General features: G+C 62.7%; 51 protein-coding genes (2 of these 51 running past the window's edge). 25 read left to right on the forward strand and 26 right to left on the reverse strand.

The genetic code is table 11. From position 1 onward, the window contains the following. Both HMPREF9695_RS21390 and HMPREF9695_RS21395 read left to right on the forward strand, forming a co-directional pair. Nucleotides 1–746, forward strand: the 3' portion of a protein-coding gene (locus tag HMPREF9695_RS21390) for an SDR family NAD(P)-dependent oxidoreductase (protein WP_006022991.1). It extends 58 nt beyond the left edge of the window; 746 of the gene's 804 nt are visible here — the last part of the coding sequence; the start codon falls outside the window, past its left edge; the stop codon is at nt 744–746. An 11-nt stretch (nt 747–757) separates the two neighbouring features. After that, nucleotides 758–1,162, forward strand: coding sequence for a GFA family protein (locus HMPREF9695_RS21395; protein WP_041713024.1), 405 nt, complete (start codon nt 758–760; stop codon nt 1,160–1,162). 92 nt (nt 1,163–1,254) lie between these two features. Here HMPREF9695_RS21395 and boxA read toward each other — a convergent pair whose 3' ends face one another. From boxA to HMPREF9695_RS21420, 5 genes are all read right to left on the reverse strand, one after another. Then, nucleotides 1,255–2,463 (reverse strand): benzoyl-CoA 2,3-epoxidase subunit BoxA, encoded by a 1,209-nt coding sequence (gene boxA, locus HMPREF9695_RS21400; protein ID WP_006022993.1) that lies wholly within the window; start codon nt 2,461–2,463, stop codon nt 1,255–1,257. 162 nt (nt 2,464–2,625) lie between these two features. After that, complete coding sequence (boxB, locus tag HMPREF9695_RS21405) at nt 2,626–4,071, reverse strand: benzoyl-CoA 2,3-epoxidase subunit BoxB (protein ID WP_006022994.1); 1,446 nt, start codon at nt 4,069–4,071, stop codon at nt 2,626–2,628. A 118-nt stretch (nt 4,072–4,189) separates the two neighbouring features. Next, entirely contained in the window at nt 4,190–5,878 is a 1,689-nt protein-coding gene (gene boxC / locus HMPREF9695_RS21410; RefSeq protein ID WP_006022995.1) for a 2,3-epoxybenzoyl-CoA dihydrolase, read from the reverse strand. Nucleotides 5,879–5,982: 104 nt separating this feature from the next. Then, nucleotides 5,983–6,804: an alpha/beta fold hydrolase gene (locus tag HMPREF9695_RS21415; protein WP_006022996.1), complete on the reverse strand. Its 822-nt coding sequence runs from the start codon at nt 6,802–6,804 to the stop codon at nt 5,983–5,985. A 114-nt stretch (nt 6,805–6,918) separates the two neighbouring features. Continuing rightward, nucleotides 6,919–8,469 (reverse strand): benzoate-CoA ligase family protein, encoded by a 1,551-nt coding sequence (locus HMPREF9695_RS21420; protein ID WP_006022997.1) that lies wholly within the window; start codon nt 8,467–8,469, stop codon nt 6,919–6,921. A 159-nt stretch (nt 8,470–8,628) separates the two neighbouring features. Between HMPREF9695_RS21420 and HMPREF9695_RS21425 the strand changes: the two genes are divergently transcribed. Further along, nucleotides 8,629–9,534, forward strand: coding sequence for a helix-turn-helix transcriptional regulator (locus HMPREF9695_RS21425; protein ID WP_006022998.1), 906 nt, complete (start codon nt 8,629–8,631; stop codon nt 9,532–9,534). Next, a complete protein-coding gene (locus HMPREF9695_RS21430) occupies nt 9,531–10,055 on the forward strand; it encodes a hypothetical protein (protein WP_006022999.1) in 525 nt (174 codons plus the stop codon). Before HMPREF9695_RS21425 ends, HMPREF9695_RS21430 begins: the two co-directional genes overlap by 4 nt. 89 nt (nt 10,056–10,144) lie before the next feature. Here the strand turns inward: HMPREF9695_RS21430 and HMPREF9695_RS21435 are convergent, their stop codons facing one another. The 6 genes from HMPREF9695_RS21435 to HMPREF9695_RS21460 form a co-directional block, all read right to left on the reverse strand. After that, nucleotides 10,145–10,855, reverse strand: a complete 711-nt coding sequence (locus HMPREF9695_RS21435) for an ABC transporter ATP-binding protein (protein WP_006023000.1) — start codon at nt 10,853–10,855, stop codon at nt 10,145–10,147. After that, entirely contained in the window at nt 10,852–11,616 is a 765-nt protein-coding gene (locus tag HMPREF9695_RS21440) for an ABC transporter ATP-binding protein (protein ID WP_006023001.1), read from the reverse strand. Before HMPREF9695_RS21440 ends, HMPREF9695_RS21435 begins: the two co-directional genes overlap by 4 nt. After that, nucleotides 11,609–12,700: a branched-chain amino acid ABC transporter permease gene (locus tag HMPREF9695_RS21445; RefSeq protein ID WP_006023002.1), complete on the reverse strand. Its 1,092-nt coding sequence runs from the start codon at nt 12,698–12,700 to the stop codon at nt 11,609–11,611. Before HMPREF9695_RS21445 ends, HMPREF9695_RS21440 begins: the two co-directional genes overlap by 8 nt. 1 nt (nt 12,701) lies before the next feature. After that, nucleotides 12,702–13,574: a branched-chain amino acid ABC transporter permease gene (locus HMPREF9695_RS21450; RefSeq protein WP_006023003.1), complete on the reverse strand. Its 873-nt coding sequence runs from the start codon at nt 13,572–13,574 to the stop codon at nt 12,702–12,704. Nucleotides 13,575–13,758: 184 nt separating this feature from the next. Further along, nucleotides 13,759–14,958 (reverse strand): ABC transporter substrate-binding protein, encoded by a 1,200-nt coding sequence (locus tag HMPREF9695_RS21455; protein ID WP_006023004.1) that lies wholly within the window; start codon nt 14,956–14,958, stop codon nt 13,759–13,761. A gap of 85 nt (nt 14,959–15,043) precedes the next feature. Then, nucleotides 15,044–16,903, reverse strand: a complete 1,860-nt coding sequence (locus tag HMPREF9695_RS21460) for a feruloyl-CoA synthase (protein WP_006023005.1) — start codon at nt 16,901–16,903, stop codon at nt 15,044–15,046. A gap of 384 nt (nt 16,904–17,287) precedes the next feature. Here HMPREF9695_RS21460 and HMPREF9695_RS21465 point away from each other — a divergent pair, with 384 nt between their 5' ends. From HMPREF9695_RS21465 to atzF, 3 genes are read left to right on the forward strand one after another with little or no spacing between them, the layout of a single operon-like run. Next, nucleotides 17,288–17,986, forward strand: coding sequence for a cysteine hydrolase family protein (locus tag HMPREF9695_RS21465; protein ID WP_006023006.1), 699 nt, complete (start codon nt 17,288–17,290; stop codon nt 17,984–17,986). A 9-nt stretch (nt 17,987–17,995) separates the two neighbouring features. Continuing rightward, nucleotides 17,996–19,576, forward strand: coding sequence for a hypothetical protein (locus tag HMPREF9695_RS21470; protein WP_006023007.1), 1,581 nt, complete (start codon nt 17,996–17,998; stop codon nt 19,574–19,576). Between the two features lie 31 nt (nt 19,577–19,607). After that, a complete protein-coding gene (atzF, locus tag HMPREF9695_RS21475; RefSeq protein WP_006023008.1) occupies nt 19,608–21,410 on the forward strand; it encodes an allophanate hydrolase in 1,803 nt (600 codons plus the stop codon). Nucleotides 21,411–21,521: 111 nt separating this feature from the next. Here the strand turns inward: atzF and HMPREF9695_RS21480 are convergent, their stop codons facing one another. Next, nucleotides 21,522–22,202, reverse strand: a complete 681-nt coding sequence (locus HMPREF9695_RS21480; protein WP_006023010.1) for a Fe2+-dependent dioxygenase — start codon at nt 22,200–22,202, stop codon at nt 21,522–21,524. Nucleotides 22,203–22,342: 140 nt separating this feature from the next. Next, on the reverse strand, nt 22,343–24,730 hold the full coding sequence (locus HMPREF9695_RS21485; protein WP_006023011.1) for a TonB-dependent receptor: 2,388 nt from the start codon (nt 24,728–24,730) through the stop codon (nt 22,343–22,345). Between the two features lie 247 nt (nt 24,731–24,977). On the opposite strand from HMPREF9695_RS21485, the gene HMPREF9695_RS21490 reads away from it, so the two are divergent. The 12 genes from HMPREF9695_RS21490 (at nt 24,978) to HMPREF9695_RS21540 (ending at nt 36,765) form a co-directional block, all read left to right on the forward strand. Next, nucleotides 24,978–26,150, forward strand: a complete 1,173-nt coding sequence (locus tag HMPREF9695_RS21490; protein WP_006023012.1) for a PepSY-associated TM helix domain-containing protein — start codon at nt 24,978–24,980, stop codon at nt 26,148–26,150. A 179-nt stretch (nt 26,151–26,329) separates the two neighbouring features. Then, entirely contained in the window at nt 26,330–28,441 is a 2,112-nt protein-coding gene (locus HMPREF9695_RS21495; RefSeq protein WP_006023013.1) for a TonB-dependent receptor, read from the forward strand. 257 nt (nt 28,442–28,698) lie between these two features. Further along, nucleotides 28,699–29,616 carry a tonB-system energizer ExbB gene (gene exbB, locus HMPREF9695_RS21500; protein WP_006023014.1) on the forward strand — a complete coding sequence of 306 codons (918 nt, stop codon included), beginning with the start codon at nt 28,699–28,701 and terminating at the stop codon, nt 29,614–29,616. A gap of 4 nt (nt 29,617–29,620) precedes the next feature. Next, on the forward strand, nt 29,621–30,052 hold the full coding sequence (gene exbD, locus HMPREF9695_RS21505; protein WP_006023015.1) for a TonB system transport protein ExbD: 432 nt from the start codon (nt 29,621–29,623) through the stop codon (nt 30,050–30,052). 18 nt (nt 30,053–30,070) lie between these two features. Then, the gene (locus HMPREF9695_RS21510; RefSeq protein ID WP_006023016.1) at nt 30,071–30,823 is read left to right on the forward strand and encodes an energy transducer TonB family protein; all 753 of its coding nucleotides are present in this window, start codon (nt 30,071–30,073) and stop codon (nt 30,821–30,823) included. 158 nt (nt 30,824–30,981) lie between these two features. Beyond that, nucleotides 30,982–31,677 carry a cytochrome c biogenesis CcdA family protein gene (locus tag HMPREF9695_RS21515; RefSeq protein WP_041713286.1) on the forward strand — a complete coding sequence of 232 codons (696 nt, stop codon included), beginning with the start codon at nt 30,982–30,984 and terminating at the stop codon, nt 31,675–31,677. 15 nt (nt 31,678–31,692) lie between these two features. After that, nucleotides 31,693–32,250, forward strand: coding sequence for a thioredoxin family protein (locus HMPREF9695_RS21520; RefSeq protein ID WP_006023018.1), 558 nt, complete (start codon nt 31,693–31,695; stop codon nt 32,248–32,250). Nucleotides 32,251–32,363: 113 nt separating this feature from the next. After that, the gene (locus tag HMPREF9695_RS21525) at nt 32,364–33,767 is read left to right on the forward strand and encodes a cytochrome ubiquinol oxidase subunit I (RefSeq protein ID WP_006023019.1); all 1,404 of its coding nucleotides are present in this window, start codon (nt 32,364–32,366) and stop codon (nt 33,765–33,767) included. A gap of 5 nt (nt 33,768–33,772) precedes the next feature. Then, a complete protein-coding gene (gene cydB / locus HMPREF9695_RS21530; RefSeq protein WP_006023020.1) occupies nt 33,773–34,786 on the forward strand; it encodes a cytochrome d ubiquinol oxidase subunit II in 1,014 nt (337 codons plus the stop codon). Between the two features lie 7 nt (nt 34,787–34,793). Then, a complete protein-coding gene (locus HMPREF9695_RS26180) occupies nt 34,794–34,925 on the forward strand; it encodes a hypothetical protein (protein ID WP_006023021.1) in 132 nt (43 codons plus the stop codon). 141 nt (nt 34,926–35,066) lie between these two features. Further along, the gene (locus HMPREF9695_RS21535; RefSeq protein WP_006023022.1) at nt 35,067–35,660 is read left to right on the forward strand and encodes a L,D-transpeptidase; all 594 of its coding nucleotides are present in this window, start codon (nt 35,067–35,069) and stop codon (nt 35,658–35,660) included. Between the two features lie 55 nt (nt 35,661–35,715). Then, nucleotides 35,716–36,765: an amino acid ABC transporter substrate-binding protein gene (locus tag HMPREF9695_RS21540; RefSeq protein WP_006023023.1), complete on the forward strand. Its 1,050-nt coding sequence runs from the start codon at nt 35,716–35,718 to the stop codon at nt 36,763–36,765. Nucleotides 36,766–36,833: 68 nt separating this feature from the next. Here HMPREF9695_RS21540 and HMPREF9695_RS21545 read toward each other — a convergent pair whose 3' ends face one another. Beyond that, nucleotides 36,834–37,973: an acyl-CoA dehydrogenase family protein gene (locus HMPREF9695_RS21545; RefSeq protein ID WP_006023024.1), complete on the reverse strand. Its 1,140-nt coding sequence runs from the start codon at nt 37,971–37,973 to the stop codon at nt 36,834–36,836. A 127-nt stretch (nt 37,974–38,100) separates the two neighbouring features. Further along, nucleotides 38,101–39,285: an acyl-CoA dehydrogenase family protein gene (locus tag HMPREF9695_RS21550; protein WP_006023025.1), complete on the reverse strand. Its 1,185-nt coding sequence runs from the start codon at nt 39,283–39,285 to the stop codon at nt 38,101–38,103. 196 nt (nt 39,286–39,481) lie between these two features. Between HMPREF9695_RS21550 and HMPREF9695_RS21555 the strand changes: the two genes are divergently transcribed. Together HMPREF9695_RS21555 and HMPREF9695_RS21560 are read left to right on the forward strand one after the other, a co-directional pair. Continuing rightward, nucleotides 39,482–40,030 carry a carboxymuconolactone decarboxylase family protein gene (locus tag HMPREF9695_RS21555; protein ID WP_006023026.1) on the forward strand — a complete coding sequence of 183 codons (549 nt, stop codon included), beginning with the start codon at nt 39,482–39,484 and terminating at the stop codon, nt 40,028–40,030. Nucleotides 40,031–40,087: 57 nt separating this feature from the next. Then, the gene (locus HMPREF9695_RS21560; protein WP_006023027.1) at nt 40,088–40,606 is read left to right on the forward strand and encodes a VOC family protein; all 519 of its coding nucleotides are present in this window, start codon (nt 40,088–40,090) and stop codon (nt 40,604–40,606) included. Here the strand turns inward: HMPREF9695_RS21560 and HMPREF9695_RS21565 are convergent, their stop codons facing one another. The 4 genes from HMPREF9695_RS21565 to HMPREF9695_RS21580 all read right to left on the reverse strand — a co-directional run bounded on the left by HMPREF9695_RS21565 (nt 40,607) and on the right by HMPREF9695_RS21580 (nt 44,598). After that, nucleotides 40,607–41,869: an MFS transporter gene (locus HMPREF9695_RS21565; protein ID WP_006023028.1), complete on the reverse strand. Its 1,263-nt coding sequence runs from the start codon at nt 41,867–41,869 to the stop codon at nt 40,607–40,609. It lies immediately after the preceding gene. Between the two features lie 145 nt (nt 41,870–42,014). After that, nucleotides 42,015–42,371: a nuclear transport factor 2 family protein gene (locus HMPREF9695_RS21570; protein WP_006023029.1), complete on the reverse strand. Its 357-nt coding sequence runs from the start codon at nt 42,369–42,371 to the stop codon at nt 42,015–42,017. A gap of 143 nt (nt 42,372–42,514) precedes the next feature. Then, nucleotides 42,515–43,666, reverse strand: a complete 1,152-nt coding sequence (locus HMPREF9695_RS21575; RefSeq protein WP_006023030.1) for a hypothetical protein — start codon at nt 43,664–43,666, stop codon at nt 42,515–42,517. A 278-nt stretch (nt 43,667–43,944) separates the two neighbouring features. After that, nucleotides 43,945–44,598 carry a glutathione S-transferase family protein gene (locus tag HMPREF9695_RS21580; RefSeq protein ID WP_006023031.1) on the reverse strand — a complete coding sequence of 218 codons (654 nt, stop codon included), beginning with the start codon at nt 44,596–44,598 and terminating at the stop codon, nt 43,945–43,947. Nucleotides 44,599–44,785: 187 nt separating this feature from the next. Between HMPREF9695_RS21580 and HMPREF9695_RS21585 the strand changes: the two genes are divergently transcribed. Beyond that, entirely contained in the window at nt 44,786–46,009 is a 1,224-nt protein-coding gene (locus tag HMPREF9695_RS21585) for a polyhydroxyalkanoate depolymerase (protein ID WP_041713027.1), read from the forward strand. 27 nt (nt 46,010–46,036) lie between these two features. Here HMPREF9695_RS21585 and HMPREF9695_RS21590 read toward each other — a convergent pair whose 3' ends face one another. Next, nucleotides 46,037–47,206 (reverse strand): mandelate racemase/muconate lactonizing enzyme family protein, encoded by a 1,170-nt coding sequence (locus HMPREF9695_RS21590; protein WP_006023033.1) that lies wholly within the window; start codon nt 47,204–47,206, stop codon nt 46,037–46,039. Between the two features lie 118 nt (nt 47,207–47,324). Between HMPREF9695_RS21590 and HMPREF9695_RS21595 the strand changes: the two genes are divergently transcribed. Next, complete coding sequence (locus HMPREF9695_RS21595; RefSeq protein WP_041713029.1) at nt 47,325–47,507, forward strand: WSC domain-containing protein; 183 nt, start codon at nt 47,325–47,327, stop codon at nt 47,505–47,507. 3 nt (nt 47,508–47,510) lie between these two features. Here HMPREF9695_RS21595 and HMPREF9695_RS21600 read toward each other — a convergent pair whose 3' ends face one another. The 3 genes from HMPREF9695_RS21600 to HMPREF9695_RS21610 all read right to left on the reverse strand — a co-directional run bounded on the left by HMPREF9695_RS21600 (nt 47,511) and on the right by HMPREF9695_RS21610 (nt 49,675). Continuing rightward, nucleotides 47,511–47,930 carry a DUF1496 domain-containing protein gene (locus tag HMPREF9695_RS21600; protein WP_006023035.1) on the reverse strand — a complete coding sequence of 140 codons (420 nt, stop codon included), beginning with the start codon at nt 47,928–47,930 and terminating at the stop codon, nt 47,511–47,513. A 137-nt stretch (nt 47,931–48,067) separates the two neighbouring features. Beyond that, nucleotides 48,068–49,267, reverse strand: a complete 1,200-nt coding sequence (locus HMPREF9695_RS21605) for an ABC transporter substrate-binding protein (protein ID WP_006023036.1) — start codon at nt 49,265–49,267, stop codon at nt 48,068–48,070. A gap of 141 nt (nt 49,268–49,408) precedes the next feature. Next, nucleotides 49,409–49,675, reverse strand: coding sequence for a DUF7662 domain-containing protein (locus HMPREF9695_RS21610; protein WP_006023037.1), 267 nt, complete (start codon nt 49,673–49,675; stop codon nt 49,409–49,411). 76 nt (nt 49,676–49,751) lie between these two features. Here HMPREF9695_RS21610 and HMPREF9695_RS21615 point away from each other — a divergent pair, with 76 nt between their 5' ends. After that, nucleotides 49,752–50,627 carry an SDR family oxidoreductase gene (locus HMPREF9695_RS21615; RefSeq protein WP_006023038.1) on the forward strand — a complete coding sequence of 292 codons (876 nt, stop codon included), beginning with the start codon at nt 49,752–49,754 and terminating at the stop codon, nt 50,625–50,627. A gap of 174 nt (nt 50,628–50,801) precedes the next feature. Here the strand turns inward: HMPREF9695_RS21615 and HMPREF9695_RS21620 are convergent, their stop codons facing one another. Beyond that, entirely contained in the window at nt 50,802–53,132 is a 2,331-nt protein-coding gene (locus HMPREF9695_RS21620) for a xanthine dehydrogenase family protein molybdopterin-binding subunit (RefSeq protein WP_006023039.1), read from the reverse strand. 207 nt (nt 53,133–53,339) lie between these two features. Here HMPREF9695_RS21620 and HMPREF9695_RS21625 point away from each other — a divergent pair, with 207 nt between their 5' ends. Continuing rightward, the gene (locus HMPREF9695_RS21625; protein WP_006023040.1) at nt 53,340–55,460 is read left to right on the forward strand and encodes a molybdopterin-containing oxidoreductase family protein; all 2,121 of its coding nucleotides are present in this window, start codon (nt 53,340–53,342) and stop codon (nt 55,458–55,460) included. A gap of 12 nt (nt 55,461–55,472) precedes the next feature. Here HMPREF9695_RS21625 and HMPREF9695_RS21630 read toward each other — a convergent pair whose 3' ends face one another. After that, the gene (locus tag HMPREF9695_RS21630) at nt 55,473–56,246 is read right to left on the reverse strand and encodes a sulfite exporter TauE/SafE family protein (protein WP_006023041.1); all 774 of its coding nucleotides are present in this window, start codon (nt 56,244–56,246) and stop codon (nt 55,473–55,475) included. A 144-nt stretch (nt 56,247–56,390) separates the two neighbouring features. Then, nucleotides 56,391–57,528, reverse strand: partial view of an acyl-CoA synthetase gene (locus HMPREF9695_RS21635; protein ID WP_006023042.1) — the 3' portion only. Its footprint extends 383 nt past the window's final position; the window shows 1,138 of its 1,521 coding nt (coding positions 384–1,521); its start codon lies beyond the right edge, outside the window; the stop codon is at nt 56,391–56,393.

Here is a 57,528-nt window from a genome sequence, read left to right on the forward strand (position 1 = left end):
GCGGCATCGGCAAGATGATCGCGGGCGGCTTTCTCGCCTATGGCGCGTCGAAGGTCTACATCACCGCGCGCAAGGCGGGCCCCTGCGAAGAAACCGCAAAAGAACTGACCGCTGCCTATGACGGCGAGTGCATCGCGCTTCCCATCGACATGTCGACAGTCGAGGGCTGCAACAAGCTCGCCGAAGAAATCATGAAGCGCGAGCCGAAGCTGGACATCCTCGTCAACAACGCAGGCGCGGCCTGGGCCGCTCCGTTCGATGAATTCCCGGAGAACGGCTGGGACAAGGTGATGAACCTCAACGTCAAGTCGCTGTTCTTCCTCACCAAGGCGCTGGCGAAGCCGCTGCGCGCGGCCGCCACGAAGGACAAGCCCGGCAAGGTGATCAACATCGCATCGATCGACGGCCTGTCGGTCAATCCGCTCGAAACCTATTCCTATCAGGCGAGCAAGGCGGCGGTGATCCATCTGACACGCCGCATGGCCGCAAAGCTGATCCATGACAACATCAATGTCACCGCGATCTGCCCCGGCGCGTTCGAGTCCGACATGAACGCCGCGGCGCGCGATCATGGCGACAGCGTTGCCAAGGCGATTCCGTCGAAGCGCATCGGCCGGCCGGAAGACATGGCCGGCATCGCGATCTATCTCGCCTCGCGCGCCGGCGATTATGTGGTCGGCAATTCGATCGCGGTGGACGGCGGCATTGTCTACGCCAATCTCAGCCTGCCGGTGGCGGGGGAGTAACAGCAAACACAATGGCGCGAACAGCAGCATGCGTGTGCGGCCAGCTCTCGGTCACGACCGAGGGCGAACCATCCGGTGTCTATGCCTGCAGTTGCACAAAATGCCAGCGCAGCAGCGGCAGCGCGTTCAGCTATGCCGCTGTGTTTCCGCGCGCCGCGGTGACGATTTCAGGCAAGCACAACGCCTATCGCGGCGGCAGCGATTCCGGGCGCTGGAACGAGGGTCATTTTTGCCCAAATTGCGGCACCAATGTCTTCAGCTATGTCGAAGCAGAGCCGAACGACATTATTGTCGCCGCGGGATGTTTTGCCGATGCATCGCTCAAAGCGCCCCAAATTCTGTTCTGGGCATCACAGCGGCATCACTGGCTGAAACTGCCGGACAGCACGGTGCTGCTCGATAAGCAGCCGGACTGAGAAACCCGTCATTGCGAGCGAAGCGAAGCAATCCATCGTGCTCATAAAGCTGGATTGCTTCGTCGCGAACGCTCCTCGCAATGACGAGGCTATCAATACGTCTCGACGTGATAACGGCCGCTTTCGCGCATCACGGGTTTCAGCGCCGACCAATCGATCGACGCCGCGCGGCAAGCATCCGCAAAGGCTTCATCGACGCCGCTCTCCATGCCTTTCAATCCGCAGATGTAGACATGGGTCTTGTCGTCACGCAGCAGCGCGGCGATCTGCGCCATCTCGCTGCGGATCCGATCCTGCACATAGACACGCGGCTGATCCGGCACGCGTGAATAGCAGAAGTATTTGCCGAGCAGCTTTTCCGGCACCTTTTGCAACGGCCCGAAGTACGGCAGTTCTTCCGGACGCCGCGCGCCGAAGAACAGCAGCAACCGTCCCGGTGCATCCGGCATCGCGCGGCGGCGGCGCTCGGTAAAGCCGCGGAACGGCGCCGAACCCGTGCCGGTGCAGATCATGATGATGTTTGCGGCGGGATCGTCCGGCATCAGGAAGGTGGCGCCGAACGGACCGGTGACCTCAAGCTTCGCGCCGCGCGGCAGATCGCACAGATAATTCGAGCAGACGCCGTTGTCCTCGCGCTTCACTGTGAGCGCGAGATTGTTGGTGTTGGGCTTCTCGCCGCCGCGGGGGCTTGCCACCGAATAGAGCCGCGCGACATGCGGCTTGCCGTTCTCGTCGGTGCCGGGCGCGACGATGCCGATGCTCTGGCCTTCCAGCACCGGGAACGGCTGATCGCCGAAATCCAGGATGATGTGACGCACATCGGAATCGGCATTGGCATCGGTGAGACGGAAATTTCCGGTGACCGTCGCCGTCGCCGGCTTGCCACGGTTGTAGAGATTGACTGTCGGCTTGCTGGCGGAATGCGGTGCGACCGGCTTGCCGCCGAGGCCCTTGCGGGCTTCTTCCAGCAGCCGTGAGACTTCATCCTCCAGCGCCTCGACCGCGCCGCCCTCACCCGAAGCGACAGCGGCGACCTCTTCCTGCTTCGGCAATTCCTCCCACGAGAATTGCTCTTCAAGGGAATAGGCCCTCGTCACCACACGCCAGTTGTCGATCGAGCCGGTGGGACACGGCGAAATACAGTCCATGCAGTGATTGCAGATGCTCGCATCGACAACATAGTTGTTGCCGTCATGCGTCACCGCATCGACCGGACATGTCTCTTCGCAGGTGTTGCAGCGAATGCAGATTTCCGGGTCGATCAGGTGCTGCTTGATGAGGTCTGTGACTGGAGTATTCATGGTTGATCTTCGACTTTCTTCCCCTCTCCCCTTGTGGGAGAGGGTGGCGAAGTTGAGCGGAGCGAAACTGAGCCGGGTGAGGGGTTACGATGTTAAAAGAACCCCTCACCCGCCCCCGCTTTGCTCGGGCCCCCTCTCCCACAAGGGGAGAGGGGAAGAGTCTCACGCCGCAATCTTCACATATTCGAAGTCGCCGGGCTTGTTGTCGATGCCCACCTTGGGCGGTGCGATCCAGTTCGCGAACTTGCCGGGCTCGGAGACCGGCTCCATCAGCGAGGAAATGAAATCGCCGTCCGCGGTCGAGGGCAGATAGTCGTCGCGAACCTTCGCCCACTCGGCATCGGAAACAATAATGCCCTTCGGCGTCGCCTGCACATTGGCGAATTCACCGATCTGGCGGTGGAACGCGGTGTGCGGCAGTTCCAGGCGGAAATTCACGCCCGCCTTCTCGATCACCTTGTTCCAGCGCTCGACACCCTTGGCGCAGTCTTCGGTGTAATCGTCGCGCAGGCGCATGTTGAGTGCGGTGAGCGCGGGCTCGTCCACCAGCGTGATCTTGCCATCAACCATTTTGAGCACCTTGTAGATGTCATTGGTCAGGCGATGATCGTCGTCGATCTTGGTTTCCTGAAAGCGGCCCTTGAGGCCAGCATTGTAGAAGTTCGCGGCGTTGGTCGAGACCTCCGATCCGAACAGATCGAGCGACAGCGAATAATGCAGATTCATCTTCTTCTGCATGGTCGGCAGATCGATGACGCCGAGCGCGCGGACCCGCTCGATCTCATTCGGGTCTTCGATTCCGGCCGCCTTCATCGCCTCGCAAGTGCGTTGAAGCACGCGGCTGACGCCCGTCTCGCCGACGAACATGTGATGGGCTTCTTCCGTCAGCATGAAGCGGCAGGTGCGCGACAGCGGGTCGAAACCCGATTGCGCGAGCGACTCGAGCTGCATCTTGCCGTCGCGGTCGGTGAAGAAGGTGAACATGAAGAACGACAGCCAGTCCGGCGTCGCTTCATTGAAGGCTCCTAACATGCGCGGCGCGTCTTCGTCGCCCGAACGGCGGCGCAGCAGATCGTCGGCTTCCTCGCGGCCGTCGCGGCCGAAATACTTCTGCAGCAGATAAACCATCGCCCAGAGATGGCGGCCTTCTTCCACGTTGACCTGAAACAGGTTGCGCATGTCGTAGAGCGACGGCGCTGTTTTACCCAGATGACGCTGCTGCTCGACCGAGGCCGGTTCGGTGTCGCCCTGAATAACAACGAGGCGGCGCAGCATCGCGCGATATTCGCCGGGCACTTCCTGCCAGGCCTTCTCGCCCTTGTGCTGACCGAAATTCACCAGGCGCTGCTCATCCTGCGGCGCCAGCAAGACGCCCCAGCGATATTCCGGCATGCGGACGTAATCGAACTTGGCCCAGCCCTTCGGGTCGACACTGATCGCGGTGCGCAGATAGACCAGCGATTCCTGGAAGCCGTCCGGACCCATGTCGTTCCACCAGTCCAGATAGCCCGGATGCCAGCCCTCCAGCGCTTTCAGCACCTGACGGTCTTCGGCGAGATTGACGTTGTTCGGGATCTTGGTGGTGTAGTCGACGTTCATGATGTTCATGGCGTGCTCTCCGTCAGGTTTCTTTGTCATTGCGAGGAGCGAAGCGACGAAGCAATCCAGCTTCTTTATGTGGCTCTGGATTGCTTCGCTTCGCTCGCAATGACGGCATTTAAATTTCTCAAACCCTCGTCATGTCGAACTGCGCGCGCTCGCCGGTGCCGTAGCGTTGCAGTGCGCCGTTTTCCCCCACCGCATTCGGCCGCTGGAAGATCCAGTTCTGCCACGCCGTGAGCCGCGAAAAGATTTTCGATTCCATGGTCTCGGGCCCGACGAAGCGCAGGTTCGCTTCCATGCCGGTGAGACTGTCAGGCGAGAACGACGTGCGCTCTTCAAGGAACACGCGCACTTCATCGTCCCAGTCGATGTCATCGAGGGCGAAGGTGACAAGGCCAAGTTCTTCCGCCGCCTCGGCATCGAGCGCTTCGCCGATCTTCGCCTTCGCCGTTTCGACATCCGACGGATCGGCCTGGAAGCGCGATTCCAGCCGCGTGAGGCCGTGGCTCATCGGATAGGGACCGAAGTTCGCAGGCGAGAGAATGATCTCCGCCGGCGCGCGGTTGTCGCCCTGCTTCTCGCCGATCAGCATGTAGGAGCGGTCGGATGCGAACACGAGTTCCGCCAGCGTGCCGACGAAGCAGGAGCCTGGCTCGACCAGCGTCACCAGCGTGCGCGAGGTGACATCGATGCGCTTGAGCACGCGTTTCCAGTAATGACGGATCTCATTGACCAGCCAGTTGGCCCTGTTGGCTTCGAGGAACGCATCATAGGCCAGCACACGAGAGCGTTCGCCGACCGACTTGAACACCAGCATCGCGATTTCAAGCTCGTTGATCCGCAGATGCAGGATGGCGTCGTCGAGCTCGCGCGCAACCTGCAGCGGCCAGAAATCCGCGCCCTGCGCCGTCATGCCCGCGACATCGGCGGGCGGATCGTTCTCCGGCGCCTTGATGGTGATGGTGGCGATGCGTCCCGCGCGATTGAGATCGACGCTGACGAAGCCGTAGCGAATGCCATCGTCGGTGAAGCTGCGCTTCAGTGGCGTCAGCGCGATGCCCTGCCCTTCGCCGTTGCGTTTGGATTTGTCCGCAAATTCCTTCGCGCGCTCCGCGACCTTCGCTTCGAGTTTGGAGTTGGAGACGATCTCGTCCACCAGTCGCCACTGCACGGCGCGCTTGCCCTTGATGCCTTCCTCGATGGTGCAGAAGAAGTCGGCGTGATCGCGCCGGACCTTGCGCTTGTCGACAACGCGGGTGAGCCCGCCGGTGCCCGGCAGCACCGCAAGCAGCGGCACTTCGGGAAGCGCGACGGCAGCCGAACCGTCGTCCGCCATGATGATGTGGTCGGCGGCGAGTGCGAGTTCATAGCCTCCGCCGGCCGCGGTACCGTTCACCACGCAGATGAAACGCTGGCCGGAATTCTCCGACGAATCCTCGATGCCGTTACGGGTCTCGTTGGTGAACTTGCAAAAGTTCACCTTGTGCGCGTGGGTCGAACCCGCGAGCATGCGGATGTTGGCGCCGGCGCAGAACACGCGGTTCTTGCCCGAGCGCAGCAGCACCACCTTCACTTCCGGGCGCTCGAAGCGCAGCCGCTGCACGGCGTCGGCGAGTTCAATGTCGACGCCGAGGTCGTAGGAATTCAGCTTGAGCAGGTAGCCCTCGAACAGGCCGCCGTTCTCGTCGACATCCATGGTCAGGGTGGCGACATCGCCCGCCACATCGAGTTTCCAGTGCCGGTACTTCGATGGCTCGGTCTGGAAATCGATGAAGGTCGCGCTGTTGGCGAGTTTTCGGTCTTCCGCGGCCATGTCTGTCTCTCGATCCGGATGAAATCTGAATTATAATGCACAATAATGCAGGTTAAGGGACGCGTCCAGCTTTATATTGCACTCAACATGCACTTTTTTGCATGTCAGGCAGCCTGGCCCACGGCGCCCTCGCCATGCAGGGACAGCAGCCGGTTGGCGAAATCCGCCGCGGCCCGGAGGGTGGGTTCGGGAGTCTCGCGATGGGGCGAATGGCCCGCGCCGGGAATGATCGTCACGTCCACCGGGCAGTAGCACTCGGCCTGCGCAATCTCGATGTGGCGCAGCGTGCCGTACTGATCGTCGGAGCCCTGGATGATCTCCACCGGCACGCGCACATAGGCGAGCGATTCCGAAATGTCCCATTCGCGGAATTTCGGATCGAGCCAGACATCGGCCCAGCCGTTGAACGCGTTATCGACATCCTTGTGCCAGCGCGCGAGCTTCGGCTTGAGATCGCCGGTGTCGTAGTTCTGTTTGGTCTTCTTGATCGAAACCAGACCGAACTCCTCGACCATGAAATGCGGCGCGATCAGGATCACGCCGCGCACGCGATGATCCTGAATGCCGCCGGCATAGATCGTCGCGATCGACGCGCCATCGGAATGGCCGAGCAGCAGCCCGCGCCGGAAGCCGATGGCGTCCAGCACCTTCGGCAACACGTCAAGCGCCTCGATCTCCATGAAGTTCAGCGGACGCGGCAGTTTCGCCGGCGACGAGTTGCCGTAACCGGCGCGCGAATAGACGAACACGCCCGCGCCGGTCGCATCCTGCAGCTTTTCCGGAAAGTCGCCCCACAGGCCGACCGAGCCGAGGCCTTCATGCAGCATCACGATGGTCGGCGCCTTGTCCGGCGCCGGGCCGATCATGCGATATTCGAGATCGCTGTCTCCGATACGAAGCAGGCCGGAGGGCTGGAGAGTGGTCATTGGTTCTTCCTCGTCGTTCCACTTCAGTTCGTCATTGCGAGGAGTACTTGCGACGAAGCAATCCAGTTTTCTTTTGTTAAGAGTGGATTGCTTCGCTCCGCTCGCAATGACGGGCTAGGGCTTCGCGCCAGCCCGCAGCTTGAAGCGCTGGATCTTTCCGGTCGCGGTTTTCGGCAACGACTCCACCACCTCGATCCAGCGCGGATATTTCCACGGGCCGATCTTCTGCTTGACGTGCTCTTTCAGTGCGCCGTTGAGATCGCTGACCGACGCGCCCTGCTTCAGCACCACGAACGCCTTCGGCTTCAGCAGGCCTTCGGAATCCTCCGCGGGCACCACAGCGGCCTCCGCCACCGACGGATGCGTGATGAGTGCGCTCTCGACCTCGAACGGCGAGACCCAGATACCCGAGACCTTGAACATGTCGTCGGAACGGCCGCAGTAGGTGTAACGTCCGTCCGCATCGCGGGTGTACTTGTCGCCGGTGCGGGTCCAGCCGCCTTCAAACGTCTGCCGGCTCTTGCTGCGCTGGTTCCAGTAGCCTTCACCGGCCGAGGGCGCGTTGACGATCAGTTCGCCGACCTCGCCATCGGCGACGTCCGCGCCCGCATCATTCACAAGACGCACCGCATAGCCCGGCACCGGCTTGCCCGAGGTGCCGTACTTGATGTCGCCCGGCGCATTGGACAGGAAGATGTGCAGCAGTTCGGTAGAGCCGACACCATCGAGAATCTCGACACCGAAGCGATCCTTCCAACTCTGGCCCACCAGTTCGGGCAGCGCTTCGCCTGCCGAGGTGCACACACGCAGACGTTTGGTGCGCGGCTCGCTCTTGAAGGCCTCGTCGTTGAGCATGGCCGCGAACAGCGTCGGCACGCCGAAGAAGATGCTGGGATCGTGCTTGCGGATCAGTTCGAACATCACCTGCGGCGTCGGACGTTCCGGATTGAGGATCGTGGTCGCACCCACCGACATCGGAAATGTCAGCGCATTGCCGAGACCGTAGGCGAAGAACAGTTTTGCCGCCGACAGGCCGACATCGTCCTCGCGGATGCCGAGCACTTTCTTGGCGTAGGTCTCCGCAGTGGCCTCCAGATTGGAGTGCAGATGACGCACGCCTTTCGGCATGCCTGTCGAGCCTGACGAATAGAGCCAGAAGGCGGGCTCATCCGGATGGGTCGCGGCGGTGGCGAACTGATCGCTTTCCTTCGCGAGTTCATCCTTGAGCAGCAGATGCCCGTTGGCGTTCGCACCCGACACCACGACATGCTGCAAATCCGGCATGCGGCCGAGCACATCCTTCACCACCGGCAGCAACGCTTCCGAAATGAACAGCACGCGCGCGCGGCAATCCGCCAGCACGTAGGCATACTGTTCGGACGTCAGCAGGGTGTTGAGCGGCACCGGTACGATGCCGGCGCGGATGCTGCCCAGGAACACGACCGGGAAGTCGATGGTGTCGAGCATCATCATCGCGACGCGCTCTTCCCGCCGCACGCCGAGCCGCTTCAGGAGATTGGCGAGCCGGCGCGTCTGCGCCTGCAACTGGCCATAGGTGATCTCGGACACCGGGTCCTTGAACACGACCTTGGCCCCGCGCCCTGCGTCGACGTTGCGGTCGAGCAGGTAGGTCACGGCATTGTATCCGCCGCCTGAATCGCTCATGACTTCGACGCTGGGCCGGTGCCCAGTCCACCCTTCACCCGCACGACGCTCTCCCTTGGATCAGTTTTAGAATTATAATTCATATAAAGTCACCGCCTGAGCTTGCTGTCAACCTTTTCCGGCATTATGTTTCAGGTGCGCCCACGAGTCGAAACCGAGATGACCCCGCAAGTAGAGCCGGAAAGCCAATTCCTTGAGCAGCTTGGACGGCGCGTCCGCACCATGCGCGCGCTGCGCGGCATGTCGCGGAAGACGCTGGCCAAGGTGTCGGGGATTTCCGAGCGCTACATCGCCCAGCTTGAAAGCGGCAAGGGCAACGTCTCCATCGTGCTGCTGCGCCGGGTCTCCGCGGCGATGGGCGCGCATGTCGAGGACCTGATCCCGACCGCAGACACAACGCCCGACTGGCTGGTGATCCGCGATCTGATGCGAACGGCGACGCCGCAGCAGATCGCGCAGGCCAAGGAAGCCCTGTCCGGCAACGGCGCGGCGCGCGGCAACACCTTCGCCGGCATCGCGCTGATCGGATTGCGCGGCGCGGGTAAATCGACGCTCGGCAAAATGCTGGCGAAGAAAATCGGCTGGACCTTTGTCGAACTGAACAAGGAAATCGAGAAGCAGAACGGCCTCTCGGTCGCCGAGATCATTGCGCTCTACGGCCAGGAAGGTTTCCGCCGCATGGAGCAGGCGGCGCTGGCGCAACTGCTCGCACGCAAGGAGCTGATCGTGCTGGCGACCGGCGGCGGCATTGTCTCCGAGCCGGTCACGTTCGATCTGGTGCTGTCGTCGTTCTATACGATCTGGCTGAAAGCCAAGCCGGAAGAGCACATGGGGCGCGTGCGCAAGCAGGGCGATCTGCGGCCGATGGCGGACGATCGCTCCGCGATGCAGGAGCTGCGCACCATCCTGCTCAGCCGCGAGCCGCTCTATGCGCGCGCGTCGGCGCAGGTCGACACCGCAGGCCTCGATGTCGAGGAGGCGGCAAAGCGCCTCGCCGACACCGTCGCGCCGCTGTTGGCCAAGGAACCGCTGACCTTCGCGCCGCGCGCCGTCGCCGCGCAATGAGCGGCGTTCTCGGCCTCGCATCACCTGTGACCGTCGCAACGGCGGCGGCACAAACACTGGCGGATCTGCTCGGCGCCCGCGGACTCGACGCGGCGAACATGGTTGCGATCCGGAACACGCTGCACATCGACGATATGTCGAGCGACTTCCGCACCCTTACTGACGTCATTGACGCCAACGCGCTGCCGATGCTCGACCGCATGCAGGATGGCCCGCGCATTCCGCACGGCTCGCTCGTGCTGTCGTTCGCTGCGCTAGATGATGGTCGCGCGCGGCTGACGGGCTTTCGCCGCTTCCTGATGCGGCGCGAGGGCATCGTGCCGACGGACATCGTCTATGATTACGACGCCGCGCATTTGCTGCACGCGTTCATCGCGCGCGCCAGTACGCCGGTGTTCTACGATGCATTCGATGAAGATGGCCTCGGCGATCTGATCGGAAAACTTGTTGTGCAATGGCCGCAGCCGCCGGAGCGGGATATTGTCGCGGCGAGCGATAAGGGACTGGTGGTCGTCACTTAGCTTCGTCATTGCGAGCGAAGCGAAGCTATCCACTCTTAACTTTCGAAAGATGGATTGCTTCGGCGCAAGCGCTCCTCGCAATGCCGGTCCTAAACCCCCAGATGCTGCTCCAGCAGGTCCTGCTTCTCCGCCAGCGCCGCCGGCGTGCCGTCGAACACCACCGTCCCCTTCGACAGCATCACCATGCGATCCGCGATCCGCGACAGCGCGCGAAAATCCTTGTCGACCACAACCGTCGCCACGCCTTCGCTGCGGATGACCCCAAGCGTCTTCCATATGTCCTTCGCCACCAGCGGCGCGAGGCCTTCGGTCGCCTCATCGATCAGGATCAGATCGGGATTGGTCATCAGCGCGCGTCCGATGGTCAGCATCTGCTGCTCGCCGCCGGACAGTTGATGCCCGCCGTTGGTGCGCCGCGCATGCAGACGCGGAAACAGCTCATAGATTTTTTCCAGCGTCCACACCTTGCGGCCGTCGACGCCGGGGCGCGCGGCCATCACGAGATTTTCCACCACCGACAGCGAGCCGAACACGCCGCGCCCCTCCGGCACCAGCGCTACACCCGCGCGCGCGATTGTCTCGGGCGCGGCCCGCATGATGTCGCGGCCGTTGAGCGTGATCTGCCCGCGCCGGTCCGCGACGAGTCCCATCAGCGAACGCAGCAGCGTGGTCTTGCCCATGCCGTTGCGGCCGAGCAGCGCCACCTGTTCGCCGCGCGCAATCGACAACCCGATGCCGTGCAGCACCTGGCCCGCGCCGTAAAACGCTTCGAGTTTCTGGACATCGAGCAACGCGCTCATGCGGCGTCCTCCTCAACGCCGAGATAGGCAAGCCGCACCGCGGGATCGGTGCGGACATCCTGCGGCAGGCCGCTGGCGATCACATGGCCGTCGGCCATCACCGTCAGGCGATCCGCCAGTTCGAACACCGCATCCATGTCATGCTCGACCACCAGCACCGCGCGGCCTTTCTTCAGCGACGCGATCAGATCGACCACCTTGCGCGCTTCCGACTGCCCCATGCCGGCCAGCGGCTCATCGAGCAGGATGATGCGCGGCTGCGTCGCCAGAACCATGGCGATTTCAAGCTGCCGCTGCTCGCCGTGGCTGAGATGGGTCGCCGTCATCTGCGCGCGCGATGCAAGCCCCGCCTGCTCCAGCGCCTCGCGGGTGCGGCGGTTGACGTCCGCATCCGAAAACACATTGCCGAACATTTTCAGCGGCGAGGCGGCATGGGCCTGCGCCGCCAGCCGCACATTCTCCTGCGCGGTGAACTGCGGGAAGATCGTGGTTTTCTGATACGAGCGACCCAGACCCGCGCGGGCACGGCGATCCGGCGCAAGTCGCGTGATGTCGTCGTGACCCAGCATGATCTCGCCGGCGCTGACGGACAGATCGCCGGACAACAGATTGATCAGCGTCGATTTGCCCGCACCGTTCGGCCCGATCACCGCGTGGATCTCGCCGGTGTGAACATCAACCGAGACATCGGACACGGCGGTGAGACCGCCGAAATGTTTCTTCAGGCCGACGGCCCGGAGCGCGACGTCGGGACTAGCCATGACGCCCTCCCACCACATCGTCATTGCGAGCGGAGCGAAGCAATCCAGAAGCATCCGGTAAAGAGCTGGAGTGCTTCGTCGCGATGCTCCTCGCAATGATGGTTGATGACTCCACCCCAGATTGCGCATCTGAAGCAGGAAGGATCATCTTCAATAGATCGCGGACGCCATTGGGCAGCATCAGCACGATCACAATGACGATCAGTCCTTCGGCGAGTTTCCAGTGCTCGGTGGTCGCCTTGAGAACTTCCTCAAGCCCGATCAGCACCAGCGCGCCGGCCAGCGGACCCGCCACCGAACGCTGGCCGCCGATCAGCACCATCACCAGTACCGTGGCCGACAGATGCCAGCCCAGCATCTGCGGCGCGACAAAGCCGAACTGTGCGGCGGCAAAATATCCGGCGATGCCTGCAATCGCACCCGAGATCACGAACGCGGTCAGCCGCACCCGGAACACCGGAAAGCCGAGCGCGCGGGCGCGGCGCTCGTTATCGCGGGCCGCCGCCAAAGCATGACCGAACGGCGAGCGCACGATCATGGTCAGGAGCGCAATCACCGCCACCAGCACGGCAAGAACGACGAAGTAATAGGTCAGCGGCTTTTCCAGATCGAGCAAGGTGATGTTGCCCAGCATCATCGACGGCTTGTTGTAGATGAAGGCGCCGTCCGAGCCGCCGGCGAATTTCGAATCATGAAACAGGAAGAACAGCATTTCGCCGAACGCCAGCGTCACCATGATGAAGTAGATGCCGCGCGTGCGCAGCGCCAGCGAGCCGATCACTGCGGCGGCGGCGGCGGATGCGGCCACCGCAAGCGGCAGCGTCCACCACAGCGAGGCCGGATCGTATTTCGGCGAGGCCAGCGCCAGCACATAGCCCGCAATGCCGAAGAACGCCGCATGACACAGGCTCACCAGTCCGCCATAGCCGACCACGAGGTTGAGCGACATCGCCAGGATGCCCATGATCAGCGCCTTGCTGATGAACTGCACATAATAGGTCGGTGCGACGAACGGCAGCGCAATCGCCAGCGCCAGAAGCACACCGGGCACCAGCCATACGCGCGGATCGCGTTGCGTGCCCATGCTAGACTTCCCGCCGCCCGAGAATGCCGTTCGGACGCCAGAGCAGCACCGCCGCCATCAGCACATAGATCAGCACGCTCGAGACGCTCGGGAAGAACACTTTTCCGAATGTATCGGTGAGACCGATCAGCAGCGCGCCGATCGCGGCGCCGCCAATCGAGCCGATGCCGCCGAGCACCACGACAACGAATGAGAGAATGAGCATGCTGTCGCCCATGCCGGGATAGACCGTCGAGATGGGTGCGACAATGATGCCGCCAAGCGCCGCCAGCGCGATACCGACCGCAAACACGTAACGGTTCACGGTGTCGAAGCTGATGCCGAGCGTGCGCGTCATCTCGCGGTTCTCCGCGCCGGCGCGCACGATCATGCCGATCCTGGTGCGTGTGATGACGAAATAGATGATCGCAGCCGCGACGAGACAGAATGCGCAGATCGCAAGGCGATAGACCGGATAGGACAGATTGTCGGTGAGCTGGATCGCGCCGCGCAGTCCTTCCGGCGGCAGCACCGAATGAACATCCTTGCCGAACAGCAGTTGCCTGATTTCATCGATAACAAGGATCAGGCCGAACGAGAGCAGCACCTGCGCCAGATGATCGCGGCCGTAGAGCCTGCGGATGAACACATTTTCCAGCAGCAGTCCGACAACGAAGGCGATGCCCACACCCGCGACGACGGCGACCCAGAAGCTGCCGGTATAGGCTGCGATCCAGTAGGCCAGATAGGCGCCCAGCATGTAGAACGCGCCGTGGGCGAGGTTGATGACGCCGAGAATGCCGAACACCAGCGTCAGTCCGCTGGCGACCAGAAACAGGACCATCCCGTACTGAATGGCATTCAGAAGCTGAACGCCGAGGGTTACGAGGTCCATCTGTTAAATCCCGGCATAATCGTCATCGGGGCATGTAGCCTTCAACAATAACGGGTTGTCATTGCCGGGCTTGACCCGGCAATCCATCCCTGAAACTTTTTTCTTTAGATGGATGGCCGGGTCAAGCCCGGCCATGACACATCGTGTGCGGATCGCCCTTCGGTGATCCGCATCGAAGATCACATCACGCCAGCTTGCAGCCGCGGGCCGGATCGTCGACGGCGGCCTGCGCGATCGACACCAGTTCGTTGCGGCCGTTGCGCACCTCACGCAGATAGATGTTCTGGATCGGGTTGTGCGCCTTGTTGAACGAGAGCGGACCGCGCGGTGAATCGATCTTCGCCGCACCCATCGCCGCAATCATCTTGTCCTGCGCCTTGGCATCGCCGCCGACGGCGTTAAGGCCGATATCGAACAGCGCCGCCGCGTCGTAGCCCTGCACGGCATAGATGTCGCCGTCGAGGCCGGTCTTGGCCTTGAACGCCTTCAGGAACGCGAGGTTGGCCGGGTTGTCGAGATTGTCGGCATAATGCAGCGTGGTCTTGATGCCGTTGGCAGCCTCGCCCTGCGCTGGAATGGTGCCGTCGGTGAGGAAGCCCGCACCATACAGCGGAATGGTCTTGTTCAGACCCGCCGCTGCGTAGTCCTTGACGAACTTCACCGCGCCGCCGCCCGCGAAGAACGAGAACACCGCGTCCGGCTTCAATGTGGCGATACGCGTGATGAGCGCCTGGAATTCGACTTCCGGGAACGGCAGCGTCAGGTCCTCGACGATCTTGCCGCCGGACTTGGTGAAGTTCTCCGAGAACGCGCTGATCATTTCCGCGCCGGCCGTATAACGCCAGGTGATGGTGACGACGTTCTTGATGCCCGCATCGAACATCACCTTTCCGGCGGGATAGGTCGACTGCCAGTTCGAGAACGAGGTACGGAACACGTTGGGCGCACACAGCGCGCCGGTGGCGTCATTCGCGCCCGCATTCGGAATGATGAGCATCGTCTTGGTGTCGCGCGCCACTTTCACCATCGCCATGGCGACGCCGGAATGTACGGTGCCGACCACAACATCGACCTTCTCGCGCCCGACCAGCCGGTTCATGTTGTCGGTCGCGGCTTCCGGCTTGGATTCGTCGTCCACCTTGATGAACTGCACTTCGCGGCCGCCGAGCTTGAGGCCTTTCTGCTGATAGTAAAGCTCGAAGCCGTTATCGATGAACTGGCCGAGCTTCGCGAAGGTGCCGGTATAGGGCAGCATCAGGCCGACCTTCAGCGGCGCGTTCTGCGCGATCGCGGGACTGAACAGGCGCGGCGTCACGGCGAGCGTCGCGGCTCCCGCCGCGCCGGACAGCAGCGTCCTGCGGCTTACCTTCATGATCTTCGACATTGGCGTCTCCCTCTCGTTCGTTTTTATGTTTGAATCCGATTGCAGCACGCATGACCCGCCGGTTTCAAGATCGGCCTTGTGCCCATCAGGCCGGACATCCGATCCAGTCGCCGCATCCATCGTCGTCGAGCCGTTTGAGATCCGCGGCGCGGCGCGACAACACCGCGCGCTGGTTGATGTAGCCCTTGTCGGTGATTTCGCCGCCATCGACCGACGGCAGATCCGCCAGCAGCAACGCGCGCGTCGCAAAACTCGACGAGCCGCCGCCCTTCCCCTTCAGGCGTGCGAGCCCCTGCGCCACCGCCTCGCGCACGGCAGGCGAACGCAGCACTTCGGCAACATCAGCATCCGGCAGTTTCGTCAGCGCACGGCAGGCCGGGATGTTCGGAAACACCAGGAAGCGAACTTCATCCTTGTTATGACCGGTCACCACGATGTCCTGCGCCACCGGCGCCAGCGCGGCGATACCCGCAATGCGCAGCGCACCGACGCTGACCCAGGTGCCGGAGGTGAGCTTGAAGTCCTCGGCGACACGGCCATCGAAAAACAATCCGAGCTCGGGTCGCGCTGCGTCCGCGAAAACCATCGCATCGCCCATCATGTAAAAACCGTCGGCATCGAACGCTTTCGCGGTCTGCTCCGGCGCTTTCCAGTAACCCGGCGTCACGTTCGGGCCGCGCACCCGCGCCTCGAGCTTCTCGCCTGACGGCACCAGCTTGATTTCCGTACCCGGGATCGGGACACCGATATTGCCGGAGCGCTGCGCCTGAAAGTGGCAATCGGTGGCCAGCGGCGCGGTCTCGGTCGAACCCCATGCCGACACCATCGGCACCGCGTGGCCGACGGTCGCGACCGACAGCGCCTCCAGCGCATCCCACAGATTCTGCGGCAACGCCGCCGCCGCATAGAAGAGCAGCTTCACCTGCGAGAAGAAGCGCCGGCGCAGCTCGTCGTCCTCGCGCAATGCCGCGATCAGCATGTCGTAGCCGCGCGGCACGTTGAAGTACACCGTCGGTATCACATCGCGCAGATTGGCCAGCGACAATGCGAACAGGCCGGGCGCCGGCTTGCCGCTGTCGATGTACAGCGTGCCGCCGTTGCGCAGCACGCAGTTGAAATTGTGATTGGCGCCGAAGGTATGGCTCCACGGCAGCCAGTCGAGCGTGGTGAGACCGGGTTCGCCGAGAAACGGCCAGGTCTGAGCTTTCGCAGCCTGATTGGATGTCAGCATGCGCTGGGTGTTGATCACCGCCTTCGGCGTTCCGGTCGAACCCGAGGTGAACAGAAACTTTGCGATGGTGTCATGGCTGACGGCGGCGAAGGCGCGCGCGACATCCGGCGTTTCCGCAGCGGCGGTCAGAGATGAAAACGCGATCGCGTTGTCGAACCCGCCCGGATCGCCCGCGACCACGATCGCCGTATGCAGCGGCGCGATGGCGCTGAGCGCAGGCGCATACATCTTCGCGCTGGAGACATAAATCGCGCCGGGATCGAGCAGCGCGATCATGCTCTTCAGCTTGTCGAAGTCCTTCGACACCAGCGAATAGGCTGGCGATACCGACGCCGCAGGCACGCCGACATGCATCGCCGCCAGCATGAACACGGCATGGTCCACCGAATTATCGGAGAGGATCGCAAGCGGACGTTCCGCGCTCATGCCCTGCGCGAGAATCCAGGCGCCTGCGGCGCGCACACGCCGCAGCGTTTCGCGATAGGTCAGCCTGGTCCACGGCGCATCGGCACTGCCGCGCTCCGCAAGAAATACGGTGTCCGGCGTCTCACGCGCCCACTGCTCGAGCCAGTCGCCGACACAGCGTGCGAACGGCTGCAACGGCGTCACCGATTTCAGCCAGATGCTGCCATCGGCCTTGCGCTCGGCCACGATACTGGGATTGGCGAACAGCGCCTGCGCACTGGCCTGACGATGGGCGGCCGCCGCCATCATAACTGGGCCCGGAGCGCGCCAGCCGGCATCTCTTCCGCCGCAGGTACTGCGAACGCAGGCATTGGCTTCCCTCCCTGGGGGACTGCATGCTTTAGAATAATAATGCAGTTCCTCCTGCCGCTCTTCGGCGACTGATGCAATATAATGCAGATAGTTTAGAACGTGTCAATCGCCGTCCGCGCTCTGCGGCTGCGGCAGCATGCCGCCTAAAAATTGGTCTCAGGGCCGATTCGAGGCGCGGCTTCTGGCAAAGGCCGGCGCCTCGCTGCTGATACCAAACCCTTGTTTTGCATTGGCAATCTCTCGCGCATGCACTTCCGCCGTGTGTTGTACACAATGGCACACCGCTTGCTTCGTTAACGCCGATTAACGAAGGCGATGCGAATGCCACCGACCAAAAATTTGCTCGCAGCCGAACCGGCGCCCGTCGAACTGGCATGGGCGAAGACCGCGCTCGTGATCATCGATATGCAGCGGGATTTTCTCGAGCCCGGCGGCTTCGGCGAGACGCTCGGCAACGATGTCTCGCAGCTCACCCGCGCGGTGAAACCCTGCAGCGACGTACTGGCCGCGTTTCGCGGAGCGGGCCTTCTGGTGATTCACACGCGCGAAGGGCATCTGCCCGATCTGTCCGATGCGCCGCCCGCCAAGATCGAGCGCGGCGCGCCGTCGTTGCGGATCGGCGATCCCGGCCCGATGGGCCGCATTCTCATTCGCGGCGAAGCGGGCCACGACATCGTGCCGCCGCTCTATCCGGTCAAGGGCGAGATCGTGATCGACAAGCCGGGCAAGGGTGCGTTCTACGCCACCGAGCTTGGCGAAATTCTCAAGCAACACGGCATCGAAAATCTTCTGGTCTGCGGCGTCACCACCGAAGTCTGCGTCAACACCACCGTGCGCGAAGCCAACGACCGCGGCTATCGATGCGTGGTGCTGGCGGATTGCTGCGCCTCCTACTTCCCGGAATTTCACGAGATGGGCCTGCGCATGATCAAGGCGCAAGGCGGAATCTTCGGCTGGGTCAGCTCGTCTTCCGAGGTTTTGAAAGCACTGAATTCCGAACCATCGAAAATGATTGCATAGGGGCGCGCGATGAGCACATCCGACACGGCGACTTCCGGCAGACCGGTCCTGTGGACGCCCGGCGACTGGAACGCCTTTTTCGGCTTCGGCACCAACATCCTTGTCAACATGCTGACGCTGACGGCGCTGCTGCGCTTTGTGCTCAAGATGCCGGACTCGCTGGTGTTCGGCCGCATCCTGCCCGCGCTCGGACTGATGATGTGTCTCTCCACGGTTTATTACGCCTGGCTGGCCTATCGCCTCGCGCAAAAGACCGGACGCAACGACGTCTGCGCGCTGCCGTCGGGCGTCAGCGTGCCGCACATGTTCATCGTCACCTTCGTCATCATGCTGCCGATCCTGCTCAAGACCAACGATCCGATCAAGGCATGGGAAGCGGGCCTCACCTGGGTCTTCATCCAGAGCTTCATCCTGATGCTCGGCGGCTTCATCGCGCCATGGATCCAGCGCATCACGCCGCGCGCGGCATTGCTCGGTACGCTGGCCGGCGTCTCCGTCGCCTTCATCTCGATGCGCCCGGCCTTCGAGATGTTCATGACGCCGGCGATTGGCCTGACATGCTTTGCCGTGATCCTCGCAAGCTGGTTCGGCGGCGTGAAATATCCAAAGAACATTCCGGCTGGCCTTGTCGCGATTTTTGTCGGCACCGTGATCGCGTGGGGGTCAAACATCTTCGGCCTCAACATCGGCGGCATGAGTCTGGCGAAACTCGGCGCGGCCTTCAGCAATATCGGCTTCTCGCTGCCGGTCCCCGCCGTCGGCCATGTGTTCTCCGGCTTCGAATTCATCGGCATTATTCTGGTCACCGCGATTCCGTTCGGCGTCTATGACCTCGTCGAGGCGATGGACAATGTGGAAAGTGCCGAAGCCGCCGGCGACCACTATCCGACCACGCGCGTGCTGACCGCCGACGGCGTCGTCAGCCTGATCGGCGCGCTGATGGGGAATCCCTTTATCAATGCAGTCTATATCGGCCATCCCGGCTGGAAGGCGATGGGCGGGCGCATCGGCTATTCCGCCGCCACCGGCCTGATGGTGATCGTGCTGGCGTGGCTGGGTGTGATCTCGCTGCTGCTCAATCTCGTGCCCGTGGTCGCGATCCTGCCGATCCTGCTTTACATCGGCATGCTGGTGGGCGCGCAGGCGTTTCAGGCGACGCCTGCTTCTCACGCACCGGCCATCGTGCTGGCACTGACCCCGCATCTCGCCGCATGGGGCAAGACCCTTGTGGACGGCGCGCTCACGGCGGCTGGCACCAGCGCCGCCGCTGTCGGCATGGAGAAGTTAGGCGCCACCGGCGTGCTCTATCACGGCCTCGAAATTCTCGGCGAAGGCTCGATTCTTTCGGGCCTCGTGCTGGCCGCGATGGCGGTGTTCGTGATCGAGCGCGATTTCATCAAGGCTTCCGCCTTTGCAGCCGCAGGCGCGGTGCTGACTTTCTTCGGTTTCATGCACGGCCCGGCGGTGGGCATCGCCGTGACGCCGGGCGTGGCGCTGGCCTATGCTCTGGTGGCTGCGGGCTTTTTCGCTTACGCCCGTTCTGGCGCGGCTGCGCCAATGCCGAAAACTGCCGCCGTACCGGCTGAATGAAATTCCCAGGAATAACGACAGGAAGCGACTTGTGACCGAGACTGTTGCCGAAATCGTCGCCGCGCATCGCGCAGGTACGACCTCACCTGCAAAGACTGTGGCGCGCAGCTTCCAGCGCATTCGCGATCATGGTGATCCCGCGGTCTTCATCAGTCTGCGCAACGAGGCCGACGCCATCGCTGAGGCAGAAGCACTTGCGGCGAAAGGCGACACATCCCTGCCGCTGTACGGCGTGCCGGTCGCGGTGAAGGACAATATCGACGTCGCGGGTCTTCCGACCACCGCCGCATGTCCGGCGTTCTCATACACGCCAACGCAGGACGCCAACACCGTGGCGCGGCTGCGCGCGGCCGGCGCCATCGTCATCGGCAAGACCAATCTCGATCAGTTCGCGACAGGCCTTGTCGGCGTGCGCTCGCCTTACGGCATTCCGAAGAATCCAGTGAACGGCGATCTCGTGCCGGGCGGATCGAGTTCGGGCTCGGCGGTCGCCGTCTCGGCAGGGCTCGTCCCGCTGTCGCTCGGCACCGACACCGCGGGCTCCGGCCGTGTGCCCGCGATGCTCAACAACATCGTCGGCCTCAAGCCGTCGCTCGGGTTGATGTCGACCTCCGGCGTGCTGCCGGCCTGCCGCACACTGGACTGCGTCTCGATCTTTTCGCTCAATGTCGACGACGCCATGATCGCACTCAATGTCATGGCCGGATACGACGCCGCCGATCCCTATTCACGCGACCGCTTCGTCGGGCCGGTGACGGACTTTCCGCCCGGCATCCGGCTCGGCATTCCGCGCAAGGGCCAGTTAAAATTCTTCGGCGACACTGTCTTGGAGAGAAGTTACGACGCCGCCGTGGCGCGGCTGATCGCGCTCGGCGCGGTACCGGTCGAATTCGACCTCGCGCCGTTCTATGAGACCGCGCAACTGCTCTATGAAGGCCCGTGGGTGGCGGAGCGCTATCTGGTGATCCGCGACCTGCTCGCGAAAGATCCGGATGCCGTGCATCCTGTGACACGCGAGATCACGCTGAAGGGCGAGAAGATCACCGCCGCTGACACGTTTGCTGCGCTCTACAAGCTGGAAGCGATGCGGCAGATCAGCCGCACCACGTTCGAGAGCATCGACGCGATGGTGCTGCCGACCGCGCCGACCGCCTATACCGTCGAGCAGGTGCTGGCCAATCCGATCGAACTCAACAGCCGCAACGGCACCTACACCAATTTCGTCAACCTGCTCGACATGTGCGGCCTCGCCGTGCCTGCCGCGATGCGCGCGGACGGCATTCCGTTCGGTATCACCCTGCTCGCACCCGCCGGACACGATGCGCAGCTCGCCAGCATCGGGCGCGTGTTCCACGCCGACACAAAACTCAAAACTGGTGCGAAGGGTGTCGCTCAGCCGCCGCTCGCGCCTGTCTCGAAAGAACCAGGCACCGACGAGGTGGCGATTGTCGCGGTCGGCGCGCATCTGTCGGGCATGGCGCTCAATCATGAACTGCTGTCGCTGGGCGGGCGGCTGATCGAGGCGACATCGACCGCGCCCGACTACAAGCTCTACGCGCTGAAAGGCACCGTGCCGCCGAAACCCGGCATGCTGCGGGTCGAGCCCGGCGCAGGGGCAGCCATTGCCGTCGAGGTCTGGGCACTGCCGACAAAGGCGTTCGGCGCATTCGTCGCGGCAATCCCCTCGCCGCTGTCGATCGGCACCGTGCGTCTCGCCGACGGCTCTGGTGTAAAGGGCTTTCTGGTCGAAGCCGCGGCGACCGAAGGCGCGCGCGACATCACCTCGTTCGGCGGCTGGCGCGCGTTCGTCGCGGCACAGGCGAAGTCGGCTTAGGGATTTTTCTTTCATGAAACTCTCTCCGCTCATTCCCGGGAAAGCGGGAATCCAGTTCTTCGAGAACTGGGTCCCCGCATCCGCGGGGGACGAACGGGATTACCTTACGCCCTATACCTCAGCCCACTGCCGAAGCATGTTGTGATAGAAGCCCGTGAGCGAGACAATCGACGGATGATCCGGCACGTCCTGGTTCAGCCGGATGATCGCCATGTCGAGATCGAACAGCATCGCGCGATGGCTGACATCGCGGATCATGCTCTGGGTCCAGAAGAACGATGCAATGCGCGAGCCGCGCGTGATCGGCGTCACATGGTGCACGCTGGTTGCGGGATAGATGATGGCGTCGCCGGCGGGTAGCTTGACGCTGTGGCTGCCGTAAGTGTCTTCGACGACCAGCTCGCCGCCGTCATAGTCCTCGGGCGATGAAATGAACAATGTCGTCGAGACGTCGGTGCGAATGCGGATCGGCTGCTGCGGATGGGTACGGATCGCATTGTCGATATGCGATCCGAACGTCATGCCGGCATCGTAACGGTTGAACAGCGGCGGAAAGATCTGCATGGGCAGCACCGCTGACATGAACAGCGGATTGCGCGACAGTGCACCGCGCACCATGTCGCCCAGCTCGCGCGCCTCCGCGGACTCTTCAGGTAGCTGCAGGTTGAACTTGACCTTGCCAGACTGATGTCCGGCGGTGACGTTGCCATCGACCCACGCGGCTTTGGTCATGACCTCCTTGCAGCGCGCGACCTGCTGGGGCGTCAGCACATTGGGGATGTGCAGCATCATGGCGTCGGCTCCTTCATTGACGCGACTTCGTTAGCGCCGAAACACGTTTCGTCCAAGCCCCTTGGCAGAAACCTGCCGCCCGCAAACGATCGGCCGCCCAAACGGGGCGGCCGCATAGCAGGGCATAACGGCTTCACCGTTTACTTGACGACCGGCGTTGCCGCCGGCGGCGGCTCGAACCGGTAGCGATAGGTCAGAGAGGCGGAGCGTCCTGAAGCCGGCACCACGTTGCCGCCGGAATACTGCGAATAGTACAGCTTGTCGGTGATGTTGTAGACGTTGAGCTGCAATGTCGAATTCGGCGTGACTTTGTACGCCACCATCGCATCGAACTTCCAGTAGTCCGGAACATAGCTCACGTTGGTCTGACTTGCGTAAGCCATAGACTGGTAAGTCGTGCCGCCACCGACGGTCCAGTCCGGTGTGATCGCATAGGTCGACCAGACGGTCAGGTTATGGTGCGGCGTATTCGGGAGTTCGCGACCGAGGATGCTGAGGTCGCGGGTGTCCAGAATCTTTGACTGAAGATAACTGTAACCGGCGAACAAACTCCACTGGTCCGACAGCTTGCCGACCACGCCCAGTTCGACACCGTCAACGCGGGCGATGCCGTCCAGAACCGAGACAGTCGTATTGACCGGATCGACAATGCGGAGATTGGTTTTCTCGATCCGGAAGATCGAGCCAGTCACACCCAGCTCCTTGGTCACGTCGATCTTGGTACCGACCTCGATCGTTTTGGTCTGTTCCGGCGCGAGACTTGCCACGCTTGCATTGGTCAGCGTGCCGAGCTCCGCCGACGGATTGTAGGCATTGCCGTAGGCAATGTAGACGCTCGAATTCTGGGTCGGATGTCCCACGGCGCCGACGCGGTAGCTCACCAGATTATCGACCCGCGCGAGATGCTGGTTGGCAATCAGCGCCTGATTGTAATCATCATAGGTCGTGCTGAAGCGGTCGTAGCGAATGGAGCCTAACACCTCAAAGTACTTATTAAACTTCACCTGATCGCTGACGAAGACAGCCTGATTGTTTGCGGACGTATTGATCGGCAAATATGTCTTGATCGCACCGCCGGTCGGAGAACCGATCGGATAAGGGCTCATCACGTTTTCCCGGCAAGCGGCGTTGGCCGGATCGCACAGATCAACGCGCCCTTGATACCGGGTCTCGTTGGTGAACTCCATGCCCGCAGCGAGGGTATGCCGGACGCCCCATGTCTCGAACTTCGCCGTGAGATCCGTCTGATTGACCAGATAAGTATTATTGGTCTGGCGCTCGCGGCGTTCGCGCCCGATCGTCATGTTGTTCGGATCGGCATTGAACGGGAAGTTTGGAGGCCCCCAAACACCGGTGCCGACAACGTTCGCACCGAAGCCGAAGTTACGCAGCGCGGTGGGGCGCGAAAAGCGCTCGTTGTCGATGTATCGGGTCGCGTTGGACAGCTTCACCTGATCGGTGATCTCGCGATCGACCTTGATCGTGGCGATATGGGTTTCAACCTGCGTGATATCACGCAACGCGCCGTCCCTGACACCGAACCATGTTGAACGCGGGGTCGGCATCGGCGGTGTCGCCTGGCCGTTGCCGTAATAACCCGGGTTTGTCAGAACTCCGGTTGCTGCGCTGTAGGCCGGTGTCGGCAAGAAAGTGAAGCCGTAGTCCGGCCTGCCCTCTTCACCCTGATAGATATAGCTCAGCGTCACCTTGGTCTTGTCGTCGACATTCGCCGAAATCGACGGCGCGACACCCCAGCGCCGGGTGTAAACATCGTCGCGCGTGGGGGTGTTCACATCCTGATACAGCGCCGCGATACGGCCGGAGACTTCGCCCTTGGTGCCGGCGGCATCGACTTCCGCACGCACGCCAGGACCCGTTGTGCCGGTGACCGTTCCTTCGATGTAAGGAACAGGAGCGAACGTCGGCAGCTTGCTCGCGACGTTGATGGCGCCGCCGGTCGCGCCGCGGCCAAACGCGAACGCCGACGGTCCCTTGTACACTTCGACGGCATTGCCCGAGAACAGATCGCGCGTGTACCAGCCCGGATCGCGCATGCCGTCACGGAAAAGATCGCCGCGCGCAGCAAAGCCGCGGATGATCGGACTGTCGCCCTGCTGGCCGCCCTCACCCGCGGCGAACGTAATACCTGGAACGGTACGCAGCGCGTCTTCCATCGTGGTCTGGCGCTGCTCCTGCATCACCTGTTGCGGCACCACGTTGATGGTTTGCGGCGTGTCGCGCAGCGGGGTCGGGATGCGCGAGAGTTGCGACTGGGTCGCCTGATAACCGCCGCCGCCATTGCCTGTGGTTTCCACGTCGATGGTCGGGAGCGCTTCCTGCGCCATTGCGTTGGTCGCCAGCATCACCGATGCGAGGCCAAACATCGCGGGTCCGGGTTTGCGCACCGAAGCGCGGATGAAGGGTGACGACGAGGACGATGCGGCTTCGTTCAGCGGCGCGGCAGCGGCGAGATCCTGCTTCCGGTTCTTTCCCGGCTTGATGATTTTATTGAATCTGTTCCGACGCATCGCTTGCCCCAACACTCGAATTGCCGCGCGTTCATCCGAACGGCGATTTCCAGCCAGCTTTTGAAAAATGCAGGCCTGCAGGGCAAGGCTTTGAAATTAGAACATCTGCAAACTGACGCTTCAGATACGTTCGCCGATTGCAACATGACGCGCAGCGGGACTAGAACAAGCGCAGAAGTGCACCATCGCACTTGCAGTTACGTATTTTTAGAATCTCTCCAAACTCACTGAATTAGAAACAGTCTAAATGCCGACAGCAACTTCGACACACCAGCGCGGATCCCTGAAGCGGCTCTGGCGCAACATTCATCTGTGGCTCGGCATTGGCCTGTTCGTTCTGCTGGTGCCTGTCGCGCTGTCCGGCGCACTGCTCGTCTATCACGACGACATCGGCGAGTTCATGAGCACGCCAAGCGGAGCGGTGGCGCCGTCGAAGCCAACTGATCTGACACTCGCCATCGCAAATGCGCGAAAGGCTGCAGGCGACGGCTTCACGCCGATGTCGATCAGCTTTCCCGAAGACAACCGGGTGCCGCTGACGATCGCGCTCCGCGGGCCCGCGGCAAAGGGCGAGCGTCCGGTGCGGCTGACGGCGACGATCGACCGTCACGATGCGCACGTGCTCAGCATTGTGAACTTTCGCGACACGTTCTTCGGCTTCCTGCACGTGTTTCACGAGAACCTGACGATCCCGGACTATGGACGCAGCATTGTCGGATGGACCGGCGTTGCGATGCTGACGCTCGCGCTCACCGGCCTTTACCTGTGGTGGCCGCGGCACGGCCAGTGGTCGCGCGCTTTCGTCTGGCGGCGCAGCCCGGCGACATCCTCGAACCTGCATTACATGACCGGCTTCTGGATCTGCTTTCCGCTGGCGCTGATCTCGTTGACCGGAATTTATCTGGCGTGGCCGCAACAGGGACGCGACCTGCTGTCGTCGGTTGCGCCAATGACGCCGCAACAGCAACGCGGCGGCGGACCGGGAGGCCAGGTGATGGCCAACACCGCGCGTTCGCCGTCGGAAATTTACGCGGCCGCGTCTGCGCGGCCGAACTCGGCCGTCGATGCGATCTTCTATCCGAATCCGCAGACCGGCGCGTGGCGCGTCAGGCTCCGCGAGGACGGCAAGGCCGAACCGGTGACGATCATGATCAACGATCGCAGCGGCGACGTCAGTGTCGTCCAGCCGCTGTCGGGCGACCGGACTGCGTCCTGGATTCGCTGGCTGCATGAAGGCAGCCATTCGGGCGAGGTCTGGCGTTTCGTCGTGTTCCTGAGCGGCATCATGCCGGCGGTGCTCGGCATCACCGGCATTCTGGTCTGGCTGCGGCAGCGCCGTCAGCGCGCGCTGATGAAGCGCACCAATGCCGTTGCGGGAGCGAAACCTGTGCCCGTCGGCGACGCTGCACCGGCCGAATAGCCCATCATCCGGGACGGACGGACTTCCGGCAGCCGGGACATTCATCGGCGCTGCGCGGGTCCGCTTGCCCTTTTCCATCCCGCGTCCCGCGCCTGTTGAGAATCAATCGCAAATCTCTTGTTGCGAATAATTCGCACTTGCATTATCAACTTCCCGCGAGCAGCGTTAAGTGGGGTGAAATGCGTTTGAAATCATTGGTTTCCGCGGCGGGCATGGCCTGCGTATCGGTCACAGCCGCCGATATCAGCCAAGGTCAGGCCCAAGAGGTGCTGCCGGAAATCGCAGTGTCCGCACCGGCCCCCGCCGGCAACACGTCTGACGACGGCCTCCAGCGCGGCCCGGTCAATGTCATCGACAACACCTATCAGTCGACCACCGCGATCACCGGCCGCGAAATCCAGCGCAGCAACGCCGCCTCGCTCGCCGATCTTCTCTCCGGCCTGCCGGGGGTTTCGGCATCGACCTTTGCGCCGGGCGCCAGCCGCCCGAACATCCGCGGTCTCGACGACTATCGGGTGCGCGTGCAGGAAAACGGCATCGGCACCCAGGACGCATCCGACTTCAGTCAGGATCACGTCGTGCCGGTCGATCCGCTCGCCGCCGACAAGGTCGAGGTGATCCGTGGACCGGCGACCCTGCGCTACGGATCACAGGCGATCGGCGGCGTGGTGAGCGCCACCAACAACCGCATTCCGGAGAAGCCGGTCGAGAATGGCTTCAGCGCGCGCTTCAAGGGCGGCGCGTCATCAGTAGACAATGGTCTCGACGGCGCAGTCAGCCTCGATGCCAGCGGCGGCAATGTCGCGGTCCATGCCGATGCTTACGGCCGGCGCGCCGGCGATTACCGGATTCCCGGCGGCGTGCAGGCGAACACAGGGCTGAACACCGAGGGACAATCGGTCAGCGGCTCCTACATTTTCGATGGCGGCTATATCGGCACCGCGATCCAGCACATCACCAGTCTCTACCACATCCCCGGCGCGATCGACTCGCAGCAGAATTCGCGCATCGACATGGAACAGACCAAATGGACCAGCAAGGGCGAGTGGCGCGCGCCGACTGACGGCATCGATGCGTTTCGCTTCACCTTCGGCGCCAGCAACTACAAGCACAACGAACTCGGCCTCGACGCCAACGGCGTCGACACCTTGAAAAACATCATCAGGAACCGCGAACTGGAAGGCCGCTTCGAGTTCGACCATGCGGCGGTCGCGACCGGCATCGGCGCACTGACCGGAACATGGGGCGCGCAGTTCGGCCATCGCGAACTCGGCACCGACGGCAGTCTCGGCGGCCTGCTGGCGCAGACGAACACCAACACCGCCGCGGTGTTCGCGTTCGAACAGATTCAACTCACCGACACGCTGCGCATGCAGGGCGCGGGCCGCATCGAGAACCATATCGTCAAGGGGCTGGCGCCGACCTTCCCGGCGGACTTTCTACCGCCGCCCAATACGTTTTCGGAGGAGCCTGCGCGGCGCACCTTCACGCCGAAAAGCACCAGCGTCGGCCTGCTGAAGAACCTGCCATGGGACATGGTGGCGACGCTGAATGCCCAATACGTTCAGCGTGCGCCTGCGGCGCCCGAGTTGTTCTCGCGCGGATCTGATGGCGCATCGGGCACGTTCGTGATCGGAAATCCCAATCTGAAGATCGAGACCGCGCAGACCGCCGAGATCGGCCTCAAGCGCGCCAAGGGTCAATTGCGGTTCGAGACCAGCGTCTACTACACCTTCTACAAGGACTTCATCTTCAAGCAGGTCACCGGAAATTTCTGCACCGACACCTTTGCCACCTGCGGCGCCACCGGCCCGCTGACGCAGGTCGCCTACGGTCAGCGCGATGCGACCTTCCGAGGCGCCGAAATCGCTGCCCAGCTTGACGTCACACCGCTCGGCGACGGCATGTTCGGCGTCGACGGGCAGTACGACATCGTGCGGGCGACTTTCGCCGACGGAACCAACGTGCCGCGTATCGCACCGATGCGCGCTGGCGGCGGCGTGTGGTGGCGCAACGCCGAATGGTACACACGGGTCGGGCTGCTGCACGCCTTCGCGCAGAACGACGTGGGCCTCAACGAGACGCCCACCGGCGGTTACAATCTGCTCAAGGCAGAGGTGACCTACACGCATACGTTCAACAGGACCGACAGCGGGCCGCGCGAACTCACCATTGGCCTGGCCGGCGACAACCTGCTTAACGAGCAGATTCGGAACCATATTTCGTTCAAGAAAGCCGAGGTCTTACAGCCCGGCCTCGGCGTGCGGCTGTTCACGAATGTGAGATTCTGAAGGCCCGATCGATCTGGAATCGTTCCAGTTTCGGCAGAATCTAGGTCCCCAGTGGCGACAAGGACATCGCAGTGCTTTATTATTCTGAAGGTACATCCTGCCTCTCGGCGAACGGCTATGGCCGCAGTGCCTCACTGCGGATTTATCGGCGAGAGCTTCGGACCAAAACTGCAAGACGGCGAAAACTGCGAAACAGCTATCAATCCGACGTTCCCCCGATGTCGGCTGCAAACGCGATTTGAAGAAGCGGAGAGCATATGACCAACCCCAAGAAGGCTGCCGGATCACTGGTCTTACTTGCCGCTGCAACGTCTCTGATGATCGCGCAGGCTTTCGCGCAAACTCCCGTTTCGCCAACACCGCCCGCACAGGCCCCGGCTGCGCAAGCACCTGTGGCGCAAACGCCCGCACCGGCCGCGATCGCGGCGCCTGCCCAGGCTCCCGCCGTCCAGACCCCGGTCGTGGGACAGACCGCGAAAAATCCCACGCTGCCGCACAACCTGTCCCCGTGGGGCATGTTCATGGGCGCGGACATTGTCGTCAAACTCGTGATGATCGGTCTTGCTATCGCATCGCTGATCACCTGGACGATCTGCGTCGCGAAACTGCTCGAACTCCGCCACGAGACCCGGCGCGCGAAAAAACGCATCAAGGTTCTCGGCAATGACATCTCCCTCATGGAAGCCGAGCGTGACGCCCGCAACGGCAAGGACGCTGTGTCCCGGCTTGTGCAATCAGCCGCGGCGGAAGCAGCACTGTCGGACACCGTCAACGACGAGGGTTTCAAGGAGCGTGTCGAACTGCGGCTCAGCCGCGTCGAGGCGGCGATGTCGCGGCGGATTTCGCGCGGCACCGGCGTGCTCGCCACCATCGGCGCAACCGCACCGTTCGTCGGCCTGTTCGGCACGGTTTGGGGTATCATGAATTCGTTTATCGGCATTTCCGAAGCGCACACCACCAATCTTGCCGTGGTCGCGCCCGGCATCGCCGAAGCGCTGCTTGCGACCGCGATGGGCCTGATCGCCGCGATCCCCGCGGTTGTGATCTACAACCATCTGGTCCGCATGATCACCGCCTATCGCGCGCTGCTCGGCGATGCGACCGCGCAGGTGATGTTGCTCATCAGCCGCGATCAGGGCCGCCGTTCCCTGCGCATTGCGCGCGCGGCGGAGTAAAATCATGGGCGCTCGTCTGGGTGGAAAAGTCGCCGGTGCAGATGACGATCTGACCGAATCCCATGAAATCAACGTCACGCCGTTCATCGACGTGATGCTGGTCCTTCTCATCATCTTCATGGTGGCCGCACCGCTGGCGACCGTCGACCTCGGCGTCGAACTGCCGGCCTCGACGGCGACGCCGCCGCCGCGGCCCGACAAGCCGGTCTTCATCACCGTGAAGCCCGATTTGTCGGTTGCAGTCGGCGAGGACATCGTTCCGCGCACCACGCTGATCGGGGCGCTCGACGCTGCCACCAGCGGCAAGAAAGCCGATCCGGTTTATCTGCGCGCCGACAAAAGCGTGCCGTACGGCGAGCTGATGGACGTGATGAACCTGCTGCGCAACGCGGGCTATCTCAAGGTCGCGCTCGTCGGGCTCGACGCAAGAAACTGACGGCAAAGACTCGCTGCAATGAACACACTCGTCCTGCACGGACCACCCGACATATCCGACGTCCGCCGCTGGGGTCTCGCGGCGGCGCTGGTGGTGGCGACGCATGCAGCGCTGATCGCGGGGTTTGTTCTGTACACCCCGTCGATGCCGGATGCGATCGGCACGGCGTCCGAGCCGATCATGCTCGATCTGGAATCCGCGCCGCAAACGCCCGATCCCGTACAACAGGACATCGCACCCGGTCCGCAGATGCAGGAGGCCGAACCTCCGGCCCCCGAACCCGAAAAGCAGCCGGACGTTGTCGAGGAACAGATCGCACCGACGCCGCTGCAGGAGAAGGCGGAGATCGTTGCCCCCCCGGAGAAGCCAAAGCCCAAACCCGAACCGGTGAAGCAGAAGCCGAAGCCTGTCGTCGAGAAGCCGAAGAAGCCGACCGAGAATCCCGCGCCGCAGACCACAGCGACGCCGCGCGCCGCGCAGGCTGCCCGCGCGAGTTACAATGGCATCCTCTCGGCGCATCTCCAGCGCTACAAGCAGTATCCGTCGGCCGCCAAAGCCGCCGGCGAGCAGGGCGTCGCCATGCTGAGCTTCACCGTCAGCCGGACCGGCAGCGTGCTGAGCGCGCGGCTGGCCAGATCGTCCGGCTCGGCGGCGCTGGATGCCGAGACCATGGCGATGATCCGCCGCGCCCAGCCGCTGCCGTCGTTCCCGCCTGAAATCAGGGAAAGCTCGCTGAGCTTCACCCTCCCGATGCGGTTTTCCGTGCACTGAGGCATTCTCCGTGGCGTGATTGCCTCGATCGCTGATGTCACGAACACGTGACGCCGGCCGCCGGTAACGTCCCCGGCCGCCTCCCCGAAGACTCCCCCGAACCCATCTTTTGCGGCCGCGCCATCATGCGGCGGCTTCGACTTTCGGCGGATCTTATCGTGCTTAATCTTCTTCTCGCGGCGCTTGCAGGCGTCATCACCATCGCGGCGCCCTGCACATTGCCGGTGCTGCCGATCCTTCTTGGCGCTTCGGTCGGACAGACAAGCCCGTTCCGCCCGGCATTCATCGCGGCCGGTTTCGTGGTCGCATTCTCCATCGTTGCGCTGGCGCTCTCTGCGCTGACGCGCCTGTTCGATTTCGATCCGAGCGTCCTGCGTGACGGCGCAGCCGTGCTGCTTGCAATCTTCGGACTGCTGATGATCTGGCCCGCGCCATTCGAGTGGCTCTCGATCCGGTTTGCCGGACTGACGCAGCAGAGCGCCAAGCCGCGCGACCGTCAGGGCCTGCTCGGCGGCTTCATCCTCGGCACCACGCTGGGACTGGTGTGGACGCCGTGCGCCGGACCTGTGCTCGGGTCGATCCTTACCGTCGTCGCGACCTCCAAGGACACCGCATGGGCCTCGCTGCTGCTGGTGACCTATGCCATCGGCGCCGCGATCCCGATGCTCGTTATCGCCTACGGCGGACAGGCCGTGACCGCACGCGTGCGCAGCCTCGCGCGGATCGCGCCGCGCCTGCAGCAGGGTTTCGGGGTGATCGTGATCGCGTTCGCCGCCGCGACCTACTTTCAATACGACACGCTCGCCGTGGCGTGGCTCACCCAGCTTTATCCAAACGGCCAGACCGGCCTGTAACTCAAGGAGAGAACCATGCGACATTTCACCAGAATGCTTTCGGTGGCCGCACTCGCGCTGATGGCCTCGACATTGCCCGGCCGCAGCGATGAAGCCGCAGCGACCAGTGGCGCTGTTCAAGTCGCGGAAGCCACAACGACTGCGCCCGAATTCACCGGCCTCGGCAACTGGTTCAACTCGCAACCGTTGACGCTCGCGAGCCTGCGCGGAAAGGTCGTGCTGGTGAATTTCTGGACCTACGGCTGCGTCAACTGCGTCAACACCCTGCCGCACGTCACGCAGCTCTATTCCAAGTACAAGGACAAGGGCTTCGTCATCGTCGGCATCCACACGCCGGAATTTCCGTTCGAGCATTCGTCGAACAACGTCCAGGCCGCACTGAAACGGCACGGCATCACCTATCCGGTCGCACAGGACAACAAGTCCGCGACATGGAATGCCTACCGCAATCAATACTGGCCGGCACAGTACATCGTCGATCAGTCCGGCCGGATCGTCTACAGCCACGCCGGTGAAGGCGCCTACGACGAGATCGACCGCACCGTCGGCAAGCTGCTGAACGCCAGCAGCTAAATGCCGCAGGCGCGATTGCGCCTGAGCCATGCAACTTTGTGCACCGCGGCGATTATCAACATCGCGGTGCACATGCTATAAAACTTCCGGATTGGACATGCCGGAGGTCCGCGATGTTCGAGGGTTTCGACGCCATCACTCTGGCGCGCTTGCAGTTTTCGTTCACGATGAGCTTTCACATCGTGTTTCCGGCCTTCTCCATCGGCCTTGCAAGCTATCTCGCGGTCCTCGAAGCGCTGTGGCTATGGACCGGCCGCGAAGTCTTCATCAACCTTTTCAATTACTGGCTGAAAATTTTCGCCGTCGCCTTCGGCATGGGCGTCGTCTCGGGCATCGTGATGTCCTACCAGTTCGGCACCAACTGGTCGGTGTTCGCGGACAAGACCGGCCCGATCATCGGTCCGCTGATGGCCTACGAGGTGCTGACCGCGTTCTTCCTGGAAGCAGGCTTTCTGGGCGTCATGCTGTTCGGGCTCAAACGGGTCGGCCACAGGCTGCATTTCTTCGCGACCATGATGGTGGCTATCGGCACGCTGATCTCCGCGTTCTGGATCCTGTCGGCCAACTCGTGGATGCAGACGCCGACCGGCTTTGCGATGAACTCGCAGGGACAGTTCGTCGCCGCCGACTGGTGGAAGGTAATCTTCAATCCGTCCTTCCCCTATCGCCTCGTCCATATGGTGCTGGCGGCATATCTCACCACCGCCTTCGTGGTCGGCGGCGTCGGCGCCTATCATCTTTTGAAGAATACGCGGCTCGAGGGTGCCCGCGTGATGTTCTCGATGGCGATGTGGATGGCTGCACTGGTGGCCCCGATCCAGATTCTGGCCGGCGACCAGCACGGCCTCAACACGCTCGAGCATCAGCCGGTGAAAGTGATGGCGATGGAAGGACACTTCCAGAGCCATCCGAACGGCGCGCCGCTGATCCTGTTCGGGATTCCCGATCAGGACGAAGCCAAGGTGAAATATGCAATCGAAATCCCGAAGGCCTCGTCGCTGATCCTCAAGCATTCGCTCGATGCGCCGCTGAAAGGCCTCGACACCGTGCCGCGCGAGAACTGGCCCAAGGTCGGACTGGTGTTCTGGTCGTTCCGCACCATGGTCGGAATCGGATTTCTGATGCTGGGCGTCGGCCTGTTCAGTCTTTACGCGCGCTGGCGCGGCATCCTTTACGAGTCGCGCTGGCTGCATCGCTACGCGCTCGCGATGGGCCCGGCGGGATTCATTGCTGTCCTGGCCGGCTGGGTGACGACAGAAGCCGGGCGACAGCCGTTCACGGTTTACGGCCTGTTGCGCACGGTGGATTCGGCATCGCCGCTGGATGCACCTGCGGTTGCGACCTCGCTGCTCGCGTTCATTGTGGTTTACTTCATCGTGTTCGGCATGGGTGTGTTCTACATTCTGCGACTGATGCATGAGCCGCCGCATCATGGCGAAGAAGGTCCCCGCGCGGACACGCCCGCCCGCGCCGCGGGCATAACGCCCGCGCAGGCCGCTCACGCAGGACAGGGGTGAACGCCATGGCCGGATTCACATTCGACATCGCAACACTCTGGGCCTTCATCATCGCCTTTGCCGTCTTCATGTACATCGTGATGGATGGCTTCGATCTCGGCCTCGGCATGCTGTTTCCTTTCTTCCCGAAAACGGAAGACCGCAACGTCATCATGAATACGGTCGCTCCGGTGTGGGATGGCAACGAGACATGGCTGGTGCTGGGCGGCGGCGGCCTGATGGCCGCATTTCCGCTGGCCTACGCGATCCTGATGCCGGCGCTCTATACGCCGATCATCGCCATGCTGATCGGACTGATATTCCGCGGCGTCGCCTTTGAATTCCGCTGGCGCACCAAGAGCGAGCGCAACCGCTGGGACATCGCCTTTGCCGGGGGCTCGCTGGTCGCGGCGATGGCGCAAGGCATCGCGCTAGGTGCGATCCTGCAAGGCATTCATGTCGAAGGGCGTCATTACGCAGGCGGCTGGTGGGATTGGCTGACGCCTTTTAGCATTCTCACGGGCTGTGCGGTCGTCGCCGGTTATGGCCTTCTCGGCGCAACCTGGCTTGTCATGAAGACCACCGGCGAACTGCGTGAGCATGCCTACCGGCTGAGCTGGTACCTGTTGGTCGCCACCCTGATCGCCATCGTGGTCGTCAGCCTCGCGACGCCGTTCCTTCAGGCAGACTACTGGAAGCGCTGGTTTCAGTGGCCGAACATCCTCTTCACCGCGCCAATTCCGATTGCGGTGGCGGCGATCACGCTGTTGCTGCTGAAGAGTCTCGCGAGCAAGCAGGACTACCGGCCGTTCATTCTCTCGCTGGTCCTGTTCGGCATCACCTATGCCGGTCTCGGCGTCAGCATGTATCCCTATATCGTGCCGCAGAGCATCACCATCTGGCAGGCGGCGGCGCCGGCCAACAGCCTCAACTTCATGATCTACGGCATCGCGATCCTCGTGCCGACCATTCTTGCCTACACCGCGTGGGCGTACTGGGTGTTCCGCGGCAAGGTGCACGCCGACAGCGGCTATCATTAAGGTGAGTATGACCTCGCCGCCCGAACAGCCTCGCCCCCTGGCGCAGCGTCTGCTGTGGTTCGCGGCGCTGTGGCTGCTGGGGACCGGCACCGTTGCCGCTTTCGCCTACGTCCTGCGGCTCTGGATCGCGCCGCACTGATCGCGGACGATCGCCGATTTTCGGATATATTTTAAGGATTTACGGCGCATGGTCGCCCGCCTTCGAGCGCGTGTCACTTGCCAGCGGAGCACGGCTAAGGTTTGATGCGCGCGGGGCACGAATTAACGCGGGATTCTCGACATGAACATCATCCGCTCTCTCGCTCTGGCGGCGGTCGCCGCCAGCCTGTTGTTCGCGGCGCCTCACGCCTTCGCGCAGGGCCGCGAGATGAACATCGGCGATCAGCCGGGATACATTCCCGATGACGAAGAAGTCTCGCCGGAATTCAAGCGTACAGCGGTCTTCTTCCGCACAACGGAAGCGCCGGGCACCATCATCATCAGCACCTCCGAGCGCTTCCTCTACCTGGTGCAGGGCAACGGCCGTGCGCTTCGCTACGGCATCGGCGTCGGCCGCGAAGGATTCCAGTGGCAGGGATTGCAGAAGATCTCCCGCAAGCAGGAGTGGCCGGACTGGACGCCACCGCCGGAAATGATCGCCCGTCAGCCTTACCTGCCGCGTTTCATGGCAGGCGGACCGGGCAACCCGATGGGCGCGCGTGCGCTTTATCTCGGCGCCACGGTTTATCGCATTCACGGGACCAACCAGCCGCAGACCATCGGCAGCGCCGTGTCGTCGGGATGCTTCCGCCTGGTCAATGCCGACGTGACCGACCTCTACGACCGCATCCCCGTCGGCACCAAGGTCATCATCCGCCAGCGGCCCGAAATCTGATCCCCCGATCACGCTCTTTCCTTTTCGCACGCATACTTGGAAGCGAGATTCATACATGTCCCTTTTTCCGCGCACCTTTGCCTCCGGTCTCACGCTCGGAGTTGTCATTGCGGTTGCCGTCGCCGCCGCCGCGATCGCGTACGAGCGATACGATACGCGGACATTGAAGCGGACCGTGAAACGCGATGCCGTGCTCTGCGGCGTCAACACCGGACTGCCGGGCTTCTCGATCCCCGATGATAAAGGCAACTGGTCCGGCTTCGACGTCGATATCTGCCGCGCCGTCGCCGCCGCGATCTTCAACGATCCGAACAAGGTGAAGTTCATCCCCCTCGACGCGAGCGAGCGTTTCAAGGAATTGCGCAATCGCAAGGTCGACATCCTGTCGCGCAACTCCACCTGGAGCATGTCGCGCGAAACCGAGTACGGCCTGAACTTCGCAGCCGTCGCCTATTACGACGGTGAAGGCTTCATGGTGCGCCAGTCGCGCAACATCACCTCCGGCCTCGAACTTGACGGCAGCAAAGTCTGCGTCCAGGCCGGCACCACGACCCAGCTCAATCTCGCGGACTATTTCCGCGCCAACAACATCAAGTATCAGGAACTGAATTTCCCGACCCTGGACGATGTCCTCAAGGCCTATGATTCCGGCCAGTGCGACGTGCTCACCACCGACGTGTCGCAGCTCTATGCGCTGCGGCTGCGGCTGACCAAGCCGGCCGAACACGCCATCCTGCCGGACGTGATCTCCAAGGAACCGCTGGCGCCGGTGGTGCGGCAGCGCGACGACGAGTGGCTGCTGATCGTGAAGTGGACGATCTACGCCATGCTGAACGCCGAAGAACTCGGCGTCACGTCCAAGAACATCGACGATGCACTGAAGTCAAAGAAGCCCGACATCATGCGTCTGCTCGGCACCGAAGGCGCCTACGGTGAGGAAATGGATCTGACGAAGGATTGGGCCGCGCGCATCATCCGCCACGTCGGCAACTACGGCGAGGTCTACGACCGCAACGTCGGCGAGGGATCGAAGCTCAAGATTCCGCGCGGCCTCAACCAGCTCTGGAACGCCGGCGGCATCCAGTACGCGCCGCCGATCCGGTAACGCGCACTCTCCTTGAGAGAGGTTGTGATGGCCGGGTTCGTCCCGGCCATTTTCTTTGAGCGGCCTGCTCAGTAACCCTTCATCCGCGCCAGTTGCTCGGCGTGATAGGCACTGTCGCCGAAAAGCTCCTGACATACACGCGCACGCTTCATGAAGAAGCCGATGTCGAAGGCGTCCGTCATGCCGACGCCGCCATGCATCTGCACGGCCTCCTGAACGGCCAGGGTCGCGGTCGTCCCGGCTTTCGCCTTGGCGACGGCCACCGCGGCACCCGCAGCGTCGAAATCGCTGTCCAGTGTCTGCAACGCCTTCATCACGGCGGCCTTGGTGATTTCGATCTCGGTGTAGAGATGCGCGGCACGATGCTGCAGCGCCTGGAATTCACCGATCAGCTTGCCGAACTGCTTGCGCTCCTTGAGGTACGTCACGGTGCGCGTGAAGGCTTCCTCGCTGAGGCCAACCATTTCCGACGCCACGGCGGCGCGGCCAACATTGAGAATGCCTTCGAGCAGCACGCCGCCCTGATCGACTTCACCGAGAACGCCGTCCGCCGTCACTTCGGCATCATTGAACACGATGCGCGCGGCGTTGTGCGCATCGACCATCGCGGTGCGCTCGATCTCGATGCCTTTGCTCCTGGGATTGACCAGAAACAAAGTCAATCCCTCGCGATCGCCGCTCTCGCCCGCGGTGCGGGCCGCGACGATCAACAAATCGGAGGCGTGCCCGTCAACCACGAAGGCTTTCGCGCCCTTGAGCTTGAAGCCATTGCCGGAGCGCACGGCCTTCATCGCCGTCTTCGAAGGACGATGTTTGGCGCCCTCGTCCACTGCGAGCGAGGCAATCAGCTCGCCCTTGGCAATCTTCGTCAGGTATTCCGACTTCTGCGCACCGTTGCCGCCGCGCGTCAACGCTGCCGCAGCGACGACACCGGTCGACAGAAACGGCGACGGCATCAGCGTATGGCCGATTTCTTCCATCACCACGCCGGACTCGACATAGCCAAGCCCGCTGCCGCCGAATTCTTCCGGCACCAGCAGACCCGAGAAACCCATCTCCGCGAATGTCTTCCACAACTCGCGCGAGAAACCGGTTTCGTCCCTGGTGTCGCGCAGCTTGCGCAGATGCGCCACCGGCGCCTTGTCGCTGATGAGACCGCGCGCGCTGTCACGCAGCATTGACTGTTCTTCGTTGAGGACGAGAGCCATAGGTGTTCCAATCGATACAGATAAACCTGAGTTGAAGCAGACTGTCATTGCGAGGAGCGAAGCGACGAAGCCATCCAGCTTTGCTCAAGGATGGATTGCTTCGCTTCGCTCGCAATGACGAAGTGTTTTAGGCGCCGGGCAGATCAAGAATGCGCTTGGCGACGATGCCGAGCATCACCTCGCTGGTGCCGCCCTCGATCGAGTTCGCCTTGGTGCGCAGCCAGGTCCGCGCCGTAAGTCCCTCGCGGGAGCGTTCGCTTTCCCATTCCAGCGCATCGACGCCGCCGGCCGACATCAGGATTTCGTACCTGCGCTTGTTCAGCTCGGTGCCGTAATACTTCAGCGCCGATGAGTAGGCCGGATGGCCCTGCCCTGCTTTCGCAAGATCGACCGCGCGCTCGGCGGCGCAGGCCATCGCGGCCTCGTCGATATCGAACGCCGCGATCTGACTGCGCAGCATGGGATCGTCCAGTTGGCCGCGCTCATCGACGCCGATGGAATTCGCCGCCACCTGACCCAGGGGCCGGGCGCCGCGGCGCTCGCCCACTTCACTGATCATGGAGCGCTCATGCTGGAGCAGATATTTCGCGACGTCCCAGCCGCGATTGACCGTGCCGACCACATGCGAACGCGGCACGCGGACGTTGTCGAAGAAGGTTTCGCAGAACGGCGACTTGCCGGAGATCAGAAGGATCGGCTTGGTCGAGACGCCCTTCGAGGTCATGTCGAACAGGATGAAGCTGATGCCGTCATGCTTCTTGGCGCTGAAGTCGGTCCGCACCAGGCAGAAAATCCAGTCGGCGAAATTCGCCATCGAGGTCCAGATCTTCTGGCCGTTGATGATGTAGTCGTCGCCGTCGACGTCGGCGCGTGTCTGCAACGATGCCAGATCCGAACCCGCGTTCGGCTCAGAGTAACCCTGGCACCAGCGGATCAGACCCGCGGCGATCTTCGGCAGATGCTCGCGCTTCTGCGCATCGGTGCCGTATTTCAGCAGCGCCGGTCCAAGCATCCAGATGCCGAAGCTCGACAGCGGAAGCCGCGCGCCGATCGCCGACATTTCCTGACGCAGGATTTTCGTTTCCTCCGCATCGAGGCCGCCGCCGCCATACTCCTTGGGCCAGTCCGGCACGGTCCAGCCCTTGTCGCGCATGCGCTCGAACCAGAGGCGCTGCGGCTCCGATGAGAACGTGGTGTTACGGCCGCCCCAGAACACGTCGGCTTCTCCCGTCACCGGCTTGCGCATCTCGGGCGGACAATTCGCTTCCAGCCAGGCCCGCGTTTCGCTGCGGAATTTTTCCATATCGGCCATTCGATCGTTCCTCGGGCTGATGGGCCGCGGCGCAATGGGCGCGGCTTTGTTTATTTTCCGGGCCGGACTGTACTGTCCGCTTGGCGGATTTCAATATCTCGCTGGCGCGAAAGCTTCACTCGGTACGATATGGTAGCCATGCACGACAGCCCCGCCCATACCTCGGCACTGCCGCGTTTAAAACAGAGGAGCCGCCATGCGCCTGAAAACGCTTTCGCCTAGCGAAATGAGCGACGATCAAAAAAGCATCTTTGAAGAATCGGTTTCAGGCAAACGCGGTACCGTTACGCCGCCGCTGCGCGCATGGATCTACGCGCCTGAAGTCGCGCGGCATGCCAGCCGGCTCGGCGCGTTCCTGCGTTACGACACCACACTCGGTCCGCGGCTGTCCGAACTGGCCATCCTCGTGACCGCACGGCACTGGAACGCGCAGTACGAATGGTATGCGCACAAGAAGATGGCACTCGCGGCGGGACTCGATCCGAACATCATCGCCGCCATCAATCATCGTCACGTTCCCGATTTCAACGACCGGAAAGCACAGCTCGTCTACGAATTCAGCGAATCGCTGCACGAAAATCACAACGTGCCAAAGCTGCTTTACACGGAAGCCGTCGAAATGCTCGGCGAAACCGGCGTGGTCGAACTGGTCGGCCTGCTCGGCTACTACGCGCTGGTGTCGATGACGCTCAACACCTTTCAGGTCGAATTGCCCGAGGGCGAGACCTCCGATCTTGTACCATGAGGAAGGCAGTCATACATCGATGAGAGCAGCGCATCGATACAATCGGAGAGACCTGGTATGTCCGGAGAAACCAAGGCGGCATCGACGTCTTTCAAACCGATTGCGGCGGGTACGCGGATCGGCCATGTGCATCTGAAGGTCGCGGACCTCGACCGCGCGCTGGGTTTTTACCAGGACGTGCTCGGGTTCGAGCTGATGCAGCGCTACGGCGATCAGGCCGCGTTCATTTCCGCGGGCGGCTATCACCACCACATCGGCCTCAATACATGGCACAGCAAGGGCGGAAGCCCGCCGCCGGAAGGCACGACTGGATTGTTTCACACCGCGATCCTCTATCCGACACGCGCGGCGCTGGCCGATGCGCTGCACCGGGTGCTGTCCGCCGGCATTGCGCTGGACGGCGCAAGCGATCACGGCGTCAGCGAGGCGCTTTATCTGCGCGATCCTGACCAGAACGGCGTCGAGCTTTATCGCGACCGGCCCGAGGCCGAGTGGCCAAGACACCCGGACGGAACGCTGGCGATGTTCACGCACCGCCTCGACGTCGAGGCGTTGCTGCGCGAGCGCGAAGCCTGATCAAATCGCCTTCGGCGTTTTTGCACGAACCAGCACGATCGCCGCGGCGATCAGTTGCAGCGCCGCACAGGCATAGAACGGCACGGTGTAACTGCCGAACGCATCGCGGAGCAGCCCTATAATTCCCGGACCGAACGCATAGGTGAACTGACAGATCGCCGTCACCAGGCTGACCAGCACGCCGAAGGCGACTGCGCTGAACTCCCGCTGTACGATGATCGACGGCAGCGTGATCATGTTGCCGACCGAGAAGCCGAACACCGCGCTGGCCGTGAACAGCGCAGCTTCGTTCCGGGTGTTGATCATCACGATCAGGGCGAGCGCCTGACTGACAGCCGAGACCGCCGCAGCCTTGCGCTGATCCATGCGATCGACAACAAGACCGAACAGGACCCGCCCGATCACCGCCATCGCGGTCATCAGCGCCACGGCGATGCTGGCGCGTTCGCGGCCCATGATCGGATCGAGAAACGAAATCTGATGCACGATGAAGCCGACCTGCGCGACCAGCAGCAGCGAAAACGGCACCGTGATGGTCCAGAACGAGAGGCTGCCGAAGGCAGCATGTCGTATCTCCGCTATCGAGCGCACGGCCGGCGCGGGCTCGGCGGCAAACACATCTGCCGGCGGCATCGCGCGTTTCGGCGGCCGGCCCACCCAGATCAGGATAGCGGGGATCGCCAGCGCCATGATCACCAGCGCTGCGCCGATCGACGTTGCAGGGAAACCGAATTTGCCGATAGCGCCGACCAGCAGCGGCACGCCAATCACACCGCCACAGCTTGCGCCATTCAGGGCAAGGCTGATCGCCATGCCGCGCTTCTTGTCGAACCACAGCCCCAGCGTGTTGTTGATCGCAGCGAGGCTGGTCCCCGCCCAGCCGAACGCGATCAGCGCATAGGCGACATACAATTGCCAGGGCGATGTGATCTGCCCGACCATCACTGTGCCTGCCGCGATGGTCACAATGCCGCCGATGAGAAGACGGCGCGGTCCGAGCGTGCGGATCGCCTCGCTGACGAACACGACCAGAACCGCGCTGAACAGATAGTAACAGGTGGTCGCCGTCGAAATCAGTGAGGCCGGCCACCCATGAAGGCGTTGCAGTTCGGCAAGGTAGACGCCCTGACCATAAAAACCGGCAGCCCAGGCGAATGTCGCGACAAGGAAGCAGACCCCGACGACCGGCCAGCCCTCATAGCGGATCGATGACTCGTCGACGATCTTCCCGTCGGCGGCGGGACCCGCGTGAGGTGCATTCATAGTCCGGCGTTCCCTGAAGGAGCTTGGCGCTCTTCTTTTCTGCCGATTCCGGCAGCAATGACGCCATCTGTCAGGATGCGGATCGCGGCGTCAAGCGAGACATCGTCATCGCCCGCATGACAGCCGGTCATGTCACGCGTGGGGCTTATGCCTTCGCCGCGTTGTAGAAGAACCGCTCGCGGAAAATCCTGTCGCCGCGCCATTCCTGCATGGCGATTTCATCGACATGGCGAGTTTTGCCATCGAGACCAACAAGATCGAAGTTCCAATGGATCATGACGTGATCGCCCTCCACCACCGACACCAGTGCCCTGGAGTGGACCTCTTTCATTTGCGCAAGGATGCCGCGCTCATGCGCCACCAGCCTGTCGCGGCCGACCCGCGGCGGCGCAGTGTTCTCCTGCATGCTGGCATCTTCGGTGTAATAGTGCTCGATGGCGCCGGCGTGATCGCCGCTCTCGACCACTGCAATGAATTCGTCAACGCGCGCACGTGTCGGCATCTGTGTTCCCCGGTTTATCAGCCGGAAACACTTAAGCACGCAATGTACAGAACGCTACGGGACGACGCTCCGTGTTTGTTGCAGTTTCGTGTGCATCACACGCACAGGCCTGGCGTTGGCGAGTGACGCGTTCAGCCAACGGCCTACTTGTACAGATAACCGACCGGCTGGCCTTCGGTGCGGAGAGGACGGACATCCCTCCCCGTGATGATTTGACCGGCCAGACCATCAATCTCGTCACGCTGCGTCGGGGTCCAACTGCGAAGACTGTCCATGCCCTTGAGAAGGCCAAGCCGCAGCACTTGCGTATTTTCGCCGACACCGACGAGAGAGATGGTGTTCTTGCTCGCAGTCACCACATCGCCGGCCGCAAGCTCGAAAGTCTTGCCCGCACTGTCCTTGAATTCGGCCGTGCCGCGAATGACGCGATGGATCACGACCTCGCCCTTCGTGAGAGAGGCTGCGTCCGCTGTTGCGGACGTACTCTTGGGCAGGAGCGAGTGGCCGCGCGGATCGGTTGCGATGATGTGGCCGGTGACAAGATGACCGCTCGGAATCTCGATTCCGATATCGCGCACATAAACAGGCATGGCCGACTTGATGAGACTGTCGGGTGAGCCAGCCGCCAGCGGCTTGAACAGCGCATCGAGCGCCAATGGGTCCTGAAGCCAGAAGCCGGCATCGGCCGGGCGATCATGCAGCGGATGGCTCCACGCCACACGCGGCGTTTCATCTTCATTGATCTGATCCGGGCCCACGATGGTTGGATTGGGAAATGTCGTGGGATCGGTAATGAAGGCTTCGAGAAATTTTCCGGAGTAGCCCATCGAAATCGGATCGGGCGCCACGGTCTGCGGCGTCTTCAGATTCTCCTCCGTCGACAACCCCGACCATGTGTAGAAGAGCTGACGATGCACGATCGCGCTTTGCAGCATCACCGCGCCGGGGCCGACGTTGTAAAAACGCCCATCGTAATCGAAGGTGAACATGCCCGACGTGACCAGCACGAGCTGGAAGCCGCCCGGCGGAAGATGAAGATGGAAATCGGTGGGGCCTGTATCCGGGAGATAGATCGGCAGATTTGTCGCGACCTCATGGAGCAGGAAGGCTTCGTTGTTCGCATGGAAGCCTTCGTCCGCGCGGCTGTAGAGCGCCTGCGGGCGATACGTCGCCTCGTATGTCGTATCCTTGTGGCGATCGATGGCGACGAAGCTCTGCGTGTTCAGACGAATGGGGGCGCCGTTCGGGCGCGTGAGACCAGACGATTTTGAACCGACAGCAGCATGTACATTCATAGCATCCTCCAATCCGGGCGACCCGCGCCGGCGCAGTTGCTTCTGCAATGCATCATGCGAATTCCACGCCAGCGCCCGCATCACGAGCGGTCACGGTGTGCGGAAGTTTTGCGCAATCAAGGATGTGGCTGAGTCCGTGCGGGATTCAGCCCAGCGGCAATCTGGGGCCTGGCCGTCGCGCAACGCGCCGCCTCTGGCATCCCAGGAAAGCGCCCGTTCAGGCAGGCACGCGCAGCCGCAACCGGCCCAGCGATCAGGCAGTTGCGCGGGGCCTTTGCCTAATATTCCACCTCGAGCTCTTCGATTTCCGCCGGCTCCTGCCGCGCAGCTTCAATCCACTCCTGCATTTCAGGAAGGGCGATCACCCGTTTTGCGTAAGCAGCCAGCGACGGGCTGATCTGCACATCGTAGGTCAGGAAGCGCGTGACAACCGGTGCATACATGGCGTCCGCCATCGACCTATGTCCGAACAGGAACGGGCCGCCGGATTTTTCCAGACAGTCGCTCCAGATCGCGCAGACCCGATCGATGTCTGCCTGCGCCCGCGACCAGATCTTGAAGCCGGGAAAGTGCCCCTTGATGTTGACCGGCAGCGACGAGCGCAGCGCCGTGAAGCCTGAATGAATCTCGCCGCAGATCGACCGGCAATGCGCCCGCGGAATGCGTTCCGACGGCAATAAACCCGCTTCCGGCATGAGATCGTTGAGATATTCACCAATCGCCAGCGTGTCCCAGACCACCGCCCCCTCATGACGCAGGCACGGCACCAGAATCGACGACGACAGCAAAAGGATTTCCGCCCGGGCCGACGGATCGTCCGCCGCCGTGATGATCTCGTCGAACTCGAGCCCCGAGAACTTGGTCAGCAGCCAGCCGCGCAGCGACCATGAGGAGTAGTTCTTGCTGCTGATGGTCAACGTGGCCTTGGCCATGGTCGCTCTCCTAACGCCTGCACATCAAAGAGGCGGATCGCACTTTTCCGCCCGGTCATGCCCGCGCCTGCCTGTTGTTTAAGCGCTTGCTCCTTTTACACACAGCAAACGACATGCCAGTCCGAATGGCCGATTGACGGGGCTCTGGCGTCAAGTTTGCATGGCACAAAGCAAGGGAATGTGCCGGATGTCTCCAATGATGTACCAGACCTATCAGAACACCATGGACATGACGGCCCCGTGGCGAAACGGGGCCTCAACAGCGCTGTCCTATCTGAAAATGCTCCCCGAGGGTTTTTCGGACAAGGTGTTCGGCCGCCTCGCCGCCACGCTCGAACTGATGTCGCGCAGCTCGCTGACCTACAAGCGGCCGGAATACGACATCAAGCCGGTGGCGGTCGGCAACCGGGAATGGCCGGTGATCGAGGAAGTCCCGTTCGCGACGCCGTTCGGCTCGCTGCTGCATTTCAAGAAGGACGGCGCGCCCGACCAGCCGAAGGTTCTGCTGGTCGCGCCGATGTCGGGTCATTTCGCGACACTGCTGCGCGGCACGGTACAGACGCTGTTGCAGGATCACGATGTCTACATCACCGACTGGCACAATCCGCGCGACATCCCGCTCGATCAGGGCAAGTTCGGCCTCGACGAATATACCGAGCATCTCATCACCTTCATGGATCAGCTCGGCCCGAAGTCTCACATGGTGGCGGTGTGCCAGCCGTCGGTGTCGGCGCTGGCGGCCTGTGCCATCATGTCGGAGGACAATCATCGCGCGCGCCCGGCGAGCCTCACCTTGATGGCAGGACCGATCGATACGCGCATTGCGCCAACCAAGGTCAACGAATTCGCAACCTCGAAGCCGCTGAAGTGGTTCGAGGACAATCTGATCAACTACGTGCCGATGCAGTGCAAGGGCGCCTTCCGCAAGGTCTATCCCGGCTTCATTCAGGTCACCGCGTTCGTATCGATGAATCTCGAACGGCACGTCAAGTCGCACAAGGACTTGCTGGAGCATCTGGCGAAGGGTGAAGTCGAGAAGGCCGACACCATCAAGACTTTCTACGACGAGTATTTCGCGGTGATGGATCTGCCGGCGGATTTCTACATCGACACCATCCGCGATGTCTTTCAGGAACACCTGCTGCCGCAGGGCAAGCTCACCTACAAGGGACGCGCGGTGAACCCGGCCTCCATCAAGAAGATGGGCCTGATGACGGTGGAAGGCGAGAAGGACGACATCTGCTCGATCGGGCAGACGCTGGCGGCGCAGGATCTCTGCACCGGCGTGCGCGCCTATCGCAAGGTGCATCACATGCAGGCCGGCGTCGGCCACTACGGCGTCTTCAGCGGCCGCAAGTGGAATACCGAAATCTATCCGCTGCTGCGGGATTTCATCCACGTCAATGCGTGACGGCTTCGCCGGAGGGGCAGGCCCACGCTACTCCGCCAGCGCTTTCATCTCCCTGTAGAGATCGGATTTGCCCTCGAAGCCGATGCCCGGCAGGTCGGGCATGGTGATATGGCCGTTCTCGACCCGCACCCCATCCGGGAAGCCGCCGTAAGGCTGAAACAGATCCGGATAACTCTCGTTGCCCCCAAGGCCGAGACCCGCTGCGATGTTCAATGACATCTGATGCCCGCCATGCGGGATGCAGCGCGACGGCGACCAGCCATGGGTCTTCAGCACATCGAGCGTGCGCAGGTATTCGCAGAGCCCGTACGACAAGGCGCAGTCGAACTGCAGCCAGTCGCGATCCGGCCGCATGCCGCCGTAGCGAATGAGATTGCGCGCGTCCTGATGGCTGAACAGATTCTCGCCGGTGGCCATCGGGCCGGGATAGAATTCGGCGAGCGCCGCCTGCAGCTGGAAGTCGAGCGGATCGCCCACTTCTTCGTACCAGAACAGCGGATACTCGCGCAGCATCTTGGCGTAGGCGATGCCGGTCTCCAGATCGAAGCGGCCGTTGGCATCCACCGCAAGCTGCGCCTGATTGCCGATCTCTTTCAGCACCGCCTCGATGCGCTCCTGATCTTCCGCGATCGATGCACCGCCGATCTTCATCTTGACGACATTGTAGCCGCGATCGAGATAGCCGCGCATCTCGCCGCGGAGTGCCGACAGATCCTTGCCCGGATAGTAGTAGCCACCCGCCGCATAGACGAACACGCGCGGATCGGCCTTGCGATTGTGGCGCTCCGCCAGCAGACGAAACAGCGGCTTGCCGGCGATCTTCGCCACTGCATCCCAGATCGCCATGTCGATGGTGCCGACCGCGACCGAACGCTCGCCGTGGCCGCCGGGCTTCTCGTTCGACATCAGCGCAGCCCACGCCTTGTCGGGATCGATGTTGTCGCCGCCGGAATTCAGCAGCGTCTTCGGATCGGCTTCCAGCAGCCGCGGCGCGAAACGTTCGCGGATCAGCCCGCCCTGCCCGTAACGTCCGTTGGAATTGAAGCCGTAGCCGACCACACGCTTGCCGTCGCGAACCGCATCGGTGACGACAGCGACGAGGCTGGTCGTCATCTTCGTGAAATCGATGTAGGCGTTGCGGATCGGGGACGAGATCGGCTTGGTGATTTCGCGGACATCGACGATACGGACGGACATGGACAGCTAACTCCGGTCTTTCGCCTTCGCTTTCTTGCGCGCGATGTCTACGCCACAAGGCGGAAGCGAAACAGCGATTTTTTGCCACAGCCGGGTTCTTTTCCGCGGTTCCGCCCGTGTGGTAGACAACGCGCCGAAAGCCCGGAGATGCCATGCCGGAACGCAGGACGCATCCTATTGCTTCTGCGGCAACGCTTTCGGGAAATTCGGCAAGTCCGATGGCTGCAACGCCGAGTGCACCGGCAACCGCGAGGAGACATGCGGCGGCACCTGGGCCAATGCGATCTACAAGGTCAACTGATCTCTACTCGCAGAACCGCTTTCCGTCGGTATAAAAGCAGAACGGCGAACTATCCGTCGGCGGCGAAATTTCCCGGGCGATGTTCCGGCGATTCCAGATCGCGCGCCGCTGATATTTAGAGAGACGCGGCGCAGGCGCCGTGCAGCGGCTGCTGAGGTGTTCGTCCGTGACATTGATCCACACAGCCTTGGCGCCATCGACGGTGCAGGTCTGCATCATGGCTTTTTGCACACAGACGTTCGCACCCTCGCTGTATTTTCTGTTGTTGTAGACACACAACAGCGCGGCAGGCTTCGGCTCGGCGGACGGCCTTTGCTCGACCGTATTCTTTTGTTCAGTCGATGGCTTTTGCTCCGGCGGCGTTTGCGCAGCGGCAGGCACACCGAGCAGGACAAGAAGGCAGAGCGAGAGGGCGCGGATCATTCTCTCTCTTTAGCGCAGGGCGGCCCGGCAAAGAAGGCGACCGCCGCGAAAATGCTTAAAGAAAACAGATTCAAATATCGCCAATTGAAGGATCGTATCCGGTCCGGCAACAAGCCGGACCGGATATCGTGGTCGTCTTACTTGGTCAGCGGACAGCCGCTTTCCTTCGCGGTCGGGAACGCCTTGTCGCCCGGCACCACCGCCAGCTCCTTGTAGTAGTCCCAGGGCTTCTTCGACTCGGACGGCTTCTTGACCTCGAACAGGTAGAGGTCGTGAACCATACGGCCGTTTTCGAGCACCTTGCCGCCCTGAGCAAAGTCGTCATCGACCGGCAGTTCCTTCAGCTTCTTGGCCACCGCTTCGGTGTCCTTGGTGCCCGCCGCCTTGACGGCCTTCAGGTACTGCAAGGTCGCAGAGTAGGTGCCGGCCTGAATCATGTTCGGCATCCGGCCGGTGCGCTTGAAGAACTTCTCTCCGAAATTGCGCGAGCGCGCGTCGCGATCCCAGTAATAGCCTTCCGTCAGCACCAGGCCCTGCGCGGCTTCCAGACCGAGGCCGTGGACTTCTGCCGCCGTGAGCAGCAGTCCGGCGAGTTTCTGGCCACCCTTGACGATGCCGAATTCCGCCGCCTGCTTGATCGAGTTCGTGGTGTCGAGACCGGCATTGGCGAGCCCGATGATTTTCGCTTTCGAGCTTTGCGCCTGCAGCAGGAACGATGAGAAGTCGGCGGTATTCAGGGGAATGCGGACCGCGCCCACGACCTTGCCGCCCTGCTGGGTGACGAAGTCGCCGGTGTCCTTTTCCAGCGCATGGCCGAACGCATAGTCCGCGGTCATGAAGAACCATGTGTCGCCGCCGGCCTTCACCAGCGCTCCGCCGGTGCCGTATGCGAGCGCGCGGGTGTCATACGCCCAGTGGAAGCCGTAAGGCTGACAGGCATCGCCGCTCAGACGCGAGGTCGCAGCGCCGACCACGATATCGATCTTCTTCATCTGCTTGGAGAGATCATGCACCGCGAGCGCAACCGACGACGTGGTCAGCTCGGTGATCATGTCGACGTTCTCGACTTCATACCAGCGGCGCGCAATGCTGACGCCGAGGTCCGGCTTGTTCTGGTGATCGGCGGAGACGACTTCAATCTTCTGGCCAAGCACCGAGCCGCCGAACTCCTCGACCGCCATCTTGGCTGCTTCAAAGGACCACTTGCCGCCGTAGTCGGCATAGACGCCGGACTGATCGTTGAGAATGCCGATCTTGACGCCCTGCTGCGCGAAGGCCGGCAGTGCCGTTGTGAGGCTGAACGCCGCGACCGCTGCGGCCCAAAACTTCGATGTCATATTGCGCTCCCAGTTATTTCTTGTTTGAGAGGCCTTTATAGCGGGATCAGGTTTGCGCGGGGCATTGAACTTTCGCATCGGCTCCGTGCGGGACATGCAAAAGATTTTGCGGCGCACAAGGAATATTCGCAGCCCGCGGATTCAGCCCCTGAACCGGCCGGCGGAAAGCTTGCGAAAACGCACGCCCTTTCCATCCGCGAGCCGGGTCGCCTCATAACCTCCGTCACGGATCGCGTCCCGTTGCGGGCGCGCGTTTTCGGGGTTGCGCTCCTTCTCCCACCATGACGCCCGCTGCGACGCGCGCGGCAGCGCGAACCCCAGCAGATCTTCGATCTCCTCAAAGCTCAGCACGAGTTCAGTCTTGGTCTGCTGCGAGAGATACTCGCGGAGCGGGTCGTAATCGCCCAACTGCGGGCTCCGTCATTGAAAACCGGTGTCTGAGCCGATAGGTACGTCGCATCGCCTCTCTTGAACAGGGCTTTTCGTGAATCTGTTTATCTTCGGCCTCGGCTTCAGCGGCAGAACCATCGCCGAACGCCGCCTCGCGCGTGGCGACACCGTGACCGGCACGGTGCGGTCGCACGACAAGGCGCAGGCCCTGTCCGCCGCAGGCATTCCCGCGCGGGTGTTTGGACCGGACGGCCGCGACGGCACCATCGATGCCGATCTAGCGGGGAGCGAAGCGCTGCTGATTTCCGTTCCGCCGGGCACCGGCGGCGATCCCGTGCTTGCCGCTTACGCCAGACAAATCGCCGCCGCGCCGAACCTGCGCTGGATCGGCTATCTCTCAACCATCGGCGTTTACGGGGACCACGGCGGAGCATGGGTCGATGAACAAACGCCCGCGACGCCGACCAATGCGCGCTCGATTGAGCGCGCCGCCGCCGAACAGGCGTGGCTTGCCTTTGGCACCGCGAACAACATCGCCGCACAGATTTTCCGGCTCGCGGGCATCTACGGTCCCGGCCAGAGCCAGCTCGTGCAACTGGCGCGGGGAACCGCACGCCGGATCATCAAGCCCGGACAGGTGTTCAACCGCATTCACGTCGAGGACATCGCGCGCGCGGTCGATGCGTCGCTCGACCGGCCGCGGCCGGGCGCGATCTACAACGTCACCGACAACGAGCCCGCGCCGCCGCAGGATGTGGTCACCTTCGCCGCTTCGCTCTGCGGAGTCGCGCCGCCGCGCGAAATCAGCCTCGATGACGCCGGCCTGACTGAGATGGGCCGCTCGTTCTATGCCGAGAGCAAACGCGTGCGAAACGATCTGCTGCGCAACGAACTGGGCGTCACGCTCGCCTATCCGACCTACCGCGAAGGATTGACCGCATTGCGCGCGGCCGGTGAAGGGCCGGGCTAGAGCAGCTTTGGTAAAAATGTCGGCGCATCCGCGGTGCTCTCCCTCTCCCCCGGGGGAGAGGGTTGGGGTGAGGGGATCTAAATCCATCGAGAGATCCTACGCCCTCAACCGACTTCGCTGACGCAAAGTCGACCTCTCCCCACGGGAGAGGTGGGCTGAACGATAACCCCCAACTCACGCCGCCTTCGTGGCTTTGGCCTGCTGGATCGCATTCCAGATTTTCACCGGTGTCAGCGGCGTCTGCAGCGACGTGATGCCAAGGTCGCTGAGCGCATCCATCACGCCGTTGACGATGCATGGCGGCCCGCCGATGGCGCCGGATTCGCCGCAGCCTTTGGCGCCGAGCGGATTTGTCTTGCACGGCGCGGAATCGTCGAGCGTCACGTCGATATGCGGCATGTCGCTGGCGCGCGGAATGCAATAGTCCTGATAGCTCGCCGTGAGCAACTGGCCCGAGGAATCGTACACCACGCCTTCATAGAGCGCCTGTCCGATGCCCTGCGCGACACCGCCGTGAACCTGACCGGTGACCAGCATCGGATTGATGGCGACGCCGACGTCATCCACCGTGGTGTAGCGCACCACGCGGGTCACGCCGGTTTCGGGATCGATCTCGACTTCGCAGATATGCGTGCCGTTCGGCCAGGTCGGACCGTCCACCTCGCCCTTGCTTTCGACACTGAGGCGCGAGTCCTTCTCGTCCTTGGCGAGATCGAACAGACTGACCCGCCGGTCGGTGCCGACCACCGTCAGCACGCCATCGCCGTATTCGATGTCGCCGACAGAGGCTTCGAGCACATGCGACGCCTTCTCGCGCGCCTTCTGGATCAGATCCCCGGCCGACACGACTGTGGCGGTGCCGCCGACGAACAGCGAACGCGACCCGACGCTGCCGCCGCCCGTCGCCTTGTCGGTGTCGCCCTGGATAACATCGATGCGGTCGAGCGGAATGCCGAGCGCGCCCGCCACCATCTGAGAGTAGCTGGTCTGAAGTCCCTGCCCCATCGCCTGGGTGCCCGACTGCAGCACGATGCGGCCCTCGGCGGTCGCCGACAACGTGACCTTTTCGGTGTGCACACGGCCGCCAGTCCATTCGATGTAGCTGGTGAGACCACGTCCGTAGAGCAGGCCCTTTTTCTTCGCGGCTTTCTTGCGCGCGTTGAACCCGTCCCAGTCCGCGAGCTTCGAGGCGCGCTCCATCATGTGCGCAAAAGCACCGCTGTCGTAGACTTCGCCGACCGCGTTCTTGTAGGGCAGTTGCGACGGCTTGATGTAATTCACCTTGCGGATCTGGCGCGGGTCCATGCCGATCTGCCGGGCGGCGGCATCCATCAATCGCTCGACGATGAACACGGCTTCCGGCCGTCCGGCGCCGCGATACGGGCCCGTCGGCGCGGTGTGAGTGAGCACCGCCTTGATGTCGAAGTGAACCAGCGGCAGATCATAAACGCCGGTGGCGACGAACGGTCCGAGCACCAGCGGAATAATCACGCCCGCGCCGGTGAGATAGGCGCCGGTGCCGCCGAGCGAGCGCACACGGAACGCCAGCACGCGGCCCTTTTCATCGAGCGCGAATTCGCCGGTCGATGTGAGATCGCGGCCATGCGATCCGCCGATGAAGTCGTCGATACGGTCGCCGCGCCAGCGCACGGTGCGCTTCAGCTTGGTCGCCGCATAAGCAACGATGCCGTCTTCGGGATAGAGATTGACCTTGTGGCCGAAACCACCGCCGATATCGCCGACCATCACATGAACGCTGTCTTTCGGACGCTTGAGCACAACATCCGAAAGAATGTCGCGCGTTGCGGTCGGCGTCTGGCTCTGGACATGCAGCGTGAGACGGCCGGTCTTCTTGTCGACCTCCGCCATGGTGCTGCGGGGCTCCAGCGCGGACGGCACCAGACGCTGGCTGGTGATGTCGAGCGAGACGACGTGTTTGGCCTTCGCGAAGGCGGCTTCCGTTGCAGCCGCATCGCCGTAGCTCATGGCGGCGGCGATATTGTCCGGCGCATCCGGCCAGACCACAGGCGCACCGGGCGCCAGCGCATCGGCCGGACTGACAACCGCCGGCAGAATCTCGTAATCGACGACGATCGCCTCGGCGGCCGTCTGCGCATCGGCACGTGATGGGGCAAGTACAGCCGCGACCGGCTCGCCGGCAAAGCGGACAACATCGTGCGCCAGCAAACGCCGCGGCGGCGCGGCCATCGGCGAACCATCGGGCCGCTTGAAGATCGGCAGGGTCGGGATGGTGCCGATATCGTCCGCGACCAGATCCGCACCCGTATAGACGGCGGCAACGCCCGGCATGGCCAGTGCTGCGCTGGTATCGATCGCGGTGATCCTGGCGTGGGCGTGCGGCGAGCGCAGCACGTAAAGCCACAACGCGCCATCCTGCGCCTTGTCGTCGATGAAATGTCCTTGCCCTGTGAGAAGCCGCTGATCTTCGAGGCGCTTGACGGATTGGCCCGCGCCGAAGCGCAGGTTGGAGGGCAGAATGTTCATCGGTGTTCCTTCAAACCAGACTGGACGCGAGCGAAGCCGCCGGACAGGCGGCACCCGGTCCCGATGCGGGTTCCGCTTAGCACAATCCGGCATGGGGAGTTGAGTCCGTGGAATGGTTTTCCGCCATGCGCCGGAAGTGGGGCTTTCATGGTCCCGCAGGACAGCCCTGACCTTGCATGTCCGCCCGCTCAGATTAAGGTCGCTGCAATGAATGAAATGATCCGCCCCAAATCCGTGCCGCCAGGATCTGTGCCTCGACGGGTCGCCGCGACCGCCTGCCCGCACGATTGCCCCTCGACCTGCGCCCTTGAAGTCGACGTGCTCGACGAGCGCACCATCGGCCGGGTGCGCGGCGCGCGGGACAACGGCTACACGGCGGGGGTGATCTGCGCCAAGGTCGCCCGCTACGCCGAGCGGATTCATCATCCTGACCGCCTGACGAACCCGCTGGTCCGCACCGGCGCAAAGGGCTCCGGCACCTTCGCGCCGATTTCATGGGACGATGCGCTGGATCTGGTCGCCGGGAAATTCCTGGAGGCCGAAGCACGGTACGGCTCCGAGGCGGTCTGGCCCTATCAGTACGCAGGCACCATGGGCCTTGTGATGCGCGACGGCATCCATCGTCTGCGCCATGCCAAGAAGTACTCCGGCTTCCATTCCACCATCTGCGTCAATCCGGCCTGGACCGGATTTGTCGCCGGCACCGGCAAGCTCGCAGGCCCGGACCCGCGCGAGATCGCGAAGTCCGACTGCGTCGTGATCTGGGGCACCAACGCGGTCAGCACCCAGGTCAATGTCATGACCCACGCGACGCGGGCGCGGAAGGAACGCGGCGCGAAAATTGTTGCGGTCGACGTCTATATGAACGGCACCATGGAGCAGGCTGATCTCGCGGTGCTGGTGCGGCCGGGTACCGACGGCGCGCTTGCCTGCGCGGTGATGCATTGCCTGTTCCGCGACGGCAAGGCGGATCGCGATTTTCTTGCGCAGCATACCGATGCGCCGCATGAACTCGAACAGCATCTGCAAAGCCGGGGCCCGGAATGGGCCTCGAAAATCACCGGCTGCCCGGTCGAGACCATCGAGGAATTCGCGGCGCTGGTGGGCAATACGCCGCGCACCTATTTCAGGCTCGGCTACGGTTTCTCCCGCTCACGCAACGGCGCGCCGAACATGCATGCCGCAAGCTGTATCGCAGCCGTAACCGGGGCGTGGCGTCATGAGGGCGGCGGCGCATTCCACAACAACGGCGCGATCTATCACTGGGACCGTTCGCTGATCGAGGGACTCGATGTGGTCGATCCGTCGATCCGCATGCTCGACCAGTCGCGCATCGGCGCGATCCTGTGCGGCGACGCCGACGCGTTGTTCAGTGGGCCGCCGGTGACGGCGATGCTGATCCAGAACACCAACCCGGTGTCGGTCGCACCGGACCAGACCCGCGTCAAGCAGGGCTTCGCGCGCGACGACCTATTCGTCTGCGTGCACGAACAGTTCATGACCGAGACCGCAAAGGCTGCCGACCTCGTGCTGCCGGCGACGATGTTCATGGAGCACGACGACGTCTATCAGGGCGGCGGACATCAATACATTATCGCGGGCCCGAAACTGATCGAGCCGCCGGGCGAGTGCCGCTCCAACCACGATGTGATCGTCAGCCTCGCCAGGCGACTTGGCGCAAAGCATCGCGGCTTCGACATGACGCCGCGCGAGATCATCGACTGGACGCTGCAAAAATCCGGCTGGGGCACGCTGGAAAACCTCGAGCGCGAACGCTGGATCGATTGTCAGCCGGATTTCGAGACCGCGCATTACACCAAGGGCTTTGCGTGGCCTGACGGAAAATTCCGTTTCAAGCCGGACTGGCCAACGGTGCCGTTCCGCAGTCCGGGGCTTTCGGGCCCGGTGGACGATCTCCCTCAATTGCCGGATCACTGGACGGTGATCGAGGAAGCCGACGAGCATCACAGGTTTCGTCTTGCCACGTCACCGGCGCGCAACTTCCTCAACACCACCTTCAACGAAACGCCGACCTCGCTCAGCCGCGAGCAGCGGCCCACGGTGATGATCCATCCCGACGATGCGGCGGCGCTGTCGATCGCCGACGGCGACAAGGTGATCCTCGGCAACGAGCGCGGCGAAGTCCGGCTTCACGCCAAATCCTTCGATGGCATGCGGCGCGGCGTGCTGATCGCCGAATCGATCTGGCCGAACCATGCCTATGAAGACGGCCGCGGCATCAACACGCTGACGGGCGCCGATCCGATCGCGCCCTATGGCGGCGCGGCGTTCCATGACAACCGCGTCTGGATCAGGCGCGCGGCGTAGGCAGGCTCGCCGTTACATCCAGCTTCGGATCAGCATGTAGATCGCGACGCAGGAAATCACCGCCACAAAAACGTCGTTGAGCAATGTCCGCCTGCTCGCCAGCAGATGCGCTGACTTCACGCCGATATATCCGCCGGCCAGACCGCCGACGATAAAGACCGCGGTCAGCGGCCAGTTCACCAGACCGGAGAACGCGTAGCTCGTTGCTGTGGTGAGACCGAAGGCCAGCACGGCCACCAGCGAGGAACTCACCGCGTACACCAGCGGCATGTCGGTCGCGAACACCAGCGCCGGCACGATCAGAAAGCCCCCGCCGATGCCAAAGAACCCGGAGAGCAAGCCGGTGGCAAGCCCCACGCCGGCAAGCGCCGGCGCATTGGCCCGGTTCAACTGGACAGACTTGTTGCCGTCGTGATCGCGGCGACGCCGCATCAAGACAGCAACCACGAGCATCAGAAGCGCGAACATCGTCAGCAGACGTGGCCCATCGACCATCTTGCCGACCAGTGAACCGAGAAACGCTCCAATCACACCTGCGCCGGCGAGCACCGACGCGCACCCCCACTTTACCGTGCCGGTGCGTGCGTGGATGAGAAGGCCGAACGCTGCGCTCGCCGCAACGGCGAGCGAGCTGGTGCCTATCGCCACATGCGCATTCGGTACGCCGACCAGATACACCATCAGGGGCACTGCAAGAATCGACCCGCCGCCGCCGATCACACCGAGCGAAAAGCCGACAAGCGAGCCCGATGCCGCTCCGAGCAAGCCCTGCGCCAAGGAGATCATACCGCTCGCCCCCCGCCGGCGGTTCGTCCCGCCGGGCTGTTTCATTCGGGGCAGCATGACACGATTTCAGCGCAGAGCCATCGGCAACGGACGAATTCCGCAACTTTCAACAGGCCGAAGGGGGACCCGGTACGCGACTGCCCGCTACGCGGACGGGCGATTTTCCCAGTAGGGATCGCGCAGCTTGCGCTTGAAGATCTTGCCGCTGGCTTCGCGCGGCAGGGCTTCAAGGAAGTTGATGTCTTTCGGCACCTTGAAGTTCGCCAGCCGCTTCTGCAGATAATCCTGCACGTCCTTCGGCGTCAGCGCGGCGCCGGTATCAGGTTCGATGCAGGCGCACAGCCGTTCGCCGAATTCGTCGTCCGGAATGCCGAACACGGCACAGTCGCGCACGCCCTCCATCCCGATCAGTGTGTTCTCGATCTCCGCCGGATAGATGTTGACCCCGCCCGAGATCACCATGTCGCGCTTGCGGTCGCAGAGAAACAGATAGCCGTCTTCATCCAGATAGCCGACATCACCGACACTGATCAGCCCCTCACGGCCGGCTTCCTCGCGCGCACCGGCTTTGCGGTGATAATCGAAATCCGGGATCGCGGTCTGCCGCATGAATATCTCGCCGATCTCATTGACACCGCAGGGCTCGCCATTCGGTCCGAAGATCTTGACGATGCCGCCTTCGATCGCGCGCCCGACGGTGCCGGGCTTCGCCAGCGCTTCCTGTGCCGAGTGCCAGATCGGAATCCCGGTCTCGGTCGAGCCGAAGTACTCATGAACCACCGGCCCCCACCATGCGATCATCGCCTGTTTGACCGGAACGGGACAGGGTGCCGCGCCATGCACCACGAACCGCAGCGATGACAGATCGTACCGCGCCTTCACTTCATCCGGCAGCCGCAGCAGCCGCACGAACATGGTCGGCACCATGTGCATGTGAGTGACTTTGTGCCGCTCGATGAGTTGGAGCAGATCCTCGGGATCGAAACGCGGCTCCAGAACGATGGTGCAGTCGTGGCGGAATGCCAGCATGCCGTAGGAACTGGGGGCCGAATGATACATCGGCCCGTTCATCAGAATGATCTGATCTTCATTCGGCTTCAGGCCGTAGGTGATGGCGCTGACCCGCTCGGCCGCGGCCATCTGTTCCGGCAGCATGGGCAAACGCCGCACGCCCTTCGGCCGGCCTGTGGTGCCGGACGTATAGAACATCGGCGTTGCGCGGCCCGGCGCTTCCCGGGACGGCGCAAATCCGTCGCGCCAGACGTCCCAATCCACCCGGCCC

The organism is Afipia broomeae ATCC 49717, from assembly GCF_000314675.2.
In the GTDB taxonomy this organism is placed as follows: domain Bacteria; phylum Pseudomonadota; class Alphaproteobacteria; order Rhizobiales; family Xanthobacteraceae; genus Afipia; species Afipia broomeae.

Bases quoted from the DNA above. Each gene is read 5' to 3' on its own strand.
- HMPREF9695_RS21570 (WP_006023029.1), bottom strand. From the start codon at position 42,371: ATGCCGACACGTGCGCGCGTTGACGAATTCATTGCAGTGGTCGAGAGC.
- HMPREF9695_RS21510 (WP_006023016.1), top strand. From the start codon at position 30,071: ATGAACACACTCGTCCTGCACGGACCACCCGACATATCCGACGTCCGC.
- HMPREF9695_RS21520 (WP_006023018.1), top strand. From the start codon at position 31,693: ATGCGACATTTCACCAGAATGCTTTCGGTGGCCGCACTCGCGCTGATG.
- HMPREF9695_RS21540 (WP_006023023.1), top strand. From the start codon at position 35,716: ATGTCCCTTTTTCCGCGCACCTTTGCCTCCGGTCTCACGCTCGGAGTT.
- HMPREF9695_RS21460 (WP_006023005.1), bottom strand. From the start codon at position 16,903: ATGATGGCGGCGGCCGCCCATCGTCAGGCCAGTGCGCAGGCGCTGTTC.
- exbB (WP_006023014.1), top strand. From the start codon at position 28,699: ATGACCAACCCCAAGAAGGCTGCCGGATCACTGGTCTTACTTGCCGCT.
- exbD (WP_006023015.1), top strand. From the start codon at position 29,621: ATGGGCGCTCGTCTGGGTGGAAAAGTCGCCGGTGCAGATGACGATCTG.
- HMPREF9695_RS21495 (WP_006023013.1), top strand. From the start codon at position 26,330: ATGCGTTTGAAATCATTGGTTTCCGCGGCGGGCATGGCCTGCGTATCG.
- HMPREF9695_RS21425 (WP_006022998.1), top strand. From the start codon at position 8,629: ATGACCCCGCAAGTAGAGCCGGAAAGCCAATTCCTTGAGCAGCTTGGA.
- HMPREF9695_RS21575 (WP_006023030.1), bottom strand. From the start codon at position 43,666: ATGAATGTACATGCTGCTGTCGGTTCAAAATCGTCTGGTCTCACGCGC.
- HMPREF9695_RS21525 (WP_006023019.1), top strand. From the start codon at position 32,364: ATGTTCGAGGGTTTCGACGCCATCACTCTGGCGCGCTTGCAGTTTTCG.
- HMPREF9695_RS21455 (WP_006023004.1), bottom strand. From the start codon at position 14,958: ATGTCGAAGATCATGAAGGTAAGCCGCAGGACGCTGCTGTCCGGCGCG.
- HMPREF9695_RS21465 (WP_006023006.1), top strand. From the start codon at position 17,288: ATGCCACCGACCAAAAATTTGCTCGCAGCCGAACCGGCGCCCGTCGAA.
- HMPREF9695_RS21600 (WP_006023035.1), bottom strand. From the start codon at position 47,930: ATGATCCGCGCCCTCTCGCTCTGCCTTCTTGTCCTGCTCGGTGTGCCT.
- boxB (WP_006022994.1), bottom strand. From the start codon at position 4,071: ATGAACATCATGAACGTCGACTACACCACCAAGATCCCGAACAACGTC.
- HMPREF9695_RS21545 (WP_006023024.1), bottom strand. From the start codon at position 37,973: ATGGCTCTCGTCCTCAACGAAGAACAGTCAATGCTGCGTGACAGCGCG.
- HMPREF9695_RS21580 (WP_006023031.1), bottom strand. From the start codon at position 44,598: ATGGCCAAGGCCACGTTGACCATCAGCAGCAAGAACTACTCCTCATGG.
- boxA (WP_006022993.1), bottom strand. From the start codon at position 2,463: ATGAATACTCCAGTCACAGACCTCATCAAGCAGCACCTGATCGACCCG.
- HMPREF9695_RS21435 (WP_006023000.1), bottom strand. From the start codon at position 10,855: ATGAGCGCGTTGCTCGATGTCCAGAAACTCGAAGCGTTTTACGGCGCG.
- HMPREF9695_RS21470 (WP_006023007.1), top strand. From the start codon at position 17,996: ATGAGCACATCCGACACGGCGACTTCCGGCAGACCGGTCCTGTGGACG.
- HMPREF9695_RS21415 (WP_006022996.1), bottom strand. From the start codon at position 6,804: ATGACCACTCTCCAGCCCTCCGGCCTGCTTCGTATCGGAGACAGCGAT.
- HMPREF9695_RS21565 (WP_006023028.1), bottom strand. From the start codon at position 41,869: ATGAATGCACCTCACGCGGGTCCCGCCGCCGACGGGAAGATCGTCGAC.
- HMPREF9695_RS21450 (WP_006023003.1), bottom strand. From the start codon at position 13,574: ATGGACCTCGTAACCCTCGGCGTTCAGCTTCTGAATGCCATTCAGTAC.
- HMPREF9695_RS21440 (WP_006023001.1), bottom strand. From the start codon at position 11,616: ATGGCTAGTCCCGACGTCGCGCTCCGGGCCGTCGGCCTGAAGAAACAT.
- HMPREF9695_RS26180 (WP_006023021.1), top strand. From the start codon at position 34,794: ATGACCTCGCCGCCCGAACAGCCTCGCCCCCTGGCGCAGCGTCTGCTG.
- HMPREF9695_RS21590 (WP_006023033.1), bottom strand. From the start codon at position 47,206: ATGTCCGTCCGTATCGTCGATGTCCGCGAAATCACCAAGCCGATCTCG.
- HMPREF9695_RS21585 (WP_041713027.1), top strand. From the start codon at position 44,786: ATGTCTCCAATGATGTACCAGACCTATCAGAACACCATGGACATGACG.
- HMPREF9695_RS21555 (WP_006023026.1), top strand. From the start codon at position 39,482: ATGCGCCTGAAAACGCTTTCGCCTAGCGAAATGAGCGACGATCAAAAA.
- HMPREF9695_RS21625 (WP_006023040.1), top strand. From the start codon at position 53,340: ATGAATGAAATGATCCGCCCCAAATCCGTGCCGCCAGGATCTGTGCCT.
- HMPREF9695_RS21420 (WP_006022997.1), bottom strand. From the start codon at position 8,469: ATGAGCGATTCAGGCGGCGGATACAATGCCGTGACCTACCTGCTCGAC.
- HMPREF9695_RS21395 (WP_041713024.1), top strand. From the start codon at position 758: ATGGCGCGAACAGCAGCATGCGTGTGCGGCCAGCTCTCGGTCACGACC.
- HMPREF9695_RS21445 (WP_006023002.1), bottom strand. From the start codon at position 12,700: ATGGGCACGCAACGCGATCCGCGCGTATGGCTGGTGCCCGGTGTGCTT.
- boxC (WP_006022995.1), bottom strand. From the start codon at position 5,878: ATGGCCGCGGAAGACCGAAAACTCGCCAACAGCGCGACCTTCATCGAT.
- HMPREF9695_RS21485 (WP_006023011.1), bottom strand. From the start codon at position 24,730: ATGCGTCGGAACAGATTCAATAAAATCATCAAGCCGGGAAAGAACCGG.
- HMPREF9695_RS21535 (WP_006023022.1), top strand. From the start codon at position 35,067: ATGAACATCATCCGCTCTCTCGCTCTGGCGGCGGTCGCCGCCAGCCTG.
- HMPREF9695_RS21490 (WP_006023012.1), top strand. From the start codon at position 24,978: ATGCCGACAGCAACTTCGACACACCAGCGCGGATCCCTGAAGCGGCTC.
- HMPREF9695_RS21620 (WP_006023039.1), bottom strand. From the start codon at position 53,132: ATGAACATTCTGCCCTCCAACCTGCGCTTCGGCGCGGGCCAATCCGTC.
- HMPREF9695_RS21430 (WP_006022999.1), top strand. From the start codon at position 9,531: ATGAGCGGCGTTCTCGGCCTCGCATCACCTGTGACCGTCGCAACGGCG.
- HMPREF9695_RS21630 (WP_006023041.1), bottom strand. From the start codon at position 56,246: ATGATCTCCTTGGCGCAGGGCTTGCTCGGAGCGGCATCGGGCTCGCTT.
- HMPREF9695_RS21480 (WP_006023010.1), bottom strand. From the start codon at position 22,202: ATGATGCTGCACATCCCCAATGTGCTGACGCCCCAGCAGGTCGCGCGC.
- HMPREF9695_RS21560 (WP_006023027.1), top strand. From the start codon at position 40,088: ATGTCCGGAGAAACCAAGGCGGCATCGACGTCTTTCAAACCGATTGCG.
- cydB (WP_006023020.1), top strand. From the start codon at position 33,773: ATGGCCGGATTCACATTCGACATCGCAACACTCTGGGCCTTCATCATC.
- HMPREF9695_RS21550 (WP_006023025.1), bottom strand. From the start codon at position 39,285: ATGGCCGATATGGAAAAATTCCGCAGCGAAACGCGGGCCTGGCTGGAA.
- HMPREF9695_RS21605 (WP_006023036.1), bottom strand. From the start codon at position 49,267: ATGACATCGAAGTTTTGGGCCGCAGCGGTCGCGGCGTTCAGCCTCACA.